Genomic DNA, 57,671 nt, shown 5'->3' on the forward strand with positions numbered 1-57,671 from the left:
TGCCGTACGGATTGTAAAATAGCTTTTAAATTTGTGCCAATTGAGCTGACCGCTAGGCTTCCTTCCTTCACTTCAAGTGAACTTTCATTCATCTCTTTTACTACACTTTCTGCAGTGCTACTAAAGATTTGGATATGACTACGAATATCCTCTGCTGAGTTACGTGACATTTCAGCAAGTTTGCGTACTTCATCCGCTACAACTGCAAAACCTTTACCCGATTCACCAGCTCTTGCGGCTTCAATTGCAGCATTTAAAGCTAGTAAATTTGTTTGATCCGCAATACTTGTAATTACTTCAACCATTTCTTCAATCGAACGGAATTTATTGCCCAATTCTGTAACATGCTCTGCCGTTGATAAAACCGACTGCTCCACATTTTGGATTTGGTTAACAACCTCTTGTGATTCCTTCACACTTGATTCTACTAAAGAGGTCATGTCAATCGATTCTTCTGAAATATTCGATGTAGAATCAGCCATTCTCTGAATACCGATGACCATTTCTCCCATTGCATTTATCACTTCACCATTATTTTGCTTCTGCTGCTCACTACCTGATGCAATTTGCAAAATACTATCGGCAACTTCATTATTCGATGTATGAACTGTTTGTGCAGATACACCAATTTGGTCAATTACTTTCTTCAGTTCTTCGGCTGTAAAAAATACCTCTGTAAAAGTACCTTTTAGCTTTGTCAAAGCTCCCGAAAATGCAACTTCAAAACGAGTAATTTCATTGTTCCCTTTAAATTTCACTGACTCTAGTTTTTTCTCAGCACCAACAATATTACCATCTGCAAATTGCACTACAGCTTCCTGCAGAATAGTTAAAGGCTGTAGCGTACTATTAGTATAACGACGAATAAAGAATATTAAAGCCGCTCCGATTAATAAAATAGTGCCTATTGCAATTGGCAGAGTTGACTGTAAAATTTCTGATTTCACAGATTTTACATCATCTGCTGCGATATCAACTCCAATGAGTCCAATTGTCTTACCATCTGCATTTTTCATAGGAACGACTGCAGATAGTAAATCTCCAAAACCTTCAAAGTATTCAATCTCTGAATGATAATGACCATCCTTATTAATTGTATCCATAACGTCATCGTCAAATGTCGGTTCATCAGAACCAATCGACACATCATCAACCTCTTTAGGCCAACCATCGACTAACATTTTTGCGGTTCCACCTTTTTCTACCACCGTCATCGTATATAAATAAAGGACACCATTCTTCTCGCGAATATCGTTCAATTCATCACGTAGCTCCCAATATAAATCAGACTCCACCGGGTTATCCAAAATTCCCTGAAATTTCTCTGCATCTAACTGGGACGCAACATTATTCCCAATACGGACGACCTGACTCCTCATCGTCTTGTCCACTGACTTAGTTGTATTTGAATATAAAGTTAGCGAAAACGCTGCAATTACTAGTGCGATGATAATTACTATAAACACAAAAACTTTATTACTTAACCTAGACATTCCATTCATCCCATACTCTCCTCTACAAGATACCTATAATGAATTTACGTAATAAAAAAAATATCCCTACATATTACCTATAATATACTATTATTCATTGATTTTGAACTACATAAGTTATATTTCTATTGTTTTATAAATTCTTATTATTTTATCTAAACTTATATATAACAATATCTTATATAAATTTCGTTATAAAGTACTAAAATAACTCCTTACTAAAAAACAGTGCGACAGAACATTTGAACAAAGTCAAAAAGAGTTACCCTCCAACTATTAGTGGGTAACTCTTTTTCAATTTGTTCTATTTCGGCACGTACTTATATTTCTTTATCTAAAAATCAGTTGCGGAATACATCGATTTATAGAAAATGATCCTTTCCAGAATTAAACAACATGAGTAAATAAAACACTGCTTATTGGAATATGTAGTTTTCCAATAGCAGTTCAGAATGTTCAATATCCTCCGATAAACTTTGTACTTCTAAATAGTAATCCCCTTCATCTAAGTCTATCGTTTTTTTTATATCTCCATTGCTTTCAGTATCGATCAATAAATTTAGTTTGCTGTATTCAGATTTAGGCTTTTTGCCATACACGATGAATGAATTTTTGTAATGCTCATAGCCTTGTATATCCTCACCAGATTTAACCGCGATTACATTATTTCCATTTAATACGGCAAATCCCAATTTTTCATTTCCTACTCTGAAAAGAACTACTTTATGCGTTTGGTCAATGCTCTTTTCCTTTTCTATATTCTTCACTTTAATTTTATCTTCAGCAAATGCCTCAATTTTTTCTTTTAAGTCGCCTTTATTATGATCTGAAGTTGCTTCTTCACTTGTATTCATATAAAAAACTACACCTACACCACTTACAATAAGCAAAGCTATCGCAAGAAGGATTTTCTTCATCCGTCACGCTCCTGACCCGTTTAAACTGTAAAACACTTATACACTACAATATGAAACGACCCAACTTTTTATGGCAAAAAAAGTGCTGGACTTTATACAATTACACTGCACAAATCCGCACTTTAATGTTGCCATAAACGACATCTTATTCTATTTAAGTATTCAGCCCTTGCAGAGCCTTCTTCAAAGCTTGCAATTCATCTGTACTCAGCGTAATACCCTTGCCCATCTTCGCATGATCCTCAGACCAATCACGTAGATCATACTTTGGCGCACGCCCATTCCAACTAATCAAATTTAATTCCTTTTGCCAACCTTTAGCACCTTCTGAAAGTACTGCGATGTTTTCTACGATTTCGTATTTAAGTTCTGGCATTTGGTTTGCCTCCTCTGTTTTTTCTTTACTTCATAATTTCGAACCATACAGTTAGCTAAAAAGTCTATTTTGACTACTATTCTTTTACTAAGTAATCATAAATATTAGGAGTAAGTGGGTGTTCCATAATCATTTTCATATGAACTACTGACACTGTTTTCCCTTTTTTATTTTCCACTAATTCCATTTGGGCGCTAACGGGGTAACTCATCACAATTACCATTTCCCAAAAATTACTTCAGCAGAGATTGACTGCAATATTTAACCCTCCCAAACAATCCCCCGATAACTTTCCACATCCGTATCTCCTTCAGTACTAATGACTAATACACGTGAGTTTTCATCAAGTGAAATGTCTGCACAAGCACTCGCATTATATTTTCTTAAATAATATAGCAATCCAAGTGTCACTGCTCCTGATTCTCCCGAGATGATGGTCGGGTCTCCTTGTAGCGGATTGCCGTAAATGCGCATACCGAGTGCAGCTACGGCATCAGGGCATGAGAAGGTGGCAGTGGCGTATTGTCGAAGGATGCGGAAGGCTCTAGTGTTTGGTTCGCCACATGCCAGCCCTGCCATAATTGTTGTCAAGTCTCCTCCTACAATTTCCCTTGTAGCTTCTGGTGTTATGAAGGACTTGTAGTAGCAATCGGCTTGATTGGGTTCTACGATAACAATTGTTGGTGGATTATCGGGGTATTTTGCAAAGAAAAAGGCTGCAATTGCTGCTGCAAATGAGCCAACTCCCGCTTGTAAGAAAATATGGGTTGGTAGTTGACCACCATCTTGCTCTAGCTGCTCCGTGATTTCCTTTGCCATTGTGGCATAACCTTGCATAATCCAAAGTGGGATGTCTTCATACCCCTCCCAAGCTGTATCTTGAACCATAATCCAGTTGTTTTGTTCAGCAAGTTCTGCACACATGCGAACGGTGTCATCATAGTTCATCTCTGTGATGTCGGCTGTGGCTCCTTCATTTCTAATAGCTTGCAGACGTTGTTTTGACGATCCCTTTGGCATATAAACGATAGCAGACTGACCTAATTCTCTTGCTGCCCATGCAATGCCCCGCCCGTGATTGCCATCTGTTGCTGTAATGAATGTTAAGTTACCTATCTTTTCTTTCAACTCTGCTGATTGCAGCATTTCAAAAGAAAGATTTTCAATATCCATTTCTAATCGTTCGGCAATATATTTTCCGATGGAGTAAATACCACCCATTACTTTAAAAGCATTGAGACCGAATCGATAGGATTCATCTTTAACCCGGATATCTGAGACATTTAAATAGTTGGCTAATTGTCCGAGTTGATGTAGTGGAGTTTCTGTATAAGCCGGGTGTGTTTTTTGAAATGCATGAACATTTGAGATATTTGTGGCTTCGAAATACTGGAGTTCTTCCATACTATAAGTTGGTGAATAGAAATTGTTTTTTACCCATTTTACTTTTTCCATATGAATCTCCCTTTTTACATTTATTATATAATTTTAGGCGTGTTAATCAACCAATTTTAACCATTATCAATAAAGTGGTAGGTTGATTTCCGCTACGGGATACTCGCTTTCCGCTACAATCAACTAAAAAACGGAATAACATATGTTAGTATTGAACATAAAAAAAACATTTTAACGGTAAATAGCAACCTAATATTCCCCTAATCAACATACCTGATATAATTTAATTATAACAAATAGATGGATGTTAGATACTTTCGTTTAACCATGGAATAAACAATCTATTACTGATAAATGAGGAACTAATTCCATAATCACGGGACAAAACAAAACCACATTTTTGTTGAAATTTAGATATAGTTATACACAATCACCTAGAAGATGTAACTATCTGAATAAGGGAGCTTTCCTAATAATCAATATTAGAATCACGGAGATATCTTCGTTTTAAAAAATAAAAGGAGCGTCTCTAAGTCAAAAATAGACTTAGAGATAGCCCCATTGAAAAGTTTATATTTTTCACACAATGCGCATAGTACTGAAAATAGGACAAGGTATGCAAACTTCTTCGATTTACCCACCATTCAAACACAAACTCCAAGGTGAGGTTTCGCCAAAATCATCCTAATAGAATGCCCTAACTTAACTGACATGCTACAGACCAATGTTTATAAATCATGTCCAAATCGCAGTTATTTCAAAATCTTTACTAGTATTTACTTGCAAAGCGGATTACTCTACTCATGACTGTAGGCACGACAGATGCATGATTTTCTTCCGGAGCACAATAGAATTCACATTCCACATGGGCTTGTTGATCCTCTTTTAACTTGTTTACTACTTGTATTGCATCATCGACCATAAATCTCTCACATTCACCTACTGCAACAAAAAGGTGCCTTTTCTCATACTCTTTCAATTGGTTAAGAAACTGTTCCATATAAGTTAAAATTTCATGATCATTCCACCAGATTGATGGACTTAAAGCAAGATAAGTCTGGAAAGCATTTTGTTTTGTAAAGAGTGTCCATAATGTAAATAAACCGCTAAGAGAATGTCCAAACAATGCTTGTTTCTCTTTATTAATAGTATAGCGGCCTTCTATTTCAGGCTTTAACTCTAACTCGATGAAATCAAGAAAACTCTGTGCTCCTCCGTGGTTACCAATATCGAAACCTTTTAGACGATCTGGATAAACATACTCTTCTGCAGGTGCAGTAAAGTCATAGAATCGTCGTTTGGATGCTTCCTTATCCTTTTCTTGATGCCCAATGCCTACAACAATAGCTTCATTTACTAAAGTTTTTGGCTCATTTTTAGATTGCAAGCGTACAACATCTTGTGCAAATTGGAAGTATGAGTTTCCATCTAGTATATAAATAACAGGGTAACCATCTATAGGTGGCGAGGATTTAGGCAAGGACACTTTTATATCATATGAATAATCCATTTTATTGGAATAGTATAACCATTGTTCTGTATTATCTTGAGTAATTTTACTTACTGTCTTCATTAAGATCCTCCCTATTCCTGCTCTAGAAATGTATCATATCCAAAACACACTGGAGCCCCGTTTTCAGGGTCAATCATGATGCGTGCATCGATACTGAATACTTGCTTTAATACATCTTTTGCTAGAATTTCTTTCGGCGAACCAACAGTAACGATTTCTCCTTCTTTCATTGCGATTATTTCATGAGAAAAACGAGCCGCATGATTGATATCATGTAATACCATTATCACGGTGCAATGATGCTCTTTATTTAGACGCTCTACAATCTTTAGTACTTCAAGTTGGTGCGCAAGATCTAAATAAGTCGTTGGTTCATCCAACAGCAAAATACTTGTTTCTTGTGCAAGAGCCATCGCTAGCCATACCTTTTGGCGTTGACCACCTGAAAGTTGGGCAATTTCACGGTCACGAAAAGCAGTCGTTTTCGTTATATCCATTGCCCACTCAATCACTTCAATATCTTTACTCGATAAAGTGCCTACGTTTTTTCGATGAGGAAAGCGACCATAAGAAATAAGTTCTTCCACTTTTAATTGTAAAGGCGCTTCTGGATTTTGAGATAGAAGCGCTAGTTGCTTTGCAATTTCCTTAGTCGAAATCAACTTCATGTCTTGTTCCTGCAAAAAAACTTCACCACTTTGTTGCTTTAAAATACGCCCAATTGTTTTCAATAAGGTAGATTTACCACAACCATTCGGACCTATAATTGTTGTTATTTGCCCTGCTTTAATTGTCGTATTCAAGTCTGAGAAAACAGTGAACTTTTCATAACCTGTCGTTAACTTTTGCGCTCTAATAATATTTGACACCATCTATTGGTTCTCCTTTTACGCTTTTGATTTAACTAATAAATATAGAAAATAAGGAACACCAATAATTGCCACAATGATACCTACTGGAATTTCTGCAGGAGCGAAAACTGTTTTTGCAATGTAATCAGAAAAAATGACTAACAGCATTCCAACTGCCGCGCTCGTAGGAATGACATAACGATGCTGTATACCAACAAGCTGTCTAGCGATATGAGGAGCCATCAATCCGATAAAGGAAATACTACCTGATACGGCCACACATGCACTAATCACACCAATACTGCATAAAAGCAATATCGATTTCTCTTTTTCAATTTCAATACCAAGACTTTTAATGGTTGCTTCTTCAAGCTGTAAATAATCTAATAAATAAGCTTTTTTGTAGATTACGGGTATTAAAATTAGAAGCCAGGGTAACATGGCAACGATGAAAATCCAGTTTGCATTATAAATACTTCCAGTCATCCAAACTGTCGCCATTTCAAAATCGCTTTCACGCATTTTCAGAGATATATACATTGAAAGAGCACCAAATCCTGAACTAATGGCAATACCCGTTAAAATTAGGCGCTGCGTATCCAATTTTCCATTTCTCCACGAAAAGCTATATATGATAATTGCAGCAATTACCCCTCCAACAAATCCAAACAAAGGCATCAATAAGATTGATAACCAATTGGAGCTACTAGATGCAACTAGCTGCATGTGAAAAAGAAACATGAATATTACAATAGAAGTACCCGCACCAGCGTTGATACCTAATATCCCTGGATCAGCTAGGCCGTTTCTTGTGATACCTTGAATAACCGTACCTGCGATTCCTAATCCAAGACCTACAAGCGCCGCAATAACAATTCGCGGAAGGCGAAATTGAAAGATGACTAAATCAAAATCATTGTTTGGATTAATTCGTAACAATGTTGTGACAACATCTTTAATCGACATATCGAAGGTGCCATTTGTAATATGAATGTACATAGCTATAAAAATAAGCGAAATAGCAGCAGAAGACGTCATCAAAAAGCGTTTACGATATTGTTTATGCACGACTATCTCCTCCTCTCGTACGAATTAAATAGAGGAAGAAAGGTACACCAATTAACGATGTAACGACACCAACTGGTGTTTCAAACGGAAAGTTAATGAAGCGACTACCCACGTCACAAAGTGCTAAAAATACCCCTCCAATAATCGCAGAGCAAGGAATAACAAAGCGATAATCAACACCTACAATAAATCTCGTAATATGTGGAATAATCAATCCTACAAAGCCAATTTTCCCAACGAGCGCCACTGCAGTCCCAGTTAAACAGATGACTATCAATATACTAATAAACTTTACCCATTTTGTACGCTGGCCAAGACTAATCGAAATATCTTCACCAAGTGATAAAATAGTAATTGATTTAGCAATATACAGGGCTAATAGAAGTCCAACTAAACCAAATGGTATGGCCAGTAAAAGAATGTCGGGGTCCACTTTATGAATTTTCGCATTGTACCAAAAACTTATGTTTTGTGAAATTTGAAAGTATGTAGCAAGTGCAGCTGATATACTGCTCAAAAATGTTCCAATAACTGTACCGATAATGGCCAATCTTACAGGAGATAGACCATTTCTCATAAAGGAACCAAAACCAAATACAATCCCTGCTCCAACAGCTGAACCAACCATAGAGAAAATGATTAGATTGAAATTAGACATATCAGGATAAAAGATCATACAAATTGTGATTACAAATGCTGAACCATCCGTTACACCCATAATAGAAGGGGAAGCAAGATAATTTCTTGTCATCCCCTGCATAATAGCACCTGATATTGCGAGAAATGCTCCTACAAGCAGAGCAGCAAAGACGCGTGGCAAACGGGATTGCATGATAATATTATGGTCAACATTTCCCGAATCAAATTGTGTAATGGCTAGCCAAATTGTCGTGATATCAATATCCTTTGTGCCGTATAAGATTGATAATGCAATAGTAATTACGATGAAGAGTGGTGCGGTACCTATAATTAGAATTGGTACAAATTTAGATTTCTTTATTTCATTAATCATAGACTTACACATTATTTCGATAGATTTTCAACAGCTACATTTAAGAATTTTTCTTTACTCCAAGCTGTACCACCTTGTGCCATAGGTTCTACTACATTCACAAATACTTTGTCGTTTTTAGCAGCTTTAATGCTCTTGAAGATAGGGTTTTTTAATACATCATCTAATGCAGCAGTTTTTCCATCATTTTCGCTTTTCTCGAATTGCAAGAAAATAATATCAGGATTTACATCAGCCAAAGTTTCAATTGAGATCTCTTCTTGAGCAGCAGTTTTAGTAATTAGTTCAGGAACTTCTAATCCCAAATCCTCATAAATAACGGGATTCAAATACACACCAGCTGGATAAACAAACATGCTATTGGCACGGATACGTATTACAAACACATTCTTGTCTTTAACATTTTCAGCAACTTTAGTTTTTGCAGCTTCTGCATCTGTTTTGTAATCGTTAATAATTTTTTCCGCTTCAGATTCTTTACCTGTCAACTTACCCATTAAGAGTAGATTATCTTCCCAATCCGTAGAAATATGTGATACGGGAATCATCGTTCCAATTTTATTTAACTGCCCAACCACTTCATCTGGATATTTTGATGAACCTAAAATAACATCTGGCTTTAATTTTAAAATAGTTTCATAGTTCGGTTGCATTTTTTCACCAATTGAAGTTGCACCTGCTAAATCAGTAGCAAGGTATTCTGGTAGTTTACCAGCAGTTGTTACCGCTCCAAGTGGCTTTACACCAAGTACTGCTGCATCTTCCATAGATTCTAAACTTGCAGCAATAATATTATTTACTTTAGATGGTAAAGTATATGATTTATCTAGATATGTAATTGTTTGTTCTTTTGAAGCTGCTTCTTCCGTTTCTGCTGCTTTACTATCCTCTTTTTTCGGTGTTGTTTCTTTTCCTCCACAAGCTACTAAAAATACTGCTAATCCAAATATCCAAAATTTATTCATTTTCATCAGACAATTCTCCTTTATTTATCAATTGATATAAGTAGGCCTACCTATATATCCATAAACACTGATAATGATTATCAATATCAGTGTTTTTTCAATATAACCTTTTCTAAACAAAGTGTCAACAATAATAGTAAATTATGTTAAATTAAATAATTCTAGCTAGTACTTTCTAATAGTTGGTAATTTCTATAATTCTGGAGCTTACTCACATTAGAAAGCTCTACAACATGCATATTTTTGTACCAATTCCACAATTCATTCATTACCATTTCTCATATTGGCTTACATCTAGCAACACTATCTCCATTCAATTGAAAAACGTTCTTTCTACCCTAAAAACCAAGTTTATTTGAAAAATAAATTAATATTATTAACATGAAGAGAAGATTTGTCCTTTACTTGCCTCCAAAAATTGATTAGACTACAACACAATAAGTGAGATAAAATTGTGTTTTTGGGCAGGATTTACGGCGTAAATTATTGAATAGATAGGACTATTACGTTTACAAAAAAGAGGAATGATTCATGATGAAAGTAAAGAAGGTTCATTTAGAAAACGAAAAACGAGTCATTATTATTTCTGATATCCATGCGAGTTTAGGTTTATTTAAAAGATTGCTTAGTAAAGTTCATTACATAACAGATGACTATTTAATAATAAATGGTGATCTCTGTGAAAAAGGTATTAATAGCTTGGAAACCATTGAATATGTTAGAGCATTATGTGAAAGTTCGCCAAATGTGTATGTGACAAAAGGAAATTGTGACGTTATTTTTCATCTTGTAGAAAATAATGATCAAAAGATTATCCCTTATATTGAAAGAAGAAATTCCATTTTAAAGGAGATGCTAACTTTTCATCATAAGTCATTAGACGATTTTGAAAATCTACAGCAATTAGCAATTTATTATCGCCAGCATTTCGGAGAAACATTAACTTGGCTTGAACAATTACCAAATGTCATTGAAACAGAAAATTTCATAGTCGTTCATGCAGGGATTGAAAATAAAGCCAATTGGCAGCAAACAGATGAGACAATTGCATTGTATGCAGACTCTTTTTATGAAAAAGGTCATCAAGTTGATAAAATGGTAATTGTTGGACATTGGCCAGTCGTAAATTATAGAGCCGATCAAATAACTTCACATGGAGCGTTAATCGATTGGGATAAGAAAATCACTTCATTAGACGGTGGAAACCAAATAAAAAAAGATGGACAATTAAACGCCTTAATTATTCAAGATGACACGTATACATCTTGTTATGTTGACGATTTATCAGATAAGGCCATTATAAAAAAAGATTATATCGATACAAAAAAACGAATGGGTACAGTCACATATCCAAACTATGGAATGAAAATCATTCAACAAGAAAAGTATTTTACACTTTGTGAAAATATCAATATCCATCGTCAACAATGGATTAAGAATGAATATTTAGAAATTGTAGATGGCAAAGCGAATTGTACTGATGATCTTAGTGCAACTTTTCTGTCAGTAAAAGCCTTAGAAACGGTGTGGATTGTGGATAATTCGACTGCCGGGTATATACTGATCAAAAATTCGAATGGTGAGGTTGGATGGATTCCTAGAGATTGTGTAGTTGAGGATTAGCTCATGTGATGGAAATACTTATTTAAATTATATATATATCGAATATAAAATCCCCTCTAGTAGTAATCTACTTAGAGGGGATTTTCATTTATAGCAGGCTAGTTTGCTTGCAGTTCACGTTGCAACGGCTCTAAATCTATTTCAAATCCTAAGTCTTCAAGCATTTGACGGTCTTTTTCTCCTGCTTGTCCTTCTGTTGTTAAGTAATCTCCAAGGAAAATAGAGTTTGCTGGGTATAAGCTAAGTGGCTGTAGCGTACCAAGATTCACTTCCCGACCACCAGATACTCGAATTTCTTTTGATGGGTTGATAAAGCGGAATAGGCATAATACTTTTAGACAATAGCGAGGGTTTAGCTCATGTGTCCCCTCTAACGGTGTACCATCTACCGCATTTAAAAAGTTTACTGGGATTGAATCCGCATCTAATGCGTGTAGGCTACGTGCCATTGCTATTACATCTTGTTTTGTTTCTCGCATACCGACAATAACTCCTGAGCACGGTGAAATTCCCGCTTCTTTTGCGAGTTCAACCGTTCTCACACGATCATCATATGTATGTGAAGTCGTAATATTTTCATGATGATTGGCAGACGTATTAATATTGTGATTATAGCGATCAACACCTGCTTCCTTTAACCTTTTCGCTTGCTCTGGCTTTAAAATACCTAGGCATGCACAGACAGTCATATCACTATGCTTTTCTTTAATTTCCTTTACAGAGTCTACTACAATATCAATTTCTCTATTTACAGGGCCACGACCGCTTGCAACGATACAATATGTACCTACATTTAGGGATGCTGCACGGTCTGCTCCTGCAATGATTTCGTCTTGCTTCATCATTGCATATTTTTCGATTGGTGCCTTTGAAATAATTGACTGTGAGCAGTATCCACAATTTTCTGGACAAAGACCTGATTTTGTATTAATGATCATATTAAGCTTCACTTTATTACCATAATAATGTTTACGAATTTGAAAAGTAGCATGTAATAGCGGCAGTAAATTTTCATCTGGGCTTTCCAGTATTGCCAATGCTTCTGTATCTGTCAGTTGATAACCTTCTAATACTTGCTGTGCTAACGCTTCATAATTCATCTTAATTTCCCCACTTTCAATACTTTTTGTAATCGATGGCCAAATACACCCGCAAAGACGGCTAATATTAAATCCTTTGGTAATGGTGGCATCATCCAAAGCCATGCCATTGTGTAAGAAAAGCCTTTTGGTGCCCCTGCCCCAAGCATATATGCGGCATACATCCAATTGGTTCCAAGTAAATAACTAATGATTGTCCCAACCAATGCCGCTGTGATGTACATTTTTTTCGAACGATTATGCTCGACCATCTTTCCAACGATGAAAGCCACTAAAATAAACGTAACGATAAAGCCAAATGTCGGAGTTAGAATTTGTGCAAGACCTCCCCTAAAACTTGCGAAAACAGGAGCTCCTGCTAAACCGATTAACATGTATACCGTGATCGAAATCGCACCTAATCGACTCCCTAACACCAGTCCCGCTAATATGGCGAAGAATGCTTGTAATGTAATCGGTACCCCGCCCACTACCAAAAACGGGGCGAAGGAAGTAATATTGGCTCCAATCATCATTAATGTTGCAAATAATGCACAATACACTAAATCCACTGTTCTCAATGCACTTTTAGTGCCCACTGTATTTGTTGTCATATTACACCTCTGTATATTTATTTATGTATTAATCTATAGTAAAAAAATATACAGTTTGTGTCAACTTAAAATTAAATCAAGTTAACGTAAGTGTGATTTTGAAGGGTTTTAAGATTCTGAAAATTAAAGCGTTACATAATAGTAATAAATAAAATTTTATTTTCATGCATAATGTACTACAACGCATTACATTGTCGACTAATGTGTTCAGTTGTGATACAATGTATACAAGAGCAGCTACTAAAATTGCTTCTATTATTTAATAGGGGGCTATTCATTTATGTCAAATGTCAATGTTGCAACGCCAGAGGTCAGCTTACCAGATCGTAAAATTATCGCAAATCGCCTTTTTGAATTTCTTTATTTAAAAGAAAGACAGGTACAGATTCAAGACGTTTATAAAGCTATGGCCAATGTGTTCCAACTGACTACTGCACAACAGGCGCTTACTCAAAAAAGTGGAGCAAGCCTTTTCGAAAATGAAGTTAGAAGCGCACATACAGAATTAAAGAAAAAAGAATATGCATCAACAACTGCAAAACGTGGCTATTGGAGCATTAGCGAAAGAGGCAAAAAAGTTTATCTCCATTCTCGCCTAAAAAAATTCAATCAATAAATCGATATAATCGGCTTCCAGGGGGATAACATATGTCAAAGGAGCAATATCATGCCGGTAACTCGTTAACTTTACGACTTCGAAAAAACGATGAGGGCATTATGAGATGGGCCGGTGCTCAATCTGAAATCGGTGATTCTATTCGATTCTTAATCGAGCAGGAAATACAGAGAAATGGATATAAGGACTTGTCCTTAGAGATCAAGAACAAACGTCCAATCCTTCCTACATCTACAGACATAGAGCCATATTTACTAGCTTATTTATATAAGCGTAATGAACCTGTAGCTATCAGTGAAGCTTATGAGGAAATGCGTGAAGTATTCAATATTACTGAGGATCAAGCACGTATTACAGTGCGCGATGGTCAAGAGCCCCAATGGAAAAATAACGTTCGTTGGGCTAGCCAGCAGCTGAATATTAAAGACTTTGTCCGAAAAGATTCCAAACACGGCTATTGGGAGATTTCTGAAGAAGGTAAAATATATTACGACAAAACAAAAAATAATATGACTATGCAAAAAGAGGTTGCTCAGAAGCCAAGTTAATTGGCTATTGGCAACCTCTTTTTTATATCATTGAACTATAAACCCTAAATAACGACACTCCGAATTTTCTGTTTTATAATTAGAATTAGTATATTTTTTACCCTTTATCTATATAATATAAACATTCCGGTTCTAGGAGGAAGTACATGAAACCGATTATTAAAGTTTTAGATGTCACATTAAATAAGCTGAAAAACGTGAAATACGGAACATTTCATATCGATACTCATTTTGACACTTTGGACGAGGCCAATGTTATTGGATTTTACGGGCAAAATGGTTCAGGGAAAACTGCTGTTGTACAAGCCTTTCAACTTTTAGCAATGCTCCTAAAAGGCGGGCAAAATGAAAAGCTCCCTGATATTCATCATCTCCATATTTACTACGGAGAGCCATCACTACAACTTAACTTTCAATTTTTAGTGAAAAATGATTATGGCGAATTTTTCTTAAAATACGGTGTTTCTCTTGTTAAAGGTGAGAGAAGATTAAATGTAATGGCAGAAAATTTAAGCTATCGAGAAAATAAACGTGGAAAACGATTCAAAAATATTATTTCAAAAAATGAAGATGATATTACTATTCGCACTACAGCTCACCCCTCTTTAAATGAAAATGATCGCGTCAAAGTATTAGTTGCTAATCATCTATCAAAGGAAAACAATTCTTCATTTATTTTTAGAAAAGAAGTTAGAAATATTCTTCCTAATTACCTAGATGAAGCAGAAATGACACTCATTCAAAATATCATTTATGACTTCAAGAGAGATTTGCATATCATCGATAATACGCAGTACGGAAATCTAATCTCAAATATTACAATGCCTTTTCATATCCATCTCGAAAATAAACGCGGAGTCATTCCTTCTAAATTAGAAGATACAACATTGCTGCCAAAAGCGCTGTTTGATGCCATGAAGGAATTAATAGAACAGACGAATATCGTACTCAAAATGCTTATTCCTGGATTACAAATTAAAATCCACGTCATTCATACACAGAAAATGAATGACGGATCTGATGGGGTACTCGTTGAATTTCTATCTCGAAAAGGCGATATTGAGCTACCTTTGAAGTGTGAATCTGAAGGTACATTGAAAATTATTTCTATTTTAAGTACGCTCATTGCGGTTTATAACAACCCAAATGCTTGTGTTGTCATTGATGAATTAGATGCTGGTGTATTTGAATACTTATTAGGCGAGCTACTTGAAATTATTAATGAAAATGGCTCAGGCCAATTAATTTTCACTTCTCATAACTTAAGAATTCTAGAGGTGTTACCTATTCATGAATTATGGTTCACTACTACTAATGAGGAAAATCGGTATATGCAATTAAAGGGTGTCAAAAAGCTCAATAATCCAAGAGATGTCTACTTGCGTGCAGTGCAGTTAGGTGGTCAAGATGAGGATATTTATAAAGAAACGAATTCTTATGATATAAAAAGAGCATTTAGAAAAGCGGGCATTGTGAATGAGTAAACAGGCAAAAAAAGTTGTCTTGCTGCTAGTGGAAGGTGCCTGTGAAGAAGCATTATTATATGACCGAATAAGAACATTGTTTACTAACAATGAAATAAGATTCGACATTATTAAAGGCGATATTTTAGGCGACTTAAAACAAAAAAACGCCCATATAAAAAATTTAGTCGGTGATCGTGTCAAAAATTATATTAATAAAATGAAATTGGGTACTACAGATATTTTATCAATTATTCAAATTGCAGATACAGATGGCTGCTTTATCGAGGAATCTGCGGTTGTCATTAATGACAACCAAGAAAAACTTACACTTTATAATGCTACTACGATTAGCGTCCCAAATAGCAACCAGCAACAGAAGATTATCGAAAGAAACAAATTAAAAAGCAAAAACATCCATACAATGCGAACGCTAAATTCAATCTTATCAGGCAAAGTAAATTATCAGTTGTACTATTTTTCGCGTGCACTTGAGCATGTTCTCTTTAACGAAGCCAACCCAGAAACACGCTATAAAGTACGTGAGGTAGAAGACTTTTTAGAGCGGTCACAAATGCCAATTGAAGATTTTCTATCCTATTTTCTACCAAATTTTTCTACCTCAACATTAGACGAAAAGTATCTAGAAAGTTGGAAAAACATTTCTACGGACGTAGCCTCATTGGATAGATCTACAAATGTTTCGTTGTTATTTGATTATTTAAAAACGATGAATGATTAATAAATAAAAGCCTTGAAAACCGATGATGTAATTTGCGGTTTCAAGGCTTTTATTTTACTCAGTCAAACTTTGTACTGTTGGTGTTGTTGCTTTTTTATGGCGTTTTACTGGATCCAATTTACGCTCAATAAAGCTAAGTAGAACGTCTGTAATAATTGCCATAAAAGCTGTTGGGATTGCACCTGCAAGGATGATGGCTGTACCGTCCGTGGCGTTTGTACCACGGATGATAATATCACCGAGACCACCTGCTCCGATAAAGGCGCCAATTGCTGTAATTCCGATCGCAACGACAAGAGCGATACGAATACCCGCAATAATAACGGATAGTGATAATGGTAGCTCAATCATATAAAGTACTTGTAAGCGCGTCATACCCATTCCTTTACCGGAATCGATGAGATCCTTATTAATATTATTAATACCTGTGTAAGTATTTTTAATAATCGGTAGTAATGAATATAGGAAAACGGTCATAATCACTGTTGATTTACCTAGTCCCATGCCGAGCATAAGGATTGCCAGTAAGGCCAATGCAGGAATCGTCTGAATAATATTTGCTATCGTAATGATGAAGCCTGCTAACTTACTGTATTTTGAAATCAGTATGCCTAGTGGAATACCGACAATGGCTGCCAGTAAAACACCATAAATGGAGATTAGGAAATGTGTGATAAATTGCTCAAATACATAGGAGCCATTTTCAGAGAAGTAGTAAAAAAATTGTTCAAATGTATTTAAATCACTCATTCTTTTCCTCTCCTTCTTCAGCTTCAAAATAATTATGTTCTTCTAGAAATTTTTCGGCTACGATGGCAGGTTCTACTAAATTGTTGTCTGCTTCGTAGTTAAGCTTTTGCATTTGCTCTGTGGAGATTTTGCCGATTAATTTTTCGATTGCGACTTTTACTTCTGGTTTTGCTTCTAATAATTCGTTTACAGCAAGCGTACTGGCATCATAAGGTGGAAAGAATTGTCGGTCATCCTCTAGTACTACAAGATCATAACTTGCAATCCGACCGTCTGTTGTATAACCGAGAATAACATCCATTTTGCCAGCTTCTACTGCATCATAAACAAGTCCAATTTGCATTGGATAAACGTCTTTAAAATCAAAGCCATACGTTTCCACAAAATCTTTATAACCATCGCCTACACGGTTGATCCATGAGTTATCGACACCTGCTTGTAAGTCTTTTGCTATAGCTTTTAAGTCACTCACTTTTTTCAAATTATGCTTTTCGGCCATCTCACGTGTGACCATGAAAGCATATGTATTCGCAAAACCATATGAGTCAAAGAACGTTTGATTGTAACGCTCTTGGAATGCTTTTTGTACAATGTCCATCGCTTTTTTAGGATCTTTTATGGGTTCTTCTTTTAAAGCGCCCGTAAGATCGGTCCCTGTATAACGCGTTGACGAAATATTAGCGTCACCGTTAATCATCGCTTGATGCAGGACGACACTTGAGCCAAGATTGTTGATCATCTCAACCTTTTCATCTGTATCATGTTCAATCATTAGCTTCAACATATTCGCCATGATTTTACTTTCTGAAGTTGTGACAGAAGCAATTTTCACTGCGTTGTCATCACCTGAATCCGTCAGCGAACAAGCGGATAAACATAACAGCGCCATAATCAGGATAATCATTATTAGTCGTTTACGTTTCATAAGCATGTCCTCCTCCTACCGTTCAACTTTTAGACCCTTTGGTGTAGCCCACTTTTCTACTTTAGATAATATAAAGTCGGTAATTAAGGCCAATACAGTTACTAATACAGCACCACCAATAATAAATTCTGGTTGGTAAAGGTTTAATCCATTAAAGATAAAATCGCCTAAGCCACCTGCTCCTATGTACGATGCTAAAGTTGCCCATGAAATAGCGTAAACTGCAGATAAGCGAATACCCGACATAATAACAGGGATTGCTAGCGGGAGCTCCACCATCCCTATGGATTGAATTTTTGTCATCCCCATACTAATACCTGCTGCCTTGAGATCTTGATTGACGGAGTTCATACCAATATACGTATTATTTAAAATAGGTAATAGTGTGTAGATAAATAGAGCAATAACTGCAGGTACTTTCCCTACGCCCAGGAAAGGAATCATAATTGCTAAAATAGCTAAAGAAGGCAGTGTTTGCAAAATACTCGTAATACCTAAGACGATTTTAGCGGTTTTCTTCAGTTTAGATAACACAATACCTAAAGGAACTGCAACAATAATACCTAATATTAAGGCGATGGCAGATATATATAAATGTTCCCATGTTTTTTGCACGATAGCTCCACTGTTTTGTGTCACAAAATCAATCATCTATTCACGTCCTTTCTATATAATTTTCTATTTAGTTCTGCTGCTCATCTGCTCCTGTTTGTTGCTCTTGATTATTAGAGTTTCCATCATTTTCAGTATCCTCATCGCCCCAAATGGTGTCATATACCATGTCCACAATATTGGCGCGTGTAACAAGTCCGACTAGTCGTTTCTCTTCATCAACAACCGGAATATTTTTTAAGTTGCGTTTTAAAATACGGCGTACTGAGTCCTGCAGTTTTGTACCATTTTGCACATAAAAAACGTCTTTTTCCATGGCCTCCGAAATGCTCGTTGTTGTATGGCGTGCTGCAGTCAAACTTTCTACGTCAATATAGCCTCTCAAATGGTTTTGTCCATCGACAACAAATAACGTATCGACACGTTTTTTTACCATCAGTCGGATGGCATCATTAATGCTTTTTTCTGAAGTAATAGTAATTGGTTTGATCATTACATCGTCAACAATTTTTGCACTCGGCTTTTCTTGAATTAAGCGATGTGATCCGATGAATTCACGGACGAATTCGTTAGCTGGATTGGAAAGGATATTGTCAGGTGTATCAAATTGGATAACTTGGCCGTTATGCATTATACAAATGCGGTCTGCCAACTTAATCGCTTCATCCATATCATGTGTGACGAAAATAACCGTTTTCCCAAGACGTTGCTGTAAATCTTTCATCAAATCTTGTAACGTGTCACGTGTAATAGGGTCTAAAGCTCCGAATGGTTCGTCCATTAAGATAATGTCTTGGTTTGCGGCTAATGCCCGGAGCACACCGATGCGCTGTTGCTGTCCACCAGATAATTGCAAGGGATATAAATCGAGATAGTTTTGAGGTAAATTAACGAGTTCAATGAGGCGTTCTGCTGTTTGATCTTTCTTTTCTTTTGTCCATTTTAGTAATTTAGGAACGAGTGTAATATTTTCGCGAATGGTCATATGTGGCATGAGACCGATTTGTTGAATAACATAGCCAATACTCCTGCGCAGAGCTACAGGATTCTTTTTTGCTAAATCTTCCCCATCCAAATAAATAGTGCCACTTGTCGGTTCAATCATGCGATTAATCATACGCATAGCGGTCGTTTTCCCACTCCCACTCGTACCGATAAAGGCGACAAATTCCCCACGTTCAATTTCGAGATTCATATCGTCGACGGCTTTTTTCCCGCCTTTATAAACTTTTGATAGCTGTTCAATTTTTAGCATAAGCATTTCCCCCTTATATTTTTAGATCCTTAGTTCATATACCCTCTTTTTGAAAAATTATTCCCCAAGCAGAAAAATTGCTTAGAAAGACTGTGGTAATTGCTACTAAAAAGTTCTTTGATAAGTAGGTTTTGTATATCAATATAGTAAACTACTAATTTATTTCTTTGTCATATCAATCCCTGCTTCTTTTAATTTTGCAGAGCCTTCTGCTTCAATTAGGTCCTTGAATTCAGTTAATACTGGATTAAAGTCAGTATGCTTGGACATCATGAAGGTCATTTTATGTTCAATTTCTAGCCATGTAGAAATATCAGCTTCGTTATGTTGAATTTGTGCTTCCAACTTATCGAGTGCATTGGCAACTTTAGCTTCAAATGTTGCTTTGTTCTCAAATTCCATCCATAATTCATAAGTTTCTTCTCCTAAAGGAGCTGGCAGCATATTACGTAGATTTTCTATCGCTTTTGTTTCATTGATGACTTTTTGCTTTTTAAGCTCTGCATCATTCATGGTGTCGAAAGCTGGGATGTCAGTTGCTTCCGCCTCCACTAAGTCATGTATGATAATCATTTTGAGCATACGTGCTGAGTCAATTTTCTCTGTGAGATATGGTTCAATCATCATACCCATAAGCGAAACGCGCCATGTATGTTCTGCGACACTTTCTCTGCGACCGTTGGATAGCCAACTATGGCGCATTTCCATCTTAAGTTTTTCAGCTAAATGTAAGACTTCTAACATTTTTTGTAGGGATTCGTTCATTGGTGTGCCTCCTCATATTAGTTGATCTAAAAGATCATAAAACTGAATTGGATTGGTTATTTATAAGATTTTTTGTTTAATCGTAGATGATGGTCGTTCATAGTGGATTGAATCTAGTTGAATTTCAAGGCCCGCTCAACGCGTGCGACTTAAGGTGATTGAGATGGTTTTAACGCGAATTACTACCTTTACAAAGGTAAATGCTAATTTTTTTCACCTCAAATAAATTGGTTTTATATATACTTTTTGGTGGCATTCCCTTTTATTATAAAGTAAAAGTAATATTTATTGTATTAAAAAGGATAATTTTATACTTTTTAAGCCAATTTATTTTGGATTTTTACAAAAAAATCTGTTTCTCAAGTATGTGAATGACTAGGTTAATATTTTTTATTTCATCACATATTCATTGCCTTTTTACTTCTTGGCGGCTATGTTTTTTTGGATTTTTAAGCAGCAGTTGTTACTGAAGTAATGACTCAAATCCATGCACTTTTTAATCCCTACAAAATTACTTTGTTTTTTTGTATTGACTTTCGCTTTTAGAAAAAGTAAGCTAATTGAAACAATAGAATACTACTTATCTAGAGAAGCTTTGGAACTGGTCTGATGAAGCTCCAGCAGCCCTGCTTTGCAGGATGATGCTACTTCCAGAAAAACTTTTTGACAGATAAGGGTGCACATACAACATTTAAGCTCCCTCAGTATAACGAATGGGAGATTTTTTATACTTTTAATACATAGTAATTCAATAAGAATTGTATGCGTAAGAAACAAAGGAGGATTTATCTTGAAAAATATATTTATTCGAAATGAGCAACAGCGTCAATGGTTAGAAAAATTAGCTTCATTACGGTACAACATTGCCAGTGAAGCTGCAACTGTAGATGCATTGTCTACTTTCCCAAAAGATAGCTTCCGTCTTCTTGGCGATATTGGTTATCCAACTGTTACCTTGCCAAAAGCCTATGGCGGTGAAGGTTTTTCGGTTTACGATATGGTGCTATTGCAAGAAACACTTGCAAGCTACGATGAAAACACTGCGCTTTCAATTGGTTGGACATTAGGTGTTGTCGGCGAATTATATGAGAAAAAATTATGGACAGATGCCTTACTGGATTTCTTTGCAAGCGAAGTACGCAAAGGTGTCATTGTGAATCGTTCCGTTAGTGAAGCACGAACTGGTAGCCCCACTCGCGGTGGCCGTCCTGGCACAAATGCGGTTCGTTCAGAAAAAGGTTGGATATTAAATGGACATAAAATTTTTACAACTGCTTCACCTGTTCTAGATTATTTTTTAACATCTGCATGGATTGAAGAAAAACAACAGACCGGCTTTTTCTTAATTCACAAAAGTGCGACAGGATTATCAATTGAAGAAAATTGGGATGTTATGTCGATGCGTGGCACTGGAAGTCATGATTTAATTTTGCAAAATGTCGAAGTGAAGGAAACTGATTTAGTCGAATTACCGAATCATCCAAGTGGTGGTAAGATGAACGGCTGGTTATTACACATCCCTGCAACTTATTTAGGTATTGCACAAGCTGCGCGTGATTATGCGATACAATTCGCAAATCACCATCAACCAAATAGCTTGAATGCACCGATTAGCTCATTACCAAACGTTCAACAGCTATTAGGCGAAATTGAATTGAAGTTACAACAAGCAAGATTTGTATTGTATGGTACTGCAGAAGCTTACGACGATCCACAACGTAGAGAAACTTTAACAAATGAAATTGCCGTTGCCAAACATACCGTGACAAATACAGCCATTGATATCGTCGACAAAGCGATGCGTGTTGTAGGTGCGAAAAGCTTACAAAATACAAATCCATTGCAACGCTATTATCGCAATGTACGCGCGGGTCTTCACAATCCACCAATGGATGATATGACTATTACTAAATTGGCACTAACAGCTATTGAAGAGCAGAAACAATAAGAGGCGATCCTTCATTAAGATAAGCGAAGAAAACAAAAAGAGAAAAGGGGTTTTGAAGTATGTTCAGTAAAAAATTATTACAAATCGCAGCAGTCGGTCTAACTACTATTGCAGTTTTAGCGGGTTGCGGTGCAGATGAAGCATCCGATTCCTCAAAAGATGGAGATTCTTCAAAAGTTCGTACAATTAAAGTAGCCTATGACCAAGCAAGTAAACCTATTACTTATACAGATGATCAAGGCAATCCTACTGGTTACGATGTAGAAGTAATGAAGCTAGTTGATGAATTATTACCTGACTATAAATTTGAATATGTTCCCACAACAAGTGATGACTTACTAATTGGTGTCGAACAAGGAAAATACCAAGTCGGTGTCAAAAATGCCTTTTTCACAAAAGAGCGTACAGAAAAGTTTATCTTCCCTAAAGAATTCGTTGGCTTAAGTAGTGCCGGTTTAGTACTACGTAAAGAGGATGCAAATATTAAAACCTTAAAAGACTTCGCATCTGCAGACTTTTCTTTAGCACCAATTGCCGCAAATAATGCACAATATACTGTTATTGATGAATACAACAAGGAAAACCCAAACAACAAAGTCAAACTAAAAGCTGGCGATGCTTTCACTATAGATATTGTTCAATGGGTCAATGAAGGCCGTGTAGATGGTGGTGTAATGATTGAAGGTATGTTTAAACAACAAGTAACAGCAAAAGATGGCGCTTATAACAAGCTTATCGACGACGTTGTATACAACGAATTTGCGGTTATAAAAACATGGCCATTATTTAACAAAAAAGAACAGCCATTTGCAGATGCTTATGACAAAGCGGTAAAACAAATTAAAGAAGAACAAAAAACAAATGAGCTAAGTAAAAAATTCTACGACCGCGATTTATTTGAAGTACTTGAGAAAGTGAAACGTTAATTGCTTCTTGTATAAGTACCATCCATAGGCTGTTGAGTGAACAAACTCAACAGCCTTTCCAATACAAAATGAAAATGGTGAGCATATGGAAAAATATTTTGATGTCTCTTACATTTGGCAAACACTCCCTATCTTACTCCCCTTTCTAAAGGTGACTTTTATGATAGCAGGTCTGTCCATTTTACTAGGTTCCTTTTTCGGTTTATTCCTTGCGATAGCCAAGCTTAGCAATAGCAAAATTGCTCGAACACTTGCGAATGGCTACACAACAATTATGCGTTGTACCCCTTCAATTGTGCTACTATTCCTCGTTTACTATGGTGTGCCAGCAGTCGCTGAAAATTTCGGTATCAATTTACATGATATCGATACGGCTATTTTCGTTGTCGTTACTTTCACACTACAGTTTGCTGCCATTATGTCTGAAGTAATTCGTTCTTCTTATGGCGCAATCGATAAGGGGCAATATGAAGCTGCTGTAAGTATTGGCTTAACGCCATTTCAAGCTTACCGCCGAATCATCTTCCCTCAAGCCTTAGTTGTGGCATTGCCAAACTTAGGTAACAGCATGATTGCCTTGCTCCAAGAAGGTGCACTCGCTTATACAATTGGACTTATTGATGTTGTAGGGAAAGCTAATTTAATTATTGCTAGCAATATTAATGCACATGCTTTAGAAATTTTTATCGCTCTAGCAATCATTTATTGGATACTGTCATTAATCATAGAGAAAGTCTTCTCTATACTCGAAAAATTCTTTAGTAAAGGTAAAAAAACGTTGGAATCAACGTAAGGAGGTACGCAAATGTCTGAAGGATTGAATTATAAATTTTTAATTGATACATTTTTCGTTGCATTGTCTGGCGTACCTGTTGCGCTACTGGTGACCATTGTTTCTTTACTCATTGCTATACCACTAGCGTTTTCACTCGCTTTAACACGTATTTACCGGGTACCTTTTATACAACGTTTAACGCAATTGTATGTATCCTTTGTACGGGGTACACCTATTATTATTCAAATTTTCATTGTCTATAGTAGCGTTCCATTACTTTTAACAGCTCTTTTTAAAAAATATCATATCAATGTGGATGTCTATAATATCCATCCCATTTGGTACGCATTTATCGTTTTTTCATTTAGCACAACTGCAGTATTGATCGAGGTTTTCCGATCTGCACTCAGCACTGTCAGCAAAGGACAGCTAGAGGCTGCGCATTCAGTTGGCTTAACGACCTTCCAAGCATACCGACGAATCATCATTCCACAAGCACTAGTGGTAGCACTGCCGAATATTTGTACAGCAACTATAAACTTGATCAAAGCGACTTCCCTTGGTTATGCGATGTCTTTACAGGAAATTACGTTAAAGGCAAAGGTCGCTGCGAATGTTGGTTACAACTATGTTGAAGCATACTTAGATATTTTCATCGTGTATTTAATCTTATGTAGTGTTGTCGAATATGGTTTTAAATTATATGAAAAACATTTACGCAAATATAAATTAGCAAATGCTTAATATTGGGGTGTGTTGATATGTTAAATATTAAAAATGTTCATAAATCATTTGGTAACAATGAAATATTAAAAGGGGTCGACTTATCCATTGATAAAGGCGATGTGGTCGTTATTTTAGGCCCTAGTGGATCGGGTAAAACAACATTGCTACGTTGCCTTAATTTTTTAGAAAAAGCCGATCAAGGGCATGCTACTTTTGGTGAAATTGATGTCGATTTACATGATGCAAAGAAAAAGGATATTCATGCTATTCGACAAAAAATTGCCTTCGTCTTTCAAAATTACAATTTATTCAACAATAAAACTGTGCTCGAAAACGTTATCGAAGGACTTGTTATTGGACGTAAAGTACCTAAAAAGGAAGCAATTGAAATCGGCAAAAAAGCCTTGAGTAAAGTTGGTCTTTCCGAAAAATATAATGCCTATCCAAGTGAACTGTCTGGTGGTCAGCAACAGCGTGTTGGTATTGCACGTGCAGTCGCTTTAAATCCTAATATTATTCTCTTTGATGAACCTACATCTGCTTTAGATCCAGAGCTCGTAGGTGAAGTTCTAACCGTTATGAAAAATATCGCCAATGAAGGAACGACAATGCTTGTAGTCACACATGAAATGTCCTTTGCTAAGGATGTCGCCAACCGCGTCATCTTTATGGACGGCGGTGTTGTTATTGAGGAAGGTAGCCCGCATGAAATTTTCGTCAAGCCAAAGGAAGAACGTACGAAGAAGTTTTTAAAACGTGTGCTGCCTGAGGATTATACTTTTTATATTTAATACATCACAAAAAACGCCCACCTCTACTTGGAGAGGGCGGAGACTGTAGATAAAAACTCAAAGAAATTCGAGTTTATCTACGGTCTTTTTATTTTAAAATATATATAAATAGTTAAGACCCGTTGATTTCCACTACGGTGGACGCTTTCCGCGGGCGGGCGCCAAGCCGCTTCGTCGCTACGCTCCTGCAGGGTCTTGGACTGTCCCTCTTTTCCCACAGGAGTCGCCACCTTCGCTCCAATCAACTACACATATAATATAAACAAATGTTTTGAGTAGATAGAAAATAATAACAATAAAATTTCTGAAAGAGATCAAATTGAAATGATTGCTTTGAATCCACTAGTACCTCAAGAACATCTTATGGGAAAAATTAAGGATGCGGTGGACAACCTTAAAGATCTTAAAAAAAGCCCATGCAGGCGATGCTTATTTTAAATGGAATACAAGTTAACACTCAAAGAGTATCTTATCTATATAAGAGATCTTAAATAAACAAAATATATAAAAAAACAAAAGACATTCAAGACGCGAGCATTCTGAATGTCTTTCATTTATTTACGTTTCCATAATATTAACATCGACATTGTAATAAGCGTAAAACCAATAAATGCTAAAAACGGAATCGTTATAAATCCTAGCCAGTTAATATATTGCCCTGAGCAAGGTACTCCATTTGTGCATGTACTGAATTCCTGAATAGAGGGTATTTTTTGTAACATATAGTGATATCCAGAAAGTAACATCCCTATGACTGACATCGGAAGTACATACTTATAAATCTCTTTATCATTTCGGTAAAATGCCATACCTAAGAAAAAAACAAGCGGATACATTAATATACGCTGATACCAACATAGAGTACACGGGATAAAGCCCATTTGTTCGCTAAAAAACAAACTTCCCATCATAGCTATAATTGAGGTTACCCATGCAAAGAGAAGCGATTTACTTGCCATTAGCAATCTCCTTTTCTACCATTTTCACAAAATCATCATATGTTTCACCAATGAATCGTTTGCCATTAACATAGATGCTTGGAGTTGATTGAACACCAAGTTTTTTTGCTATACTCATATCCTTATCCCAAGCTTCTTGTCCTTTATTTTCCTTAAAAGCTTTGACTACTTTTGTCGTTTCTTTTTCAGTGGCAACTTCAGCTAACGCCTTTTCCAAGAAATCCTCTGTATATAAATCTACTTTTTCATACGATAAATCCTCTGGTTGTTTACTAAACAGTAACTCATGGAATGACCAAAACTTCTCATTTCCTAGTTCTTTATAGACCGTTTCTGCAAATTGAGCAGATCGATTTGAATCGATATTAATAAAAGAATAATTCATAAAGTAAAACTTAGCCTTCCCTGTTTCAACAAAGTCTTTATAAATAACAGGGACCATTTGATCATTAAAAGTTTTACAGTTTGGACATTTATAATCGCCGAATTCGACAATATTAACTGGTGCTGATGCCTCTCCTAAAAACGGTTGTCCTTCATAATCGATGTCTACCGACTTCTCATTAAAATTCGTTAATACAATAATACCTATGACACAAACCGCAACTATACCTATAAACCAAAATATTTTCTTAGACAATTAAAAACACTCCTAATTCATACTACATAACGTAGTGTAATGGGGTAAAAAATTTACGCCAAGGCGTAAATAAATAATGCACAGATACAACTAAAGATTGTTAAAGATATGAGTAACATCTTCACTGGAAGGTTCCAATGAATTTCTCTTAACGGGTCTATTATATGGCCAATTCGATAATTGACAGAAGTATCTGCGAATGATGCATAAGTAAACGGCATTTTGTCAGGTTTGCTAACTTTCAGCATTTTCAACAAGGCGCTCCCAAGGTTTACAGATGTCTGTTGTTTTTCAATCGCATATTCATCCGCTAGTAATTCCTTCACGATTTTATAATTCTGATTACACCAGTCTAATATCGGAATATACCACATCGTGGATGAACAAAGTGCCATTAAAAAAATTTTAAGTGGATCACGGTGTTCTTTATGATACATCTCATGTGAAATGACAGCAGTTAATTCATCTTCAGTTAATAGCTTCATCAATCCTGTTGACAGGATGATCTTAGGCTGTATAAATCCCATTGTAATTGCTATTGGTGTAGGATGCGAGATGACGATAAATACATCTTTTCCTTTGCAATAAGTACGATTCATATCAATTGTAAGCATGTTCTCTTTATATTGCTTAAATCTCTTTTTCATACGAATAGCATGATAGAATTGAGACCCTATTTTCCATAATATCAAAATTAACGTATAGATGACGAGCACATCAAGTATATAGTCGAGTGACGATAATCCAATTATTTTCATCCAGCTATGACAGGTAACAACGAGATTATATTGAACGTTCCAACCAGCAAGCTTTGCGATGAAATACACACCCATTTGCAAAAAAATCGTTCCCGAAATAACCAGTGAAGCTATAAGCATGATAGACGAATGACGTTTGTGCATACGTTACATATCCTTTTTCAATTCTTTAATTTTTCCCTCAAGCTTAGCGACAAGATCATCATCCACATCTTCTAATGCATCAAGCATATGGCTGACTATGACACTACCAAACTCTTCCATTAGCTCGTTGGTCATTTCTTTTGATTGTGTATTCAAAAATTCTTCTCTTGAGAGAACAGGCTTATACAAAGACGATCTACCTTCTGCTCTTTTTTGAAGAATCTCTTTATCAACCAATCGATTCATGACCGTCATGACTGTGTTAAAGTTCGTCAGCTTTTCATATTCAAGTACTTGTTGGACATCTTTGATAGTCATTTCAACATCATTCCATAATATGTCCATGATCTTTGCTTCAAGAGGGCCAAAAAAACGATTTAACCCACTTTCGTTCATTTTGAATTTTCGCATTCTCACGGCTTGCTCACCTCATATTACTCATTGTAGTGTTAGGGCATTACCACGTCAAGAATTGTCCTTCGAAAATCATCTAACTCACAAATCTGTAATATTTTTAGCTGAAATCTATCTAAAATACTGTTACACTACATTGTGTAGTTATAAGAAAAGGAGCAAACTTAATGACCAAAAAACAAATTGTTATAGTCACTGTCGCTTTGGCCGTTTTACTTATTTCAATTATTGTCCTTACGAAAAACAAAAGTATAACTTATGAAACATACGAAAAAAATTCTCCACCTCGAATAGGAGCAGTACATCTTACCGTTTCGGATCTCGAACGTTCTGTTAAATTTTACGAGCAAATGATTGGGTTTGATATTTTGACGAAACAGTCGAACAAAGTGACGTTAACGGCTGATGGAACTACTCCTCTGCTCATATTGGAGGAAGAGGCTAATTCCATAGAAAGGCCTCTCGGAACAACTGGACTTTATCATTTTGCCATTCTGTTACCTGATCGATCCAGCTTAGCGAATGCGCTCCTACATCTAGCTGACAACGAGTATCCGATGCAAGGTGCTGCCAACCATCAATATAGCGATGCCCTATATCTAGCAGATCCAGAAGGTAATGGAATTGAAATTTATGCAGATTACCCTTCTAATGAGTGGAAGCGTGCAACTGATGGTAGCTATGTAAGCGGTACGTATCCAATTGATCTGAATGATTTAGCACAAGAAGCGACACCTCCTTGGTCTGGCCTTCCAGACAATACGCGAGTTGGTCATATGCATTTGCAAGTTGCTGAGCTTGAAAAGGTCGAGCAGTTCTATGTAGATGGACTTGGATTTAACATAACAAGTAAAGATAATGGGAGCTTATTTTTATCGAAGGATAACTATCATCATCATATCGCTTTGAATACATGGTCTGGCACTGGCCTCCCAACACCCCCAGACAACGCAAGAGGTTTAAAAAAATTTATAGTCTTTTTCACGCAAGATGAAATTGATGAAGCGAAAGTACAGCTCAAACGTTTGAATATTCCTTTCGATGTCAGTAATGACACTATGTCTGTTGTAGATCCTTCTGGCAATAAGATTGAAATTATCATAAGATAAGAAAAGCACAGAATACTTCTAGTCTAAATACCGACATAAGTAGAAAATCTATATTTAACTAAAATAGACAGCTGTCTGTGACTCCGTTCGATTTCAGAGTGCAGACAGCTTTTTATCTAGAAAAACTGTTACGATATGCTTATTCTTCTCCATTATGGGTATCTTAACATTGGAGGTATTGCTATGAATGAATCGAATAACCAAGCTATCTGCACCATGACGTATCATATAGTCGAACGCATCGTAGGTTGGTATGAGCAAACAACAAATCGCACTCACCATCGCATTTATTTATATGCGGATGCAGTTTCAACTGCCAAAAATATTTTCAAACTAGAGCATGTTCATGATATGTCCTATAAACCTTTCTCTGGTGGAAGTGGATTATTTTATTTGCATACAAACCAAGGAGTATTTATGTTTGAAATCGACGTAGATCCGACTCATTTTATTCAAATGTATAAAAGGATACGTGAATGATTACTAATTTTTAAATTATACAAGCTCCACCCTTTTCTTAGCTATGAGAACTGACATAGCCAACACAGCAGAATCACTTCATCTAAGAAAGCGTTTTAACCCAGTTTTATATGAAACTTTCCTCTCCATGAGTTAAGGAATTCACAGGCCTCCAGTTTTTTTAACAAGAATCTACCAATGCTCTTCAAAATCATTCAGGTGCATTGTACGCTGTACTGATTTATAATGAGAGATATCTAATTGATACAGAGTATAGATTATGGGCCAAAGAGAGGCGCGTAAGTTGCGCGAGTAGGTGAAGAAGGAATTCTATGTTTAAAAATAGAAAAATAAAAATCCGAGTATCTGGATGGTCAGCGCTTCTGATTTTGATAGCAATTTTAATGATTGCACTTGTTTTAGTAGTGACGGTTCCGCTATTTGGGTTTTATGGTTTGTATAATGTATTTGCTAAATACGATTTAGCTGCGATACAGATTTTTGAGCAGTGGTATAGAAATGGTATTTATTTTGGGTGGTTTTTATTGCTAATTGCCGCAATGATGTTCATCGTCGATTTCATAAATCTATTTGTAGTTGCGAGCTTAAACCTGCCTTGGTCTAAACCGGTTGCCGTGATAAGTTATGCCATTCAAACGGCTGTTTGTGCGACACTCTTTAAAGGTCTATTAGTGATGAGCTTTAGCCGAATTGAAGTAACATGGACAGGTTCGATTATTTTATTTGTACTTTTATATATTATTGTGGCTGTTTTCAGTTATGAAAAGCCAGAACCACCGAAAAATAGCGATTAATGTAGAGGAAGCTTCTTTTTATAGAGGCTTCTTTTTTTGTGGGAGAATTTTATTGCGACAGATAATTGACTCGCCTCATGAAATTTAATAGAATTCCATTCATTTGGTATTTATATCAACTTTTTTAGTTCGATAGATTTCGAACTTTTTGTGAGTATAAGCCTAGTTTGGGGCTACTGACACACGGTTAGGGGCACTTTTTTTGTTCATCACCGTCACTTGAATATTAAATAATTTTTACTTTACAAGGTATGAAAAAAGCGAAAATTCTAGTATCGTAATTGTCGACTAGACAAACAACGGCAGAATTTTTCGCTTGTATCCAAAGTTTATTAAGCTCTTAATTTAATTTCTATTTTTCACTCAAAAGAAATTTAAACCCATGATTCTTTCTATGCTAAAAAGAAAAATCATGGGTAATTTTTATAATATTACAAATTTTAATGTATCGATAAGTGTTAGTATGACTGTTTTAACAGAATATTCACCAAGAAGTAAATATATCCCTATCCTAATTTATGGTTATGAGAAGATAACTAGAATTGGTCTGTTACATCATATTCATAGCTTATATGTGCACGGACATTTTTCATAGTTGATTTGGCTGAAGCTTTTGCATTGTATTTGAAGCTCCATATTCGGGCTACATTGAGTTGGTCCTGTAAAGAAATATTGTAGGAACCATTAGTAGCGCTAGAAACAAGAGCTGTGTGCCACACTCCAGTTTGACTCGACATCAACTTATGTGTTACGTTACCTTGGCTTGGCGTTTGAGTACTATTAGTACCAATTGATTTAACAATTGCTTTATAAGGTATATCAGTATTGTTAGTTAAATCCATAGTAATTATAGAGGAATCAACACCATTTAAATTAAGACTAGTATTTCCATTATTTGAAGCTGTTCCTGTAAAATTGAATTCTTTACTACTAGATTTAATACGATCGTGAACAGACACAGTAAAATACATGTTTCCTGTAAAAGTTCCCCGACTGACTTTTACATAAAAAGTATTAGACGCAGAAGAAGCATCAACTTTAGCAAAAATAAATGGTGTAAGTGAGTTGGGATCGATAACTGTTGTACCTTCATTAACAAGCCCTATATTACTATTTAATACTTCTATCTTCATACCAGCATATACATTTTGGTATGAACTTCTCACATAAATTTTTTCTCCTGCATTTGCAGTGAACTTATAAAAAGCCTCGTCTTCACCTTCTGGTAAAATCGTTGTGTCTGAACTACTGTATTTCCAATAACCCATGTTGTGAGCTGTATTGATACTATTGTTTCCAGTAGTCGTCGCAGAAGCTGGAGTCGCAAATATAGATACAAGCATTAGTAACAACGAAAAACCTAGTATTTGTTTCAATATATTTTTCAACATATTTCTACCTCCCTTTCCAGAACATAATACCACATTATACACATTTATGGAAAAAATATTATTTCTGTGAAAATAATTCCTTTTTAAACAATTTGATGTATTTACCGATATTTCATATATAGAGATTTACTTCAAAAAATACAAGTGGAGGTAGAATATGAAAATAAATAATGGAATTACACCCTATGCGGTAACAACAGCGAGCAAACAAACTATATTGAACAAAACGACTATTGAAAATAAAGACGACACAATTATCCAAAGAAATAATATACGGGAAAGTGAATCAGATAAAAGACGAAAAATATTGGATGATAAATACCAAAAAATCAATGAACAAAATAAACAGTTTAAAAATCCACATATACACATTCAGGATAAATATCACAATCCTTATTCACCCTATTTCAGAAGCGATTTGACCGAAGCAGAGAGGAATGCAGCTAGTAGTATGGAATCGTCTATGCTAAGGAAAGGCGTTATTAACTGTTATGACTATGCAGACGCAGCTTTTCGCGAAAAACCACTAGTAAATGATCATATAGAGAGTGCTAAAAAAAAGTTATTCAACCGCCAACAAGTAAATGGTCAACTACATGAGCTGTTTGCTAAAAATGGCATCACCCTCCCTCAAGGGTCAAATTTAACATTTACCATTCATCCGAGTAATTTCAAGCTAACAGTTAGCGGTACAAATGATTCGTCACTCATAGACAAATTAGAAGGTATACTAAATACAGCTAATAATACAAGAGAACTATTTTTCCACATTATGCAAAGTCGTTCCGATGATTCCAGCCAATTTACACGTTCAACAATAGACAAGTTCCGTCTAGTCAATGAAATCAAAACGATGACAGGCTATGATTTAAAAGATTTAGACATTGTGAACGGTCAATTTGTGACAGAAGACGGCACCGACATTTTTGAAATCTATAAAGAAAAGCTCCGTCAAAATCCATATACAAAGGCCCATGTCGGAGTTGCAGCCTCTTATTATGGTTCACAAATATATCAACTTGCTAAGAATGGTTTTAACTCAATTCCCGACTTAGTACTTTCAATCGGGTACGAAAATGGTTCGTTGCAAGATATTGGTCAGAAAGAAAACTATGGGACAGGTAAGAATGATTGGATTAACAACTTCTAAAAAACTACTGCAAGAGCAATTGTCCAGTTCGTTACCGAATAGATAAAACATAATAACACCAACTGTGCTGGATAATAAATGGCTGCCGTTCAAAATCACTACCAAAAAAGGTGCCCCGATATCGGAGCACCTTTTAACTATTAGTGATTGATGTATAGCTCAAATACTTTACTGTAGTCTTCTTTGACATATTGCTTTTTGTTTTGAAGCATCCAATCAGTAGCAAAACGCGTAATTTGCTCGAATGATTGGGGCGGTGTAACTTCATTGCTTTCTGTTTTGCCAATTGACTGTGCAGCATATGTTAAGCTATTTTGAGCAATTTCAAAATACTGTGCATTATTTTTCATTTCCACAGAAATTGCATGGAGTGCTTTGTATAGGTCTTTAATCTCTGAGAGAAATTTTTTGTGAATGTCGATGGACATTGGGATATTATTAATAGTAAATTTTATTTCTATATCTAAATCAATAGTTCCCGCTGTTTCTAACATTACCTCTGTGATTGTGCTGTGTTGATAGTCGTAACGCTTCAGAAGGCGCTTTTTACTTAACGCATTTTCACCATCTACATGAATCAACGCTTTATTTGTAAAGCAGTATTCGTCTGCCTTTGTTTTAATAAGGAAGTATATAGCCTCACCTGATTCGTGTAAGACAAAATCATCAGCTTCTGTTTTATCAAAGTCTTCCTTTGGTACGACAATTCCAATATCTGAAAGGCCTAAAGCATCTGAGGCAAATTTTTTCAACATTTTATATTCCTCCGTAAACCCATTTTTTTAATTGCTACTTCTTATACGCATTAACTTCACTTAAGGTTTCTTTCCCTATGGGCAAACGCCACGGTTACTTGGACCTTTTTTTGCGACGAGAATACGACCATTCGTTATCACTCGCTTTAAAGTTATAAACAGGTTTAATAATAGCTTTGATTTCTACTGTATTCTGAACATTTCCGAGAATTTCTTCCATTGATTTATAAGCCATTGGTGCCTCATCTAATGTTTCTTTGTTAACAGAAGAAGTCCATATTCCTGCCATTGTTTTTTGGTAATCTTCAAGATTTAAATTTTTATTTGCTTGGGTACGGCTCATAATCCGTCCTGCGCCGTGTGGAGCCGAATAATTCCAATCTTCATTTCCTTTACCATATGCAATGATTGAGCCATCTCTCATATTAATCGGAATGATTAGCTGCTCCCCTTTTTGTGCAGAAATAGCTCCTTTACGTAAAATCATGTTATCAGTATCGATATAATTATGAATAGAATCAAACTCTTCAACTATATGCTTTTCATAATCTAAATGTTCGATGATGGAACGTGCAATCTGGCGACGATTTTCTTTAGCAAATTGTTGAGCAAGCTTCATATCATGGATGTAATTTTGAAAATCCTCACCTTGTACGTATGCAAGATCTTTTGGAATAACAGGATTTTTAGTTTTATATTGTTTTATAGCTGATTGAATTTCTTGGAATCGGCCTTGTGCTTTTAACACATCCACTATTCCCGTTACATCACGACTTTGGATTTGTTCATATGCTAGCTTTTGATAGTAAGTTGCAATTTTAGCACCAACTGAACGACTCCCTGTATGGATGCAAAGATAAAGATAGCCATCCTCATCTTGAGAGACTTCAATAAAGTGATTTCCGCCACCTAATGTGCCTAGACTGTGCTTACTTCTTTCGTCGTTCAATATATGCGCAGCAACAAATTGCTGCGCCTTTGGAAAATCGTCTGTGACATAGCGAATACTATCGTTATCATGTAAATTAGTGCCTGATGGGACGTATTTCTTTACAGTATCATCAAGTTTTTGGAAATCGATGTCTATTGGTGCCAACTTTGTCACGTGAACGCCGCAACCAACGTCAACACCTACTAGATTTGGGACGACCTTATCCTTTAATGCGATAGTTGTGCCAATGACACAGCCTTTTCCAGCGTGATAATCCGGCATAATGCGGATTTTTGCGTCATGTAAAAACGGCTGATCACATAACTCTTGAACTTGTTCTACTGCTTTGTCCTGCTGAATATGCGAGAATATCTTCGCATTTGTATGCATTCCCTTTACTTCTATCAACTTTATCATCTCCATGTCATTTTTTCCGCCGGTGTAGTTTGGGTTATTTTAACATAGGAAGTGGACGATTGAAATTGTTACCCAAAGCGAAAAATGTATACGTATACTATACTTAAATGATAAAAGTTTTATGCAGAGGAGATTTTTAATGAGTACACAATGTATTTTATTAATAGACGATGAAGAAGATTTGGCTCGTTTGCTTCAAACGGTGTTACATAAGGAAGGCTTTTCGAATGTCGTGACAGCTGGAACAATTCAGGATGGCTGGGACAAATTCCAGTCAGTTAAACCTGATTTAGTGTTGTTAGACATTATGCTCCCAGATGGTGAGGGCTATGACTTATGTAAACAAATTCGCGGTGTGTCGAATGTACCTATTTTATTTATGTCTGCAAAAGATGACGAAATTGATAAGCTTTTAGGCCTTGCAATCGGTGGCGATGATTATATTACAAAGCCTTATAGCCCAAAGGAAGTCGCTTATCGGGTGAAAGCTCAACTGAGACGCGCTAGTTTTTTAGAAGAAAAAACAGCAGTAAAAAGTATTGGCGTTGGACCTTTTGAGATGGATGCGAATGGTACCGAATTGAAGAAAAACGGAACAATCATCGAGTTAACCGCGAAAGAAATTGGCTTGATGAATTGCTTTATCCATCATCCAAATCAAATTTTAAGTAAAGAAACATTATTTGAACGTGTTTGGGGCGAGGATTTTTTTGGTTCTGATAATACGGTAATGGTACATATCCGCCGCCTACGTGAAAAAATTGAGGACGACCCATCTAACCCGACATTTTTGAATACTGTTAAAGGTCTTGGTTATAAGTTAATAAGTAAGGAGTGATTTTAAAATGAGGTGGAGATTGACAGGACGTTTTTTATGGTCAGTTGTGGTGATTGTTATTATTGTCGGCATCGTTAATACTATGCTATTAGCTGGACTACTCCTTACGCGAAATAGTTATTTAACTTTTAACACTTCTGATACATCTGCCGAGGCATTTACACGCTCTTTTTCTCAATATATCGAGATGGAAAATGGCTTACCTTTTGTGAATGTAGATGGTGTAAAAGCGTTGCAAGACAAGCATGCTTGGATTCAATTTTTAGATAATAATGGACAGCAAGTTGCCGCTCTTAAGACACCTAAAAATCTTGCAACGAGCTACTCGCCTGCTGAAATCATACAAATGTATAAATATCAAGAAATTGATGGAACTACGACCGTTTATATTGGGGCGATAGATGACCTCAGTTATTTTATTGGGATAAAAGATAATGGCGTTCGGCGTTATGTTTTGACCTATGATTATACGAAGTTCTTTAAATTCTTTAACCTGCTACTAATAACGTTTCTAATAGTAGATGTACTAATTGCTCTGATCATTGGACTGTTGTTCACTCGGCATTTGACGAAACCACTTCATACATTAATCGAAGGAATCGGACAGCTACGGAATCGACAATTCACGAAAATCAATATACCTAAAGGTGTTTATACAGACGTTTTCAGAAATGTGAATGAGCTATCTGAAAAGTTAAATGAGCATGAAAAAGAACGAGACCACCTCGATCAAATGCGTGAAGAATGGATTAGTAATGTATCACATGATATGAAAACCCCTCTTGCGTCAATTCAAGGATATGCTGAATTGATGAAGGACGGAGCTAGAGATCTCACAACTGATGAAGTACAAGAATACTCAACAATTGTAGAGAAAAAATCAATTTATATGAAAGATTTACTTGATGACTTAAATTTAACCACTCGTTTACGCAATCAACAGCTGCCGATGCATTTTGAAGTTATTAATATTGTGAGCTTTATGCGTGAACTGACGATTGACCTTTTGAACGATCCTCAATTTGGTGAACGCCAAGTCGAATTTGTGAGTAATGTGGATAATCTCGTTCATAAAGTGGATAAAAAATTACTAAAAAGAGCAGTCTTAAACTTTATCTACAACGCGCTTGTGCATAACGATGAAAATGTGTGTGTAACTATTCGAATTGATGCTGTTTATCCACAAGGTGGACAATCTCTCCTTTATAAAACACGGATAACTATTTCTGATAATGGCCGAGGCATTTCAGCTAAAGATCTTGAACAAGTATTTGATCGTTATTACCGTGGGACAAATACAAAAAATACTCACGGCACCGGACTTGGAATGGCGATAGCTCGTGATATTATTTTCGCTCATCACGGTGATCTCGAATTATCTAGCATTGAGAACAAAGGTACGAAAATTGTAATACTACTTTAGACTTATTAGACTCTATTTTTTTATATTTACTTATCTTCAGCATAATATTTATCTCATTTTTTAAATAATATTGATATTCTAGGAAAATTAACGTTTAATTAATACTGGTTGGAAAATCCAGTGTAAAGGAATGATATTAATTGAACAAATTTTTTCGTGGTGCAATAGCAACAGCTCTAATTGCATCCTCACTCGCAGCTTGTACACCGGCAGAAAAAAAGAAAGAAGTAAAAGAAAACGGGGATTTAGCAGCAGTAAAACAATATTCTGATAATTATTTATCAAAAGCAGATGCTAAATACTCATTCGATTTTGCAAAAAGCCTTGAACAATTTAAAACAAACGAAAAGTTAGGATATCGTACTGCAGGTTCTAAAGCAGAACTAAAAACTGGTGAGCTAATTGCAGATGAAATGAAGAAAATAGGGCTTACCGATGTATCAAAAGATGAATTCACAGTTGATAGCTGGACATTCGAAAAGGCGGATATGACTTTTAAAACAACTGATGGCAAAGAAAAAATGGCTGTTTTAGGTGCATATCAAACGAATTTTGATACGAAAGGTACAAAAGAATTTGATGTTGTTTACGCAAACCGAGGAACAGCAGATGATTTGAAAGACCTTAATATTAAAGGAAAACTCGTACTTGTAGATGTTAACCAGAGAGATGATTGGTGGATTAGCTACCCTGCTTATCAAGCTCATTTAAAAGGGGCAGCTGCAGTTGTAACTGTACAAAGTGAAGGCTATAGTGAAGTAGATGGCGACGCTTTAAATGCTCAAGATATTTGTGGGCCTGAAGATGCTCCCGCATTCTCTATATCCCAAAATGACGCAAAAGAACTAAAGAAATCATTAAAAGCAAATAATAATAAACTAACAGTTAACTTTGATGCAAAATCTACTGTTAAATTAGACCAACCAACATACAATTACTACGGAAAAATTGAAGGTAAAGACCCAGAATCATATATTATCCTTTCTGCGCATTACGATTCTTACTTTGATGGCTTCCAAGATGATAATGCTGCGATTGCTCTTATGATGGGCGTAGCGAAAGGACTTGTAGATAGTGACTATAAGCCTGAGAAAACAATCATCTTTAATGCCTTAGCTGCTGAGGAATGGGGCGTTTCAAATACGCGCTATGACTGGTCTACAGGTGCATACAACCAGATTTTCCGCATCCATCCTGAATGGGTTGGAAAAGCATTTGCAGATATGAACTTCGAACTACCCGCTTATGAGCATACAACGACTAATGAAATTCGCGCAGATTATGAGTTGAAAAACTTTTTAACTAAGTTTACGAAGTCTGTACCGTCAGTTGACGGCGTCTATAAAGACGGTATTTCTGTTGTGTCACCTTTACGTACTTGGTCGGATGATTTTTCATTCTCTATTGCTGGGGTCCCATCATTACGTAATGATTTCCAAGATAGTGAATTCATGCAGTCTCATTATCATACACAGTACGATAATGAAGACACTTATAATGGAAAAGCTTTAGAATTCCATTTAAATTTATACGGTCTACTCGCTATGCATTATGATCAAACTGCCGTAACGCCTCTTGATTTCACAACGAGATTAGATGCATTAAAAGATTCTATTAAGTTGGATGTTTTTAAAGATACTAATATTTCTTCAAAAGAATTAACAGCAGCTATTGATGCAACATCTAAAACAGCTAAAGATATTAATACTCAAGTTGAGAAAATTAATGCGGCCTATACAAAAGCTTTAGTGGCTGGTGATGACAAAGAAGTGAAAAAACTTTATGATGACAGTCGCTCTTTAAATAGTAGTTTATTAGCTACTTACAAATATGCACAAGATCAATTCGTACGCTTAACTTGGGAAGACGAGCCCATTCTCCCACATGAACATGCACAAAATAATATCATTAACTTACAAGGTGCTATAAAGGCACTTGAAAAAGGTGATGCTAGTAAAGCACTAGATGATTATTTATTGGCAATTGATAACAACTGGTATGGATATAGCTTTGACAAAGAAGTATTCGATTACTTCACAAATTATGTACTAGATCAACCTGCCGATCGTCTAATGTGGGGTGCAGGACGTATCATGGGTCACGAAGACTTATATGACACTGTAGCGTCACTGAAAAAGAAACGTGATCAAAAGAATGCTGTTGTTTCTAAAGAACTATCCACCCTAAATGCAGCACTAAAAAGACAAAAAACACTACTAAAAACGTCTGTTGAAGATGAAGTGAAAAGTGTTCAAGAGTTAAATAAACAACTCAAAAAAATGAAATAATATTTAAACTAACTACAAAAAAGCTGAGAGTAGAATTATACTCTCAGCTTTTTTGTATAGTTCTCTTTCAAAGGTTTTAAGTACAAATTAATATAATCAGTAGTTTTTCAAACATTACTATTAAATTTCTATTTATACACACAATGTATAAATAGCGCTTTCATTTGAATAATAGATTCAAATTCTATTTTATAACACCTATATTTCGCACTTAAACGACAAGTTTCTGTTGTATAACAAAATATTTTTTTACATTAAAATAATTATATTAATATATTATTAGAAAGTAGAATACTCATATAAACTAAACATTACCTTGTTAATACGAGTCATACAGCCAATATTAAATTATACAAATATATTTATTTTTCAATTTTTATTTTTTTGATTAAACAGTATTTTCAGATAACTTGTTGCTAAATAAATATACATTACGTTATGATATATCTAATTACTATCGTTCTAAACGGTGGAAATAGTTTTAAAAAGGCGAATATTGAGGGTTTTTGGGGATTTGGGGGGAATCAAATGATAGAGTTCAAAAATGCAAACAAGTACTATGGTGATTTTCATGTCTTAAAAGACATTAATTTGACGATTAACAAAGGTGAAGTAGTGGTTATTATCGGTCCATCTGGTTCTGGTAAAAGTACATTATTACGCTGTATTAATCGATTAGAAACCATTTCTGAAGGTTCACTTACTGTTAACGGGATTGAAGTGAATGATAAAAAAACGGATATTAATAAGCTACGTAGAGAGATCGGGATGGTTTTCCAACACTTTTATCTATATCCGCATAAGACGGTTTTAGACAATATTACTCTAGCACCTATTAAAGCATTGGGGCAATCAAAGGAAGAGGCAAAAAAAACGGCGCATGCTTATCTAAAAAAAGTAGGTATTCCTGATAAAGCAGATTCTTTCCCATCACAGCTTTCAGGTGGTCAGCAACAACGTGTAGCAATTGCTAGGGGGTTAGCAATGCACCCAGAAATTATGTTATTTGATGAACCAACATCTGCACTTGACCCTGAAATGATTGGGGAAGTTTTAGATGTTATGAAATCATTAGCAAAAGAAGGTATGACAATGGTTGTCGTAACGCATGAAATGGGTTTTGCTAAAGAAGTGGCCGATCGAATTATTTTCATCGATAAAGGTCAAATACTAGAGGATGCAGATCCAACTGAGTTCTATGTTGAGCCTAAAGAGGAACGGGCGAAAGCATTCCTTAGTCGGATTTTAAATCACTAATACAAATTAGGGGGATATCATTATGTTCAAACGTAAAAAGGGGTTATTTTCAATCTTACTTTTAGCATTCATGGCTGTATTCATGTTAGCTGCTTGTGGGGACAAAGATAAGACAACTGGCGGCAAAGATAAAGATGTATTGCAAACTATTAAAGATAACGACAAAATTGTTTTTGGTGTAAAAAATGATTCTAATTTATTTGGTTTAAAAAATCCAAGCACAGGTGATATTGAAGGCTTTGATATTGATATCGCAAAAGAAATTGCAAAAAGTATTTTAGGTGACGCATCTAAAGTTGAATTTAAAGAAGTGACATCTAAAACGCGTATTCCGATGCTACAAAATGGTGATATTGATGCAATCATTGCAACTATGACAATTTCTGTAGAACGTAAAAAAGAAGTAGATTTCTCTGACGTTTACTTTCAAGCAGGTCAATCTCTACTTGTTAAAAAAGGTAGCAAAATTAAATCAATAGATGATATAGATAATTCAACAAAAGTAATAGCAGTAAAAGGCTCTACGTCAGCTCAAAATATCCGTGAAAAAGCTCCTAAAGCACAAGTTTTAGAATTCGAAAACTATGCTGAAGCTTTTACAGCTTTAAAAGCTGGTAAAGGTGATACTTTAACAACTGACGACGCAATCCTTTACGGTATGGCTGACCAAGACAACAACTATGAATTAGTAGGTGGGCAATTCACTGATGAGCCTTATGGAATCGCAGCTAAAAAAGGCAATACTAAATTAGTAGAGGCTATCAACAAAGCGTTAACAGAAATGAAAGATAGTGGCCGCTACGATGAGATCCACAAAAAATGGATTAAAAAGGACTAATCCTCCTTTCACCATTTAGTACTTAACCGCTACTTGTTAAAAAAGAAACTTAATAGACTTTAACAGGCAGTAAACCTACTCTAATGGATTCCTGTTAGTTACATTAGGTATGTACTGTCTGTTTTTCTTCATCTTTTTAAGAAGCAGAGACTTTACGAAAATACACTCACGTAATTAAAGGAGTGATTCATTATGCTAGATTTTACGATATTAACAGAAAACTGGGATATGTATGCTGAAGGCTTTAAAGTAACACTGCTATGTAGTTTACTAGCGCTCATTGGTAGTTTTTTACTAGGAACTATATTAGCGGTATTCCGAATTGCTCCGATTAAACCACTGAACTGGATTGGTACCATCTATGTTGAATTTTTCCGTAATATTCCGCTACTGATTATTGCGTTCACCATATTTGTTGGATTGCCTACTCTAGGTATTTCATTTGATGGATTTCAGGCCGGTACAATCGCACTGATTATTTATACCTCAGCCTTTATCGCTGAAGCTATTCGTGCAGGTATATTAGCGGTACACAAAGGACAAACAGAAGCCGCTCGTTCATCAGGTTTAACTTATATTGAAACGATGCGCTATGTTATTCTGCCTCAGGCCATTAAGATTGTAATTCCACCATTAGGTAACCAATTTATAAATCTCGTCAAAAACTCTTCTATATTAAGCGTTATCGCTGCCGGCGAATTAATGTACCAAGCAGATTTAATTTCGCTTCGTACATACGTTGTTTTTGACGTGTATATTATCGTTGCTTTGCTTTACTTAGTTATTACTCTTCCTCTTAGTTATGGCGTTAACTATTTAGAAAAACGTCTGGCGAAGAGCAATTAGAAGGAGGTCGGGTACATGGATTTTGCAGGTGCGTATACTCCAGATCATTTGAAGTTTTTGTTAGAAGGATTTTTAGTTACATTAAAAGTTGCCGGTATTGCAATCGTACTCAGCTTCATCATTGGTGGCTTAATTGGTACAATTCGCTATGCGAAAATTCCTATACTATCGCAAATACTAGCTATTTTAGTAGAGCTTATTCGTAACGTACCGTTACTGCTTATCATTTTCTTCACTTTTTTCGCTCTACCTGAAGTAGGTATAAAATTGACCCCTACGATGGCAGCAATTACAGCCTTAACAATTTTTGAATCCGCTATGTTATCTGAAGTCATTCGAAGCGGTTTAAATTCAATTCATAAAGGGCAACTTGAGGCGGGGCGTTCTTCTGGTCTTTCTTATGTTCAAACTTTGTGGCATATCGTTTTACCACAGGCTTTACGGAGAATGGTACCACCTATCGTGAGTCAATTCATATCATTATTAAAAGATACGTCTCTTGCGGTAGTTATCTCATTATCAGAGCTTATGCATAATGGTAGCGTGATTTATGCACAGCCAGGCGGGGACAAATTTATCATGCCTATCTTTATCCTTATTGCAGGAATGTATTTCGTTGTGAACTATGCTCTATCAATAATTGCACGCCGTTTAGAATTGAAAACGACGTAATAAAAAAGGGTTATCGCTCCGTCGAAAGTTTTCGATGCCAGCGATGACCCTTTTTTAATAATTATTTTAGTTTTGCTTGTGCTTCTTTTGGAATATCTGAAAGTTGTACTTCATCATATGACGAAACGCCCTTGTCCTCTTTTACATATAGCATTAAATATGCGTCTTTACGTAAGTTTTTGCTTGCAGTGAATTCAACTGTTTTTGTTTCACCTTTAGCATTTACACTTTCTAAATTGTAATGGTAAGTTTCATATACTTTACCATCAGAACCCTTACCTACCTCTTTCACGCCATCTTCTGTAATATGCACATAATAGTTATCTGCGTTCATACGGTTAAAATCCACTTTCATTAACACTACAATACCAATAACACCAATTAGAAAAAGTGATGCAATTGCAATTAGAAATTTTTTCATTATTATCATCCTTCGTTTTTATTATTTTGGGTAATAATTCGGTTATAAGAATAAACCGTTAATACATAGTAAATACCGTAAATAGTAGTATAAGCAAGCATCCATATGATGACAGGCTTAGTGAAATCCATTGAAAACAAATTCGAAAATGCTGTTAATGCTACGGCACTATGTGCAAGACCAATAATAAGTGGTACAGCGAAAACAACACACACTTGTGATGCGACTGTTTTTCTCATTTCTTTTGCGCTGACACCCATTTTATAGAGCATATTGTATTGCGATTTATCTTCTTCTGCTTCTGTTAATACTTTGAAATAGATGATACTACCAGTTGCCGCTAGGAAGACGAGCCCTAGGAAGCTACCAATGAATAGTAGTGATCCCATTCCTTCAATTCCGCTTTGATAATCTTCCGGTGCGCTTGAAAATTGTGCTTCATCAGGTAATGAACTAGCAATTCCTTTCGATAAATCGATTGTTGCATCATCCACTCCAATAGCACGGAATTGCACAGGCTCACCTTGTTTTTCGAGCTCTTTATAGTGCTCGTTTGTGACTACAAGTGTCATACCAGCCTTGAAGTTTAGGACAGGGACATCATGATACCCTTTCAATGTAATCTCTGTTCCCTTTTCTGCTGTAATAGTCTTACCCGCATATTTAGGCGATAGATTTTCATGATAATCAACATCAATAATAGTTGCTTTATTGTCTATTAATTGAAGTTCTTCTTTATGTTGCAGTTTAGCTAATTTGTTATATGTTGTTTCATCAATCACTGTGTAAATGCGTTTGTCTTCGTCAATACTCATTGCAGATTCAAGTTGTTTCGCTTCAAATGTGACGAACAATGCAGAGACATTTTCATCGTATATTGTAGCAGGTAGTAATGATGTTACTTTATCGTTATCGACATTCGCAGCTTGCTTGTACATAAACGTGTTTGGATCAGCAAGCTTTACACTGTCATTAATATTGTAATAAAGGCTGTAAACTGCGCCTCCAGCTGTTACTGTTGTTGCACTCAAAATAGCGATCACGGTTAATGTACGGGCGTTACCACGCACTCGGTATAGTAATTGTGAAATGGTCATTAAGTGTAGGCCCTTCCAAAGCCATTTTTCACGACGTTTAAATAATGATAAAACAAAGCCTGTAACACTATGGAATAGCAGAAATGTTCCTATAATGACTGTCGCTAAAATAACAAGTGGTGTGAACATACCTAAAATACGCCATGCTTCGGATGTTAATAAGTTTTGTAATGCTAACCAGTATCCCGTGCCAATGCTCAGTAAGCCTAAGATAGCGACAATCCATGAAGGCTTCGGTGCTGCTTCACCTTTTTTGGATGCATGGAATAGATCAATTAACTTAAATTGATAAATTAAACGATAACCTTGGAATGATGTGATAAAGAAAATGATAAAGAAAACGATTGCTGTATTTATGATTGCTTCCGTTGATAGCGTGAATGGTGCGACGACATCATAACCCATTAAACGGATTAGAATCGTAACGAATAATTTCGAGCTAAGGAAACCTAAGAAAATACCTATTACTAATGAAAACACACCTAATAATAAATTTTCAAAAAATAACATTAAACCAATTTGGCGCTTTCTCACACCTAATAACGCATAAAGCGCTACTTCTTTTTTTCGTTTTTTCATAAAAAATGAATTTGAATATGCTATAAAAATGGCGACGAAGAAGATTAAAACAACGGCTGCTCCACTCATAAGTGAACCCATCTTCTGTGATGTTTCCGTCATTTTGGATACGATATCGCTATATTTTAATGTAACGAAGGTAAAGTAGATGACGATACTGAATACCATTGATGCAATATACAAAAAATATTGAGAGAAGTTTCGTGCAATATTTCTCCTCGCTAAACTAAATAACGTCATCTACCTCACCCCCAATAGCAGACAATGTATCTAAAATTTCTTGGAAAAATACTTTTCGTGTTTGGTCGCGACGGTAAATTTCCTTAGATAGCTTGCCATCCTTAATGAATATAATGCGTCGACAAAAACTAGCAGCAAAAGCATCATGTGTGACCATCATAATAGTCGATTCATTGTTGGCATTTAGTGAACTTAAGCTTTCTAATAAATCCGTTGCAGATTTTGAATCTAGCGCACCAGTTGGTTCATCAGCTAAAATAAGCGCTGGCTCTGTAACGATTGCTCTTGCAGCAGCTGTACGTTGCTTTTGACCACCTGAAATTTGATAGGAGTATTGGCTAAGTAATGCTTCGATTCCAAAAACTTTAGCTATTTTTTGTACGCGTTTTTCTATTTCCTTTGCTGGTACTTTTGTAATTGCTAACGGTAATAGAATATTTTCTTTTACAGTTAATGAGTCTAACAAGTTGTAATCTTGGAAGATAAAGCCCAAATTATCGCGTCTGAAATCAGATAGCGCCGCTTCCTTCATATCATGAATACTTTTATCATTCATGAAAATTTTACCTTCTGATGGTGTATCAATAGTTGCAAGGAGATTTAGTAATGTCGATTTCCCTGCTCCTGAAGGTCCCATAATCCCAACGAATTCCCCGCGCTCTATTTGAAATGAAATATTTTCTAGTGCTGTGTATGCATTCGATGTCTTGCCATATGTTTTTTTAACGTTTTCTATTTTTAATAACGATTTCATTTGAGTCACCTCTTCTGTTGTTTGCCGATATACATACTATATAACCCCACCCTTACAGCATATTTGTCGTAACCTTACAGGAACCTTAAATCTTACATATCCCATATCCCGAATCAATCACATGAATGAAAAAGAGGACTTCCCCATTTGATGGAAAGTCCTCTTTTTTCTTTATTTTCTCGTTGTGTGTAGATCAGATGCTTCGTCAAAATAGAAACGTCGTTTACCTTTTCCGAACGCGACAAGTAACACGTGGAAGAACAAAACAACTATTAATAATATATTAAGTAAACCTGTTCCAAGTGCTAAAAATACCTTCAATTCATAGTACGGTGAACCGATTTGTAAATTCATATCCCCGAAAACACTTAGTACAAAGAATGTAAAGTATGTCAGGTAGATGGCAACAAAACGTTTGAACATACGTTTCCGTGTATCTGAGTCACTGATTTTACTATCATAGCGGAAACGCATAATTTTCGAACCAATCGTATGGCCATTCCAAACTAAAGGAATGATAAAGAATACGATGAAGCAGAATAATGATTTAATCAAGAATATGATAACAATATTGGACTCAACAAACGCTGTACTTAATTGCGATACAAAATCAATAATGAAAACATCTATTAATAAAGCGATTAATACAGGAAGTGCACGCACGTCATCAAGAGCCATCAATCTTTCAGCCTTCGCATTAATACTTTCTTTCGATGGGAACAGCGCCAAAATTGCTGGTGCTATAAAGAAGCCAAGTACCCCACCTACTGTATTAAGCATTAAATCATCGACGTCAAAAATACGATAAGCACAATTATAAATACCATAGATACCTGTTACTTGTGTAATTTCGTAAAATAAAGTTAAGGCAAAAGTGAAGCCAAGTGCCTTCTTCCAATATTTTTTCTGTTGGAAGAAATAACGTAAGTAAACGCCGAACGGTAATAATAATAGGAAGTTAAAAAAGGCTTGATAAAATGCTGGCTGTTTGACTAATAATGCATATGTAGCAGGCTGAGATAAGACTATACCGCTATTTGCAAAGATGTCTGCGATGAAGCGGAACGGCATGAGTGAATAATGCTGTGTACCTGGCTGCTGCGTAATACACGTGTTACGCGATTCTGGTAGTGGTAATAATACTAAAAATAATGCCGTTATAAAGTAAAAAACAAATGAAAATATTATAAGCGTCGTTGATAATGGTAAGTATCCGTATTTACGGTATGTGTAAATGAGCCAAGGAACAAAAATAACGATGGCTAAAAAGATAAATGTAATCATTGCGACGTAAATTGGCTGTGTATAGGCGGCCATTGTTTTACCTCTTTTCGGCTTTTTTCTAAAATAATTCTCATCATAGCAAAAAAGACATTCAGTGTAAAAGTTTTTAAACTATACTCGAATGCCTTTATGTTACATTATAAATTTATTATTCGCCTGCTATGATGTGCACTTTGCAGAAGTTAAGAATCATTTCTTCCTCATCTTCTTCTAGTGCGAAGTCTAACATTTCTTCAGTACCTTTGTTGACGATGTAGTAATTTGCAAGCTTAATGTCATCTTCTTTTCTTGCTGCGATTACGCGTATTTCAAGGCCGCCTTCTACAAATAGCTCGTCCTCTTCATCTACTTCGATATCTAATAAGAATTCAAAGCGTTTTCCTTCAATAATATTTGTCGGATCTAAAATTTCATCCATTGTATATGCTAAAATGTCCATAAAGAATCGCTCCTTTTTTGCATGTGTCATTCATTAATATTAAAGCAAAAATGCGATTAGTAAAGTTTTTAGCTAATTTACATGTATTTTCTTATAAAAAAGAAGGAGTGATTACTATGCAGATGTTATTTTACTATCAAGATGCGATGGTGAGGGAATTTTCGGCAACCGTTGTAAAACAAGGTATAGAGAAAGATGGGCGTACATTTATCGTGCTTGATAATACAGCATTTTACCCTACTGGAGGGGGTCAACCTCATGATACAGGTACATTGAATGGTATTACTGTAGTTAATGTAGAAAAAGTAGCCGATGAAATTCGCCATTATATTGCAGAAGCTTTGCCAGATGGGGTTGATATAGTAAAGGGCGTACTCGATTGGGATCGCCGATTTGATCATATGCAGCAGCATGCGGGGCAGCATATTTTGACTGCAGCTTTTGTTGAACTATTCGACTATCAAACTGTGAGCTTCCATTTAGGTCGTGGGGCTGTAACGATCGATTTAGATGTTGAAAATGTTAGTGAGAGCGAGCTTGTAGCAGCAGAAGCATTGGCAAATAAAATCATTTTAGAAAACCGACCAATTGAAACAAAATGGGTGACGGAGGACGAATTAGCGCAGTATAACTTGCGTAAAGCACTTAGTGTGACCGATGAAATCCGCCTCGTCATCATCCCTGATTTCGATAATAACGGTTGTGGTGGCACTCATCCTACTTCAACGGGACAAGTTAGCGCCATTAAAATTATGTCTATTGAAAAGCAAAAACGTAAAGTACGCGTGCACTTCCTATGCGGCGGCCGCGTTTTAAGTGAGCTACATTGGCGAAAGAATGAATTAAGCCAAGCTGCGAAAATAGCAAATGCTCCTGAAAATGAAGTAGCAAATTCAGTTACTAAGCTATTAACTGTCCAAAAGGGGCTAGAGAAAGCTTTAGAAGAGGCGAAGAATCAGTTACTAGCGTGTGAAGCATTAGACCTGACGGAAGCAGCTACGGATGGTGTAACCGGCGCTATTTATGAGGAGCGCTCCATTCAAGAATTGCAAAAACTAGCTCGTATTATAGTTGCTGAAGATGCGAATGTGGTGGCACTTCTTGTTGGTAATCATGGTGATAAGTTGCAGTTTGTCGCTGCTCGTGGTGCTAATGTAGATAGCGTGAGTATGAAAGATGTTTCTACAGCCGTGCTCCCCTTACTAAATGGTAAAGGTGGTGGCAGTGATGCCTTTGTACAAGGCGGTGGCAAACAGACGATGACAGGTGCTGAATTACTAGAGAAGATGAAAGAAGTGTTTTAATTTAAAGCTGTTTTCTAAAAGATTGTTGCTATTCAATTAACGAAGCAGGTTAGTTGAACAAGAAAGGATACAACATATTTTATATGACTAATATGTTGTATCCTTTAATTTATTTACCTTTTTTTATTTTAAGTCTTGATAAGAAAGTTAGATATAATATCTATTTCGTAGTATGTGTTTGGCTGTTTGCGTTCGGCTAGTTTTTTAGTAATTCTATCTCAAAGATCGTACCAATATTATTGGCACTTTTCACATGTATTCGCCCTTTATGCTTCTCGATAATCGACCTAACGATGGAAAGACCTAACCCAGAGCCACCTAAGCTTCTTGTGCGTGATTGATCTACTCTGTAAAATGGTTCGAAAATAAATGGAAGGTCTTCCTTTTCGATTCCGATACCTGTGTCAGCGATACTGATACGAATGCAGTCACGTTGATCATGACAGATTATCTCAATCATGCCGTTCGTTTTATTATATTTCACAGCATTTTCAATTATATTGGAAAAGACCCTATAAATAAGTATTTTATTGCCAATTATGCTTTCTTTACAGTTGTTGAGCGTAAGTGTAATATTTTTTTCAGCACAAAGTGGAGCGACTTCCTGAGCGATTGTTTCGAACATTTGGTGGAGGTCAATTTTGTCTGAAAATTTTACAGCATGATTATTTGCAAGCATTAATAAATCTTCAACAATATCAATGAGTCTTTGTGTACTTTCTTCTGTAATCTCCAAATTCTCCTTGTAGTCATCAATGGTGGGTGATAGTTCAAGCTTTAGTATTTGTATACCTGTTTTCATTGTCGTAAGTGGCGTTTTTAATTCGTGGGCAGCATTTGCAGCAAAGTTTTTTTGATAAGTATAGGAGTTTTCTATTCGGTGAAGCATTTTATTAAATTCTGAAGCAAGGTCACCAATTTCATCTTTTGAATTAATATTATTGATACGATCAGAAAGATTATGTTCATTAATATTCTCTATGCTTTTACGTAAATGTTTAACTGGTTCCAATGCTTTTCCAGCTACGAAATAAATTGCACCAACACCTATAACCATAATTACAATCATCCAAATAAGACTCTGGAATTGGAATTTTTTATTTACCGTTTTCATTTCTTCTAAATACTTACTATTTTCATTCGGTGATGAAGGTGTTTTTAAGTCAAATTCTTGTGTTTCATTAGTTTGTTTTTCATCAATTTGCATTTCTTCAATAGTTACATGCGTACCTTCCAATCCTGTTAATGGTTGGACAAATTTGTTGTTTGCACTGCTAATAGAAATGATGGTTAATAATATTGTCGTCATGATTAGAATTACACCAGTTAAAACTGTTAGTCGCATTCTTAATGATAAATATTTCATAACTGATTTACCTCATTATCTTGTATAATATAGCCTTGGCCTCTAACTGTTTTAATCACCTCGACATTCCCAAGTTCTTTGGCGATTTTTTTTCTTATCGAATGAATATGGAATTTTAACGTGTTTGATAATAAATCCACCTCACTATACCAAACATGCTCCATTAATTCTTCAGCACTGATAATTTTGTTTTTATTGAAAATTAAATACTCTAAAATGGCATATTCTTTTTTGGTTAAATCAATAGGTGTATTATGAACAAATCCGATTTTTTGCGCAGTATTAATCTTAATATCTGCCGCTGACACAATAGTACTTTTTTGTGAAAATGTTCGGCGCAGTAATGAGCGTATGCGAGCTTCTAATACTTGAAAGTCGAATGGTTTTGTTACATAATCGTTTGCGCCATTATCAAGACCAATAACGACATCATCTATATCAGAGCGAGCAGATAAAATAAGGACGCGCATGTTTTCATCTGTTTGACGAATGTGTTTTAAAACATCTATTCCATCAATTTTAGGTATGTTTAAATCAAGAATAATTAAGTCATATATATTAATGTCAAAGAGCTCTAATGCTTCTTCACCATCAAATGCTGTATCAATGGCGTATCCACTTTTATGAAGGCCTTTCACAATGAGTCTTGAGAGTGTTCTTTCATCTTCAATTAATAATAATTTCATTTTCTCAATCTCCTAAATTTCAAATAAATTTGATTAAATTATAAAAGCTTGCTTCGGTAATCAAAGCAAGCTTTTATAATTTTTTTCCTATCTCTGTTTAGTGAAAATTAAATAGGATATTTCAGAATCACCAATAGATTTTCATTAATTTTTAATCTCATCCAAATGGAAAACACCTTCTGGCAATTCATCTTGTCCATTATTCAAAGGACTTAGTATCAGCACCTTCTATTTTAACCTCATCCATTTGGATAATAACATGTTGTCCATTAATAAGCTCAAAGGACTTAGTATCAGCACCTTCTATTTTAACCTCATCCATTTGGATAATAACATGTTGTCCATTAATAAGCTCAAAGGACTTAGTATCAGCACCTTCTATTTTAACCTCATCCATTTGGATAATAACATGTTGTCCATTAATAAGCTCAAAGGACTTAGTATCAGCACCTTCTATTTTAACCTCATACATTTGGATAATACCTTCTGGCAATTCATCTTGTCCGTTAAATTCCTTGTGCTCAGCACTAGATAATTTGACTTCGCTTTTTTGTACTATATTTTCTTCGCTATTATCTGATGCGAATGCTGAAAGAGATGCACCTCCACCGACTAATACTCCTAATGCAAGTGCACCAATTCCTAATTGTTTAAGTATCATAAATAATCCTCCTAAAATTGTTTTGTAACGTTACACCATTACTATAGCAATGTAATGGTTAGATCTTCGTTAGTTTTTTGATTTATGAATGATTAACACATTTTATTTAGCAACAACCTTTATGAAAACAGCCTAATTTAAAGATAGCTCACAATCGGTTCAGACAGGCTGATTGCGAGCTTTTTTCACAACAAAATCAGCCTCTCTATCTTGTGAGAGGCTGATTTCCAATTATAACTTAAACTGATTAACCGATTTGCGAAGTTCTTGTGCCATTTCAGATAGGTGTTTTGTGAAGTCGTTCATATCCTCCACTGTGCGTTTTTGGTTATCTGTTGCAGCTGTTACTTCATGGACATATTCTGCTGAAGCTCCCGCAGTGGCGGACATTTCTTCCATAGAAGCGGATACTTCTTCAGTATTTGATGACATTTCTTCTGAAACAGCTGTCATTTCTTCAATTTGGTTCGAAATTTCTTCGACTGCCTTAACGATATCTTGGAATCGATCGCCGAGCTTGTCTATTACCTCTAAACCGTTTACTACACCCTCTTCACCTTGCTCCGCCGCAATAACAGCTTCACTAGTATAAGTTTGAACGCTCTGAATCAATCGGTTAATTTGCGATGCTGAATGGGCCGTTTGCTCTGATAGTTTGCGAACCTCTGTCGCTACGACTGCGAACCCTTTTCCGGCTTCACCTGCACGGGCTGCTTCAATTGATGCATTCAATGCCAATAAATTCGTTTGCGCTGAAATATCAGCAATCATTTGAGATATTTGGCCAATTTCTGCTGATTCTTTTTGTAATTCATGAATAATTTTCGTTTCTTTTTCTGTTCCTTGTTGAATAATAATCATTTGCTCGACCGACTTTTGGACTGCAATATGGCCATCATTTACTTTTTCAGTAATGAACTCTGAATGTGCTGCAACAGTTGCGGCAATTTCAGCTACATTGTGAATGCCGCTTGAAATTTGCTCCATAGATTGTGCTCCTTCTTCAGCCATGGCCATTTGCGATTCTGCACTGCGATCAACTTCTTGAATCGACCTCGAAATATCATATGTCATTTGATTGACATCTGCCGCATGTTGCATTAACCGGCTAGAAGAATCACTAACACTGTTCGCACTATTGTGCACGTTAGAAATCATTGTTTTCATACTATCACTCATTCGCATTAAAGCTCTTGAAAGCTGACCGAGCTCATCACGGCGTTTTTGATATTTGTTAGAGGTTGTATTTGTAAAATCACCCTTTGCCAAATGTTCACTAATTTCAACAAGCTCCGTAATTGGTTTACTAATGGAGAGAGATAGGAAGAAAGCAATAATGATCCCTAAAATTGCCATGAAAATAGATGAGAAAATAAAATCCCTTTGCAATCCATCTAATGATGACAACATTTCAGACTCATTTGCAACAACAGCGATTACCCAACCATTATCTAAAGTATGGTAACCCATTAATCGTGTTTCATCTTTAAATACCCCTTCACCACTATCTAAAATTGTTCGGAATACTTTAGCTTCTTCTTTATACTTTCCTTCTTCTTTGGAGGAAGTAATATAATTTAGTTGATTTTTTACATAATCTTCGTTTTTATGCCCTAAAATCGTTCCTTCTTCATTCAACATAAAGGCATAGCCGGTTTTGCCGAATGTAATTTCATTTACTATATTACTCAAATAGTAGCCATCAATGCGTGCTAATAATAATGCCTTTTCTCCTGTTTTCGTGTCAATAGGTGTCGCAATCATCATAACGGGTTCACCTGTCACACGGCTAACAATAACATCAGACATTGCCGATTTCCCTGCAAATGCCTCTACCACATAGTCACGATCACTAAGATCTGCCGTTGTGCCGTCCAAATAATGCGAGGTGCCATCAGCTGTGATCACAGCAAACGTTAAATAATCCTCTTTTTTCTTTAATTGCTCTGTCAAAAAAACCTTCTGCTTTTTTTCATCCATGCTTTGAACAATCTGATTTGCAGCAAGACTCTCAAGTTCCACGAAACTACGTTTGAAGCGCTCTTCCATGTAATGTGCTGTATCTTTTGATTTTTCTGCAAGCGACTTTTCCACTTGATTTATCGCTGATTCAGATGTATTTATGTATGCGAAAACACCTAATGATGCACATGTAACTAATAGTAAAAGTACAATTGTTGCTGTTAGCTTCGTCCCTATCCTTTTCATTTTCCATATCCCCCAACATCAATTATCCATAATATTACTAAAAATAATGCCAAAAGTCTTTATTTAATGATATCCAAATAATACAATAGCTTCAATATGATGATATGTAATAAAGGAGAAATAAAAGTAAATTTCTTAATTTTGTAAGAATTTAGACAAAACTGTATTTTTATGATATTTTGAAAAACCAAATTTAGTTTTAAAATAAAAAAAAACCCTAAAACTCTTAAGTTAAAGGGTCATTTATAATAACTCATAATAATTTGTACGATTAATAACAGTGTAATACCCCGTAGCAACGGATTTACATACTTCACGTTCATTTTACGCGCAACTTTAATACCTACCTGCGCACCAATTATACCGCCAACCATTAGTGCAATTGTCAGTGACCAAACGATTTTCCCTGTCGAAATATATGTAATAGCACTTCCAAAGCAACCCGCAAAAACACCAACTCTACTTAAACCGACTGCTCGAATATAGGCGACTTTTTGACTCGCATACAAATACATTTGTAGCGTACCACTACCCGGCCCAAACATCCCATCATACATCCCGATTCCAAATAGTATAGAGCCCGTTTTAGTGTTCAGCTTAAACATTTTTTCACCTACAAAATTTCCTTTCCGTAAAAAAGAAGTGACAAAGGCAAAGGTTAATAAAACAATAGCGATTAGCGTCAAAGAATCTCCGCTCATAAATGATGCAATGATTCCACCAACCGCTCCACCTACTAAACAAGTTACTAAAACACTTAGCGCTTCCTTTAACGTTACTCCCTTTTCTTTAAAAATCACTAAAAAGCTTGTTAATGAACTAACAGTATTCGCTACTTTATTTGCACCAATAGCTGAGTGCACCGGCAATCCGTATAGTAGCATCGTCGGTAAGGTAATTAGTCCGCCTCCACCGCTCAGTGTCCCGATGAAATTTCCTGCAAAGCCAATCACGATGAAAATAAAAAATGACACGAGACCCCTTCTTCCATCTAATTAATTTCCCTCTATTTTATATGAAATTGTCATAACAATAAATGTGAAATGGCCACCACTGCTAAGCTGCAGGATGACCATTCGTTTTGATATGAACTTCTAAACTATAGTGAAAGGTTAATAAGTATTATTTAAAAGCAAAGTTATTAATGAAAACTCAACGTTTGATCGGTTATTATGTTCTCTATAAAGTCATTCCAATCCGCTACTAAAGATTGATAAGTAAATGTATCTGGACGCTCTACTTGATAGCTACTAGATTGTGATTCTTCATAGAATGAATACCAATCATTTTGCTCTTGGTAGCGCTCTAATTTACTATCTTGTTGCACTTTTTGTTGGAATGCAGTATAGGCTGCTGAGATGATTTCCTCAAAAACTTGTTGAGTCTCTTTTTCTTGTAAGCTACAACGCATACGTTTTGCCCAATGCTCAACCGTTTCATGATTTAAGTCACTGTATGCATCTCGATTTCTTGTGTAAGGATTATTTTTTGTCTCTTCTTGATGTTGATTAATATCAGTAATTTTATAATTAAAAAATGAATTGTACGCTATTTCCATTTTGCGGGCAAGTTCAGGTGAAACACCCTCTTTTTGAATCAATAACTCTAACTTCATACGTAAAAAACCAAGCTCTACGCCAAGCTGTTCTTCACTAACAGAAGTTGATTTTTGATTTGCTAAACGACGCTGTACTGCTTGGTAAAATGCCGCCACTGCAGTTAACTCCAATGTTGTATACGGATTCTCCTTAATCTTTATACGATTCTCGTCTATTTTTGCGATGACTAAACGCAAAATATCACCCATAAAATAAGAATCACGCTGTAACCATGCATCTTCTGTTCCTTTAATAAATGCATAATTTGGATTTGCCGCAGCAAATTTACCGTATTTCGCTAGCTTATACTGGTAAATCCCCTTAATGGATTGCTCCATTAAAGAGGCTTCTCCTGCGACTTCATTTCTTTCAAAAAATGCACCGACAGAATCTATATAAGCGTTAGACATTCTCATCAATCCACGCCCGAAAATTTCATCTAGCTTAGCAAGCTGTGCCGCCTGCTCCTCACCTTCAAAATCATTTTCAATACGCATTTTATATGTGATATATTCAGAAGCTAAGTAATCGATATGTTCGCCAATTGCAGGCAGTCGATCAAAAGAAATGCCACCTTTTGCACTCACATTAAATTCGACCATCTTCCAGAAAATTTCTTTTGGTAATCCTTGTTGTTGCAATTGCTCTTCTGAGAGCGCTTGCATTTTCATCCGTTTATCAGCAGAAAAATACATCGGCAAACGCTCCCGTGCTTGAGCAATATACTTTTCCTTTAGGCGTTTCACTGTTTTTACGTCTAAAAAGGGCGTCAACATATTATTATTTTCGTCAATTTGAGCTGGCTGTTGTTCAGACGAATCAGCTCTTTTTTGTAGATCGTTGTTGTCCATTCTGCATGTCAGCCTCCTTCTAGTAGCAATCTATCGGTTATCAAATAGTATAACCACAAGCAATATCTGTATGAATATTTTAACAATTTAATTTAAAGGAAACTAGTCCTATTTATGAATCTATAAGCGCATTAGGATAACGGTAATCCTTTTGTAGCTTATACTTAGGAAAATACTCCTTTTTAGAAAGGTTTGAGTACAGTTGAAAATTGCTATTATTGGTGGCGGGATCGGTGGTTTATGTGCCGCAGTTGCTTTACAAAAACAACATATAGAAGTAGAAGTTTTCGAGGCCGCTCCTACCTTCCAACCAGTCGGTGCAGGCATTGGA

The 57,671-nt window shown here is 35.8% G+C and carries 58 protein-coding genes and 1 riboswitch (1 of these 59 running past the window's edge); of the genes, 23 read left to right on the forward strand and 35 right to left on the reverse strand.

The window, feature by feature from the left end; translation table 11 throughout:
- From JFL43_RS13540 to JFL43_RS13585, 10 genes are all read right to left on the reverse strand, one after another.
- On the reverse strand, positions 1 to 1,502 hold a 1,502-nt coding region (locus tag JFL43_RS13540; RefSeq protein WP_200749449.1), incomplete at its 3' end, for a methyl-accepting chemotaxis protein.
- A gap of 407 nt (positions 1,503 to 1,909) precedes the next feature.
- Positions 1,910 to 2,410 carry a hypothetical protein gene (locus tag JFL43_RS13545; protein ID WP_200749450.1) on the reverse strand — a complete coding sequence of 167 codons (501 nt, stop codon included), beginning with the start codon at positions 2,408 to 2,410 and terminating at the stop codon, positions 1,910 to 1,912.
- A 154-nt stretch (positions 2,411 to 2,564) separates the two neighbouring features.
- Entirely contained in the window at positions 2,565 to 2,786 is a 222-nt protein-coding gene (locus JFL43_RS13550; RefSeq protein WP_100795093.1) for a YdbC family protein, read from the reverse strand.
- A 76-nt stretch (positions 2,787 to 2,862) separates the two neighbouring features.
- A complete protein-coding gene (locus JFL43_RS13555; RefSeq protein ID WP_200749451.1) occupies positions 2,863 to 3,000 on the reverse strand; it encodes a hypothetical protein in 138 nt (45 codons plus the stop codon).
- Positions 3,001 to 3,047: 47 nt separating this feature from the next.
- Positions 3,048 to 4,241 carry a diaminopropionate ammonia-lyase gene (gene dpaL / locus JFL43_RS13560; protein WP_200749452.1) on the reverse strand — a complete coding sequence of 398 codons (1,194 nt, stop codon included), beginning with the start codon at positions 4,239 to 4,241 and terminating at the stop codon, positions 3,048 to 3,050.
- A gap of 709 nt (positions 4,242 to 4,950) precedes the next feature.
- On the reverse strand, positions 4,951 to 5,754 hold the full coding sequence (locus JFL43_RS13565; protein WP_234447780.1) for an alpha/beta hydrolase: 804 nt from the start codon (positions 5,752 to 5,754) through the stop codon (positions 4,951 to 4,953).
- An 11-nt stretch (positions 5,755 to 5,765) separates the two neighbouring features.
- Entirely contained in the window at positions 5,766 to 6,566 is an 801-nt protein-coding gene (locus JFL43_RS13570; protein ID WP_100795095.1) for an ABC transporter ATP-binding protein, read from the reverse strand.
- Positions 6,567 to 6,581: 15 nt separating this feature from the next.
- Positions 6,582 to 7,613: a FecCD family ABC transporter permease gene (locus JFL43_RS13575; protein ID WP_407701983.1), complete on the reverse strand. Its 1,032-nt coding sequence runs from the start codon at positions 7,611 to 7,613 to the stop codon at positions 6,582 to 6,584.
- A complete protein-coding gene (locus JFL43_RS13580) occupies positions 7,606 to 8,613 on the reverse strand; it encodes a FecCD family ABC transporter permease (RefSeq protein ID WP_200749494.1) in 1,008 nt (335 codons plus the stop codon). The genes JFL43_RS13575 and JFL43_RS13580 overlap by 8 nt, the downstream gene beginning before the upstream one ends.
- 23 nt (positions 8,614 to 8,636) lie before the next feature.
- Complete coding sequence (locus JFL43_RS13585) at positions 8,637 to 9,596, reverse strand: ABC transporter substrate-binding protein (protein WP_100795096.1); 960 nt, start codon at positions 9,594 to 9,596, stop codon at positions 8,637 to 8,639.
- 525 nt (positions 9,597 to 10,121) lie between these two features.
- On the opposite strand from JFL43_RS13585, the gene JFL43_RS13590 reads away from it, so the two are divergent.
- A complete protein-coding gene (locus tag JFL43_RS13590) occupies positions 10,122 to 11,213 on the forward strand; it encodes a metallophosphoesterase (protein WP_100795097.1) in 1,092 nt (363 codons plus the stop codon).
- A gap of 98 nt (positions 11,214 to 11,311) precedes the next feature.
- Here the strand turns inward: JFL43_RS13590 and bioB are convergent, their stop codons facing one another.
- Both bioB and JFL43_RS13600 read right to left on the reverse strand, forming a co-directional pair.
- Positions 11,312 to 12,313 (reverse strand): biotin synthase BioB, encoded by a 1,002-nt coding sequence (gene bioB / locus JFL43_RS13595; protein ID WP_234447782.1) that lies wholly within the window; start codon positions 12,311 to 12,313, stop codon positions 11,312 to 11,314.
- Positions 12,310 to 12,906 (reverse strand): biotin transporter BioY, encoded by a 597-nt coding sequence (locus JFL43_RS13600; RefSeq protein ID WP_100795099.1) that lies wholly within the window; start codon positions 12,904 to 12,906, stop codon positions 12,310 to 12,312. The genes bioB and JFL43_RS13600 overlap by 4 nt, the downstream gene beginning before the upstream one ends.
- Positions 12,907 to 13,186: 280 nt before the next feature.
- On the opposite strand from JFL43_RS13600, the gene JFL43_RS13605 reads away from it, so the two are divergent.
- The 4 genes from JFL43_RS13605 to JFL43_RS13620 all read left to right on the forward strand — a co-directional run bounded on the left by JFL43_RS13605 (position 13,187) and on the right by JFL43_RS13620 (position 16,275).
- Positions 13,187 to 13,522, forward strand: coding sequence for a winged helix-turn-helix domain-containing protein (locus JFL43_RS13605; RefSeq protein WP_100795100.1), 336 nt, complete (start codon positions 13,187 to 13,189; stop codon positions 13,520 to 13,522).
- 32 nt (positions 13,523 to 13,554) lie between these two features.
- Complete coding sequence (locus JFL43_RS13610) at positions 13,555 to 14,070, forward strand: winged helix-turn-helix domain-containing protein (RefSeq protein ID WP_200749453.1); 516 nt, start codon at positions 13,555 to 13,557, stop codon at positions 14,068 to 14,070.
- Positions 14,071 to 14,216: 146 nt separating this feature from the next.
- On the forward strand, positions 14,217 to 15,554 hold the full coding sequence (locus tag JFL43_RS13615) for an AAA family ATPase (protein WP_200749454.1): 1,338 nt from the start codon (positions 14,217 to 14,219) through the stop codon (positions 15,552 to 15,554).
- Positions 15,547 to 16,275 carry a hypothetical protein gene (locus tag JFL43_RS13620; RefSeq protein WP_200749455.1) on the forward strand — a complete coding sequence of 243 codons (729 nt, stop codon included), beginning with the start codon at positions 15,547 to 15,549 and terminating at the stop codon, positions 16,273 to 16,275. The genes JFL43_RS13615 and JFL43_RS13620 overlap by 8 nt, the downstream gene beginning before the upstream one ends.
- A 54-nt stretch (positions 16,276 to 16,329) precedes the next feature.
- Here JFL43_RS13620 and JFL43_RS13625 read toward each other — a convergent pair whose 3' ends face one another.
- From JFL43_RS13625 to JFL43_RS13645, 5 genes are all read right to left on the reverse strand, one after another.
- Positions 16,330 to 17,025, reverse strand: a complete 696-nt coding sequence (locus tag JFL43_RS13625; RefSeq protein WP_100795104.1) for an ABC transporter permease — start codon at positions 17,023 to 17,025, stop codon at positions 16,330 to 16,332.
- Positions 17,018 to 17,950 carry an osmoprotectant ABC transporter substrate-binding protein gene (locus tag JFL43_RS13630; RefSeq protein WP_200749456.1) on the reverse strand — a complete coding sequence of 311 codons (933 nt, stop codon included), beginning with the start codon at positions 17,948 to 17,950 and terminating at the stop codon, positions 17,018 to 17,020. Before JFL43_RS13630 ends, JFL43_RS13625 begins: the two co-directional genes overlap by 8 nt.
- A 15-nt stretch (positions 17,951 to 17,965) precedes the next feature.
- Positions 17,966 to 18,601 carry an ABC transporter permease gene (locus JFL43_RS13635; protein ID WP_100795106.1) on the reverse strand — a complete coding sequence of 212 codons (636 nt, stop codon included), beginning with the start codon at positions 18,599 to 18,601 and terminating at the stop codon, positions 17,966 to 17,968.
- A gap of 31 nt (positions 18,602 to 18,632) precedes the next feature.
- The gene (locus JFL43_RS13640; protein WP_100795107.1) at positions 18,633 to 19,817 is read right to left on the reverse strand and encodes a betaine/proline/choline family ABC transporter ATP-binding protein; all 1,185 of its coding nucleotides are present in this window, start codon (positions 19,815 to 19,817) and stop codon (positions 18,633 to 18,635) included.
- Between the two features lie 159 nt (positions 19,818 to 19,976).
- Entirely contained in the window at positions 19,977 to 20,582 is a 606-nt protein-coding gene (locus JFL43_RS13645; RefSeq protein ID WP_234447783.1) for an HD domain-containing protein, read from the reverse strand.
- Between the two features lie 577 nt (positions 20,583 to 21,159).
- A riboswitch (SAM riboswitch) is annotated at positions 21,160 to 21,259 on the forward strand.
- Positions 21,260 to 21,372: 113 nt separating this feature from the next.
- On the opposite strand from JFL43_RS13645, the gene JFL43_RS13650 reads away from it, so the two are divergent.
- From JFL43_RS13650 to JFL43_RS13670, 5 genes are all read left to right on the forward strand, one after another.
- The gene (locus JFL43_RS13650; protein WP_200749457.1) at positions 21,373 to 22,530 is read left to right on the forward strand and encodes an acyl-CoA dehydrogenase family protein; all 1,158 of its coding nucleotides are present in this window, start codon (positions 21,373 to 21,375) and stop codon (positions 22,528 to 22,530) included.
- Between the two features lie 59 nt (positions 22,531 to 22,589).
- Positions 22,590 to 23,456, forward strand: a complete 867-nt coding sequence (locus JFL43_RS13655; protein ID WP_100795110.1) for a transporter substrate-binding domain-containing protein — start codon at positions 22,590 to 22,592, stop codon at positions 23,454 to 23,456.
- Positions 23,457 to 23,541: 85 nt separating this feature from the next.
- Positions 23,542 to 24,249, forward strand: coding sequence for an amino acid ABC transporter permease (locus JFL43_RS13660; RefSeq protein ID WP_200749458.1), 708 nt, complete (start codon positions 23,542 to 23,544; stop codon positions 24,247 to 24,249).
- Positions 24,250 to 24,261: 12 nt separating this feature from the next.
- Positions 24,262 to 24,975 (forward strand): amino acid ABC transporter permease, encoded by a 714-nt coding sequence (locus tag JFL43_RS13665; RefSeq protein WP_234447785.1) that lies wholly within the window; start codon positions 24,262 to 24,264, stop codon positions 24,973 to 24,975.
- 17 nt (positions 24,976 to 24,992) lie between these two features.
- Positions 24,993 to 25,748, forward strand: coding sequence for an amino acid ABC transporter ATP-binding protein (locus tag JFL43_RS13670; RefSeq protein WP_200749459.1), 756 nt, complete (start codon positions 24,993 to 24,995; stop codon positions 25,746 to 25,748).
- A gap of 554 nt (positions 25,749 to 26,302) precedes the next feature.
- Here the strand turns inward: JFL43_RS13670 and JFL43_RS13675 are convergent.
- The 4 genes from JFL43_RS13675 to JFL43_RS13690 are packed head-to-tail and all read right to left on the reverse strand — an operon-like array spanning position 26,303 to position 28,666.
- Positions 26,303 to 26,707 (reverse strand): disulfide oxidoreductase, encoded by a 405-nt coding sequence (locus JFL43_RS13675; RefSeq protein WP_100795113.1) that lies wholly within the window; start codon positions 26,705 to 26,707, stop codon positions 26,303 to 26,305.
- Entirely contained in the window at positions 26,697 to 27,347 is a 651-nt protein-coding gene (locus tag JFL43_RS13680; RefSeq protein WP_200749460.1) for a DsbA family protein, read from the reverse strand. Before JFL43_RS13680 ends, JFL43_RS13675 begins: the two co-directional genes overlap by 11 nt.
- Positions 27,348 to 27,400: 53 nt before the next feature.
- The gene (locus JFL43_RS13685) at positions 27,401 to 28,249 is read right to left on the reverse strand and encodes a M56 family metallopeptidase (RefSeq protein ID WP_100795115.1); all 849 of its coding nucleotides are present in this window, start codon (positions 28,247 to 28,249) and stop codon (positions 27,401 to 27,403) included.
- A gap of 3 nt (positions 28,250 to 28,252) precedes the next feature.
- Positions 28,253 to 28,666 carry a BlaI/MecI/CopY family transcriptional regulator gene (locus JFL43_RS13690; protein ID WP_100795116.1) on the reverse strand — a complete coding sequence of 138 codons (414 nt, stop codon included), beginning with the start codon at positions 28,664 to 28,666 and terminating at the stop codon, positions 28,253 to 28,255.
- A gap of 164 nt (positions 28,667 to 28,830) precedes the next feature.
- Here JFL43_RS13690 and JFL43_RS13695 point away from each other — a divergent pair, with 164 nt between their 5' ends.
- The 3 genes from JFL43_RS13695 (at position 28,831) to JFL43_RS13705 (ending at position 31,046) form a co-directional block, all read left to right on the forward strand.
- Positions 28,831 to 29,772 (forward strand): VOC family protein, encoded by a 942-nt coding sequence (locus tag JFL43_RS13695; RefSeq protein WP_200749461.1) that lies wholly within the window; start codon positions 28,831 to 28,833, stop codon positions 29,770 to 29,772.
- 183 nt (positions 29,773 to 29,955) lie between these two features.
- Positions 29,956 to 30,252, forward strand: coding sequence for a hypothetical protein (locus JFL43_RS13700; protein ID WP_200749462.1), 297 nt, complete (start codon positions 29,956 to 29,958; stop codon positions 30,250 to 30,252).
- A 311-nt stretch (positions 30,253 to 30,563) separates the two neighbouring features.
- A complete protein-coding gene (locus tag JFL43_RS13705; protein WP_100795119.1) occupies positions 30,564 to 31,046 on the forward strand; it encodes a SepA family multidrug efflux transporter in 483 nt (160 codons plus the stop codon).
- A 536-nt stretch (positions 31,047 to 31,582) separates the two neighbouring features.
- Here JFL43_RS13705 and JFL43_RS13710 read toward each other — a convergent pair.
- The gene (locus JFL43_RS13710) at positions 31,583 to 32,437 is read right to left on the reverse strand and encodes a hypothetical protein (protein ID WP_200749463.1); all 855 of its coding nucleotides are present in this window, start codon (positions 32,435 to 32,437) and stop codon (positions 31,583 to 31,585) included.
- Positions 32,438 to 32,594: 157 nt separating this feature from the next.
- On the opposite strand from JFL43_RS13710, the gene JFL43_RS13715 reads away from it, so the two are divergent.
- A complete protein-coding gene (locus tag JFL43_RS13715) occupies positions 32,595 to 33,587 on the forward strand; it encodes a DUF4885 family protein (protein WP_200749464.1) in 993 nt (330 codons plus the stop codon).
- A 140-nt stretch (positions 33,588 to 33,727) separates the two neighbouring features.
- On the opposite strand, the gene JFL43_RS13720 is transcribed toward JFL43_RS13715, so the two are convergent.
- Together JFL43_RS13720 and JFL43_RS13725 are read right to left on the reverse strand one after the other, a co-directional pair.
- On the reverse strand, positions 33,728 to 34,342 hold the full coding sequence (locus JFL43_RS13720; RefSeq protein WP_200749465.1) for a PH domain-containing protein: 615 nt from the start codon (positions 34,340 to 34,342) through the stop codon (positions 33,728 to 33,730).
- Positions 34,343 to 34,436: 94 nt separating this feature from the next.
- Positions 34,437 to 35,681: an RtcB family protein gene (locus JFL43_RS13725; RefSeq protein ID WP_200749466.1), complete on the reverse strand. Its 1,245-nt coding sequence runs from the start codon at positions 35,679 to 35,681 to the stop codon at positions 34,437 to 34,439.
- A gap of 148 nt (positions 35,682 to 35,829) precedes the next feature.
- Here JFL43_RS13725 and JFL43_RS13730 point away from each other — a divergent pair, with 148 nt between their 5' ends.
- From JFL43_RS13730 to JFL43_RS13760, 7 genes are all read left to right on the forward strand, one after another.
- Positions 35,830 to 36,528, forward strand: coding sequence for a response regulator transcription factor (locus JFL43_RS13730; RefSeq protein ID WP_200749467.1), 699 nt, complete (start codon positions 35,830 to 35,832; stop codon positions 36,526 to 36,528).
- A 7-nt stretch (positions 36,529 to 36,535) separates the two neighbouring features.
- Positions 36,536 to 37,951: a sensor histidine kinase gene (locus tag JFL43_RS13735; protein ID WP_200749468.1), complete on the forward strand. Its 1,416-nt coding sequence runs from the start codon at positions 36,536 to 36,538 to the stop codon at positions 37,949 to 37,951.
- Between the two features lie 140 nt (positions 37,952 to 38,091).
- Positions 38,092 to 40,239 carry a M28 family peptidase gene (locus JFL43_RS13740; RefSeq protein ID WP_200749469.1) on the forward strand — a complete coding sequence of 716 codons (2,148 nt, stop codon included), beginning with the start codon at positions 38,092 to 38,094 and terminating at the stop codon, positions 40,237 to 40,239.
- A 528-nt stretch (positions 40,240 to 40,767) separates the two neighbouring features.
- Positions 40,768 to 41,496, forward strand: coding sequence for an amino acid ABC transporter ATP-binding protein (locus JFL43_RS13745; protein WP_100795125.1), 729 nt, complete (start codon positions 40,768 to 40,770; stop codon positions 41,494 to 41,496).
- Between the two features lie 22 nt (positions 41,497 to 41,518).
- A complete protein-coding gene (locus JFL43_RS13750; protein ID WP_200749470.1) occupies positions 41,519 to 42,334 on the forward strand; it encodes a transporter substrate-binding domain-containing protein in 816 nt (271 codons plus the stop codon).
- Positions 42,335 to 42,526: 192 nt separating this feature from the next.
- A complete protein-coding gene (locus JFL43_RS13755; RefSeq protein ID WP_200749471.1) occupies positions 42,527 to 43,180 on the forward strand; it encodes an amino acid ABC transporter permease in 654 nt (217 codons plus the stop codon).
- 15 nt (positions 43,181 to 43,195) lie between these two features.
- On the forward strand, positions 43,196 to 43,852 hold the full coding sequence (locus tag JFL43_RS13760) for an amino acid ABC transporter permease (RefSeq protein WP_200749472.1): 657 nt from the start codon (positions 43,196 to 43,198) through the stop codon (positions 43,850 to 43,852).
- Positions 43,853 to 43,913: 61 nt separating this feature from the next.
- Here JFL43_RS13760 and JFL43_RS13765 read toward each other — a convergent pair whose 3' ends face one another.
- The 5 genes from JFL43_RS13765 to JFL43_RS13785 form a co-directional block, all read right to left on the reverse strand.
- A complete protein-coding gene (locus JFL43_RS13765; protein WP_200749473.1) occupies positions 43,914 to 44,273 on the reverse strand; it encodes a YxeA family protein in 360 nt (119 codons plus the stop codon).
- A gap of 5 nt (positions 44,274 to 44,278) precedes the next feature.
- A complete protein-coding gene (locus tag JFL43_RS13770) occupies positions 44,279 to 46,189 on the reverse strand; it encodes an ABC transporter permease (RefSeq protein WP_200749474.1) in 1,911 nt (636 codons plus the stop codon).
- Complete coding sequence (locus JFL43_RS13775; protein WP_200749475.1) at positions 46,176 to 46,943, reverse strand: ABC transporter ATP-binding protein; 768 nt, start codon at positions 46,941 to 46,943, stop codon at positions 46,176 to 46,178. Before JFL43_RS13775 ends, JFL43_RS13770 begins: the two co-directional genes overlap by 14 nt.
- Before the next feature lie 171 nt (positions 46,944 to 47,114).
- Positions 47,115 to 48,260, reverse strand: a complete 1,146-nt coding sequence (locus JFL43_RS13780) for a VanZ family protein (protein ID WP_200749476.1) — start codon at positions 48,258 to 48,260, stop codon at positions 47,115 to 47,117.
- Between the two features lie 115 nt (positions 48,261 to 48,375).
- On the reverse strand, positions 48,376 to 48,666 hold the full coding sequence (locus JFL43_RS13785; RefSeq protein WP_100795133.1) for a DUF6509 family protein: 291 nt from the start codon (positions 48,664 to 48,666) through the stop codon (positions 48,376 to 48,378).
- A 116-nt stretch (positions 48,667 to 48,782) separates the two neighbouring features.
- Here JFL43_RS13785 and JFL43_RS13790 point away from each other — a divergent pair, with 116 nt between their 5' ends.
- Positions 48,783 to 49,970, forward strand: a complete 1,188-nt coding sequence (locus JFL43_RS13790; RefSeq protein WP_200749477.1) for an alanyl-tRNA editing protein — start codon at positions 48,783 to 48,785, stop codon at positions 49,968 to 49,970.
- Between the two features lie 196 nt (positions 49,971 to 50,166).
- Here JFL43_RS13790 and JFL43_RS13795 read toward each other — a convergent pair whose 3' ends face one another.
- The 6 genes from JFL43_RS13795 to JFL43_RS13820 all read right to left on the reverse strand — a co-directional run bounded on the left by JFL43_RS13795 (position 50,167) and on the right by JFL43_RS13820 (position 57,340).
- Positions 50,167 to 51,336 carry a sensor histidine kinase gene (locus tag JFL43_RS13795; protein WP_200749478.1) on the reverse strand — a complete coding sequence of 390 codons (1,170 nt, stop codon included), beginning with the start codon at positions 51,334 to 51,336 and terminating at the stop codon, positions 50,167 to 50,169.
- On the reverse strand, positions 51,333 to 52,022 hold the full coding sequence (locus JFL43_RS13800) for a response regulator transcription factor (RefSeq protein WP_100795135.1): 690 nt from the start codon (positions 52,020 to 52,022) through the stop codon (positions 51,333 to 51,335). The genes JFL43_RS13795 and JFL43_RS13800 overlap by 4 nt, the downstream gene beginning before the upstream one ends.
- A gap of 199 nt (positions 52,023 to 52,221) precedes the next feature.
- Positions 52,222 to 52,683, reverse strand: coding sequence for a hypothetical protein (locus JFL43_RS13805; protein ID WP_200749479.1), 462 nt, complete (start codon positions 52,681 to 52,683; stop codon positions 52,222 to 52,224).
- A 231-nt stretch (positions 52,684 to 52,914) separates the two neighbouring features.
- Entirely contained in the window at positions 52,915 to 54,891 is a 1,977-nt protein-coding gene (locus JFL43_RS13810) for a methyl-accepting chemotaxis protein (protein ID WP_234447786.1), read from the reverse strand.
- A 239-nt stretch (positions 54,892 to 55,130) separates the two neighbouring features.
- Entirely contained in the window at positions 55,131 to 55,865 is a 735-nt protein-coding gene (locus JFL43_RS13815) for a sulfite exporter TauE/SafE family protein (protein WP_200749480.1), read from the reverse strand.
- Between the two features lie 167 nt (positions 55,866 to 56,032).
- On the reverse strand, positions 56,033 to 57,340 hold the full coding sequence (locus tag JFL43_RS13820; RefSeq protein ID WP_200749481.1) for a hypothetical protein: 1,308 nt from the start codon (positions 57,338 to 57,340) through the stop codon (positions 56,033 to 56,035).
- A 202-nt stretch (positions 57,341 to 57,542) separates the two neighbouring features.
- Here JFL43_RS13820 and JFL43_RS13825 point away from each other — a divergent pair, with 202 nt between their 5' ends.
- Positions 57,543 to 57,671, forward strand: partial view of an FAD-dependent monooxygenase gene (locus JFL43_RS13825; protein ID WP_200749482.1) — the start only. It continues 1,011 nt past the right edge of the window; 129 of the gene's 1,140 nt are visible here — the first part of the coding sequence; its start codon is at positions 57,543 to 57,545; its stop codon lies off the right edge, out of view.

The sequence above is a fragment of the Viridibacillus soli genome (genome assembly GCF_016612995.1).
In the GTDB taxonomy this organism is placed as follows: Bacteria; Bacillota; Bacilli; order Bacillales_A; family Planococcaceae; genus Viridibacillus; species Viridibacillus soli.

Excerpts from the sequence above, each read along its gene's own strand:
- JFL43_RS13545 (WP_200749450.1), bottom strand. The coding sequence starts at position 2,410 with ATGAAGAAAATCCTTCTTGCGATAGCTTTGCTTATTGTAAGTGGTGTA.
- JFL43_RS13550 (WP_100795093.1), bottom strand. The coding sequence starts at position 2,786 with ATGCCAGAACTTAAATACGAAATCGTAGAAAACATCGCAGTACTTTCA.
- dpaL (WP_200749452.1), bottom strand. The coding sequence starts at position 4,241 with ATGGAAAAAGTAAAATGGGTAAAAAACAATTTCTATTCACCAACTTAT.
- JFL43_RS13565 (WP_234447780.1), bottom strand. The coding sequence starts at position 5,754 with ATGAAGACAGTAAGTAAAATTACTCAAGATAATACAGAACAATGGTTA.
- JFL43_RS13570 (WP_100795095.1), bottom strand. The coding sequence starts at position 6,566 with ATGGTGTCAAATATTATTAGAGCGCAAAAGTTAACGACAGGTTATGAA.
- JFL43_RS13585 (WP_100795096.1), bottom strand. The coding sequence starts at position 9,596 with ATGAAAATGAATAAATTTTGGATATTTGGATTAGCAGTATTTTTAGTA.
- JFL43_RS13590 (WP_100795097.1), top strand. The coding sequence starts at position 10,122 with ATGATGAAAGTAAAGAAGGTTCATTTAGAAAACGAAAAACGAGTCATT.
- bioB (WP_234447782.1), bottom strand. The coding sequence starts at position 12,313 with ATGAATTATGAAGCGTTAGCACAGCAAGTATTAGAAGGTTATCAACTG.
- JFL43_RS13600 (WP_100795099.1), bottom strand. The coding sequence starts at position 12,906 with ATGACAACAAATACAGTGGGCACTAAAAGTGCATTGAGAACAGTGGAT.
- JFL43_RS13605 (WP_100795100.1), top strand. The coding sequence starts at position 13,187 with ATGTCAAATGTCAATGTTGCAACGCCAGAGGTCAGCTTACCAGATCGT.
- JFL43_RS13610 (WP_200749453.1), top strand. The coding sequence starts at position 13,555 with ATGTCAAAGGAGCAATATCATGCCGGTAACTCGTTAACTTTACGACTT.
- JFL43_RS13615 (WP_200749454.1), top strand. The coding sequence starts at position 14,217 with ATGAAACCGATTATTAAAGTTTTAGATGTCACATTAAATAAGCTGAAA.
- JFL43_RS13620 (WP_200749455.1), top strand. The coding sequence starts at position 15,547 with ATGAGTAAACAGGCAAAAAAAGTTGTCTTGCTGCTAGTGGAAGGTGCC.
- JFL43_RS13625 (WP_100795104.1), bottom strand. The coding sequence starts at position 17,025 with ATGAGTGATTTAAATACATTTGAACAATTTTTTTACTACTTCTCTGAA.
- JFL43_RS13630 (WP_200749456.1), bottom strand. The coding sequence starts at position 17,950 with ATGAAACGTAAACGACTAATAATGATTATCCTGATTATGGCGCTGTTA.
- JFL43_RS13635 (WP_100795106.1), bottom strand. The coding sequence starts at position 18,601 with ATGATTGATTTTGTGACACAAAACAGTGGAGCTATCGTGCAAAAAACA.
- JFL43_RS13640 (WP_100795107.1), bottom strand. The coding sequence starts at position 19,817 with ATGCTAAAAATTGAACAGCTATCAAAAGTTTATAAAGGCGGGAAAAAA.
- JFL43_RS13645 (WP_234447783.1), bottom strand. The coding sequence starts at position 20,582 with ATGAACGAATCCCTACAAAAAATGTTAGAAGTCTTACATTTAGCTGAA.
- JFL43_RS13655 (WP_100795110.1), top strand. The coding sequence starts at position 22,590 with ATGTTCAGTAAAAAATTATTACAAATCGCAGCAGTCGGTCTAACTACT.
- JFL43_RS13660 (WP_200749458.1), top strand. The coding sequence starts at position 23,542 with ATGGAAAAATATTTTGATGTCTCTTACATTTGGCAAACACTCCCTATC.
- JFL43_RS13665 (WP_234447785.1), top strand. The coding sequence starts at position 24,262 with ATGTCTGAAGGATTGAATTATAAATTTTTAATTGATACATTTTTCGTT.
- JFL43_RS13670 (WP_200749459.1), top strand. The coding sequence starts at position 24,993 with ATGTTAAATATTAAAAATGTTCATAAATCATTTGGTAACAATGAAATA.
- JFL43_RS13675 (WP_100795113.1), bottom strand. The coding sequence starts at position 26,707 with ATGGCAAGTAAATCGCTTCTCTTTGCATGGGTAACCTCAATTATAGCT.
- JFL43_RS13685 (WP_100795115.1), bottom strand. The coding sequence starts at position 28,249 with ATGCACAAACGTCATTCGTCTATCATGCTTATAGCTTCACTGGTTATT.
- JFL43_RS13695 (WP_200749461.1), top strand. The coding sequence starts at position 28,831 with ATGACCAAAAAACAAATTGTTATAGTCACTGTCGCTTTGGCCGTTTTA.
- JFL43_RS13700 (WP_200749462.1), top strand. The coding sequence starts at position 29,956 with ATGAATGAATCGAATAACCAAGCTATCTGCACCATGACGTATCATATA.
- JFL43_RS13705 (WP_100795119.1), top strand. The coding sequence starts at position 30,564 with ATGTTTAAAAATAGAAAAATAAAAATCCGAGTATCTGGATGGTCAGCG.
- JFL43_RS13710 (WP_200749463.1), bottom strand. The coding sequence starts at position 32,437 with ATGTTGAAAAATATATTGAAACAAATACTAGGTTTTTCGTTGTTACTA.
- JFL43_RS13715 (WP_200749464.1), top strand. The coding sequence starts at position 32,595 with ATGAAAATAAATAATGGAATTACACCCTATGCGGTAACAACAGCGAGC.
- JFL43_RS13720 (WP_200749465.1), bottom strand. The coding sequence starts at position 34,342 with ATGTTGAAAAAATTTGCCTCAGATGCTTTAGGCCTTTCAGATATTGGA.
- JFL43_RS13730 (WP_200749467.1), top strand. The coding sequence starts at position 35,830 with ATGAGTACACAATGTATTTTATTAATAGACGATGAAGAAGATTTGGCT.
- JFL43_RS13735 (WP_200749468.1), top strand. The coding sequence starts at position 36,536 with ATGAGGTGGAGATTGACAGGACGTTTTTTATGGTCAGTTGTGGTGATT.
- JFL43_RS13745 (WP_100795125.1), top strand. The coding sequence starts at position 40,768 with ATGATAGAGTTCAAAAATGCAAACAAGTACTATGGTGATTTTCATGTC.
- JFL43_RS13750 (WP_200749470.1), top strand. The coding sequence starts at position 41,519 with ATGTTCAAACGTAAAAAGGGGTTATTTTCAATCTTACTTTTAGCATTC.
- JFL43_RS13755 (WP_200749471.1), top strand. The coding sequence starts at position 42,527 with ATGCTAGATTTTACGATATTAACAGAAAACTGGGATATGTATGCTGAA.
- JFL43_RS13760 (WP_200749472.1), top strand. The coding sequence starts at position 43,196 with ATGGATTTTGCAGGTGCGTATACTCCAGATCATTTGAAGTTTTTGTTA.
- JFL43_RS13765 (WP_200749473.1), bottom strand. The coding sequence starts at position 44,273 with ATGAAAAAATTTCTAATTGCAATTGCATCACTTTTTCTAATTGGTGTT.
- JFL43_RS13770 (WP_200749474.1), bottom strand. The coding sequence starts at position 46,189 with ATGACGTTATTTAGTTTAGCGAGGAGAAATATTGCACGAAACTTCTCT.
- JFL43_RS13775 (WP_200749475.1), bottom strand. The coding sequence starts at position 46,943 with ATGAAATCGTTATTAAAAATAGAAAACGTTAAAAAAACATATGGCAAG.
- JFL43_RS13780 (WP_200749476.1), bottom strand. The coding sequence starts at position 48,260 with ATGGCCGCCTATACACAGCCAATTTACGTCGCAATGATTACATTTATC.
- JFL43_RS13785 (WP_100795133.1), bottom strand. The coding sequence starts at position 48,666 with ATGGACATTTTAGCATATACAATGGATGAAATTTTAGATCCGACAAAT.
- JFL43_RS13790 (WP_200749477.1), top strand. The coding sequence starts at position 48,783 with ATGCAGATGTTATTTTACTATCAAGATGCGATGGTGAGGGAATTTTCG.
- JFL43_RS13795 (WP_200749478.1), bottom strand. The coding sequence starts at position 51,336 with ATGAAATATTTATCATTAAGAATGCGACTAACAGTTTTAACTGGTGTA.
- JFL43_RS13800 (WP_100795135.1), bottom strand. The coding sequence starts at position 52,022 with ATGAAATTATTATTAATTGAAGATGAAAGAACACTCTCAAGACTCATT.
- JFL43_RS13805 (WP_200749479.1), bottom strand. The coding sequence starts at position 52,683 with ATGATACTTAAACAATTAGGAATTGGTGCACTTGCATTAGGAGTATTA.
- JFL43_RS13810 (WP_234447786.1), bottom strand. The coding sequence starts at position 54,891 with ATGAAAAGGATAGGGACGAAGCTAACAGCAACAATTGTACTTTTACTA.
- JFL43_RS13820 (WP_200749481.1), bottom strand. The coding sequence starts at position 57,340 with ATGGACAACAACGATCTACAAAAAAGAGCTGATTCGTCTGAACAACAG.